This window comes from Legionella sp. ST3F1 (assembly GCF_048553315.1).
Classification (GTDB): Bacteria; Pseudomonadota; Gammaproteobacteria; order Legionellales; family Legionellaceae; genus Tatlockia; species Tatlockia donaldsonii.
Genome location: NZ_JBLZIO010000003.1, coordinates 57,672 through 112,446, shown reverse-complemented (window position 1 = coordinate 112,446; position 54,775 = coordinate 57,672). Strand labels below are relative to the sequence as shown.

The window sequence follows — 54,775 nt, the reverse complement described above, 5'->3', positions numbered from 1 at the left end:
TGGCGTCCCCAAGGGGATTCGAACCCCTGTTACCGCCGTGAAAGGGCAGTGTCCTAGGCCTCTAGACGATGGGGACCTTAGAACTTTTCTCATCATCAACCAACGTTGATGATGGTGGAGCTAGGCGGGATCGAACCGCCGACCTCTTGCATGCCATGCAAGCGCTCTCCCAGCTGAGCTATAGCCCCAAAATAAGAATCGCAGTTTAATGAGGCACCTTAAAGCTGTCAAGCAATTTTTGATAAATTGCTGTAAATCGTACTATCTGAAGCAGAAGCGACATTTTGAGTGAATTACATTGATGCTTACTGCTGGAAACCCCCTACTGTTTCCACAAACTTCCATTACTTCCACGAATGACTTACCGATACAGACGAGAAGTGCAACTGAATAAAGGCGTCATAAAACTGACACCTTCACTAAAGACAAATTAAGCCTGGGTGGCTTCAGCACGCTTTTTAACTGACTTTCGGTGCTGTTTCCAGTCACGATCTTTCGCAAAAACAAAACTAGCCGCTTCTTCAATAAAAAAACTGATATCGTCAATATTGGCCCAAGCACAATATGCGTTGATCATCTCAAAAGTTTCACTGCTGATTTCAGCTTTTATTTTTTCTTTCTTTTGCACGCGAGTGCCATTGATAATTGGCATTTAATCACCCCAAATGTTATTAAACGGAGTAGATATTAACAAATAAAATTATGCTTGCAAAGACAGGTTAATCCTGCTTCTGATCGCGGTTTATTTCATGAAAGCAAATAAATTTACACAGCGCGTATTATTAACTCAATTCTGATAATAAATTATAAATAGGATCTCAATGAGTGGCTTCGATACTTGATGCTGTTTTACAGCATCAAGCAACACGGGACTTAACCAGAGGTAATATTAATTAATTTCGTACTAAAAATTAGTGATCATAAAGGGTTTGGATATTTCAGGATAAAAAGTAGACCACATTTTATCGCAGAAAAAGAGGATATTTTTATGTTTATGTAAATGTGTTTTTAAATTACAGTCATAAGGAAACCAAGCAATATTCGCTAAAAAACCAAAGGCTGTTGCATCAATACTCGTGAGCTCTGTACCATGAAAATATTTCTTTTCACCGAGAACAGATGCTATTGCATCCAATGTTTTATATCCCATCTGTAATACTTCATCATAACTGTGTCGACCAGTACCTTGAAAATACAAGGCTCTCTGCATATTTTTTCGTATCATTCCTGGTAAAAAAAATTTTTTAAAAAACGATAAGTCCCCAAAAAAAGTATCTCGCAAAAGAGGCCATACAGCATCAACTTGCCAACGCATATAAAGCATGATCCAATATAATCGTTCAGAAAATACATCATCCAGAAGAGCTGATAATGCCTTTTGCTCAGTATTTAAATTTTTATCCAATACATCGCCAAATTTTCCCTTAAGATAATCAATAATTATCTCACTATCCGGAATTAATTTTTGGTCAATTTTAACAAAAGGCAACTTCCCCTTCGGACTTTTTCGTGGATCCCTAACAAACCTAATTTCGTAAGGAATTTCTGCCATACGCAAATAAGTTTCAATTTTCAAACAAAAAGGGCTTGCATTAGGCAAACCCCACATTCCAGGAAATTGGTATAAGGTAATCATGTTTGTTTATTCCTTTAGTAAAACCACAACGAGCATAATCTACTTAATAGACTTCTTTCGAAACTCGCTGCAGTGAGAGAGGAGCGAGGAGAAACCGTACGCAGAACCGCAGTGTACACACCAGTACATGAGGATTCGAGCACCGGATAGACCAAACGATACTCCAAGGCAGTCGAGTTTCTAAAGAAGTCATAGATAATAACTTGGTGACGGCGATTATACTCACGATATAATTCACTGTGAACAGACCTCTTACCAACTGGACTTTACGAAAAACGTCCCGGTCGAGGCAAAATTTGATTTTAACGCGGGAACTTAGCCTCACTGGCTGACCGAATTAAAATCAAAATTTAACGAAACGATCGGATTTTTGCATGAGTACTAATCAATAATCACTGGAGTTAACGAGATGAATCAATGTCCCTGCGGTTTACCAACTGATTACCTGGCTTGTTGCGGTTCCTACCTGGAGAAACAGGAAATAGCTAAAACACCGGAAGCATTAATGCGATCTCGTTATACTGCGTATAGCCAGGCCAGGGTTGATTACCTAAGAAAAACGATGCTGGGTAAACCCTTAGTGGGTTTTAATGACCAGGAGACAGCCCTGTGGGCAAAACGAGTAAAATGGTTGGGGCTGCAAGTTATTACCAGCTATCTAGATCCGAAGGACGAAAACACCGGTTTTGTAGAGTTTATTGCGAGATATATGGAAAAAAATTCCGTTAAAACTATTCATGAATTGAGTCAATTTCAACGTCATAATAGCTCTTGGTTTTATACCGACAGCCTGCCACCTAAAACAGGAAAATCCACTTTAAAGCAAAAAATATCCCGCAATGAACCTTGCCCGTGTGGAAGTCAAAAAAAATATAAAAATTGTCATGCAATTGCAAAGGATTAATTACCCATATTTCGATATACTAAAACAAAAAATATTTTAAAATATCAACAAGAAAATACCATGATTTTTATTGGTAATTTTTAAAATGAAAAGTCATTGTTTTTTTAGTTAAAACAAAGATATTATACAATGTTTAATTTCAATTTTTACCTGGTGATTTAGCGCCACCCTCTTCGCTTGAATCACCTTTATCCATCTTTTGATTATGCCCATTCTCAGTCTCTTTTATACCCTCACTTTCATCCTCATTTTCATGAAAAAAAGCCTCCCTTCGTTGCTTAGGTGTAAGCGCCAGTTTTTTGACTTCTCGTCTATTCGCTTCCTGCTCTTTTTCAAATACAACAGTAAAACTGTTCCGCAACGACTCGGAAGGTTTCAACATCCCCAAGTCCACCTCCGCGAGTAATCGATCATCACTCTCGGTTTGTTTGTCGACCTCTTCCCGACGCTTTTGTAATTCTTGCCGCTCCCGCATAATTTTTACGCCTATAAGTAAAGCAGCGACTGCAGTAATAACAGCAGCCAAGACTGTTACAATTAGAACAGCAGCTATTGGAACCCCTACTCCGGGAATCAGAAAAGCTAAGCCAGCAAAAGCAAGCGCAAAACCTGCAAAAGAAGCCGCGTAACCAGCCCCTTTCATCCATTTTTTTTCTGTTGACCATTGCTCGGCCAATAAGTCCTGATTTGCAATAAACGGCTCCACCTCAAATCCATCAATCTGGTTCTCCAGATGCCTTAATTCAACTAGCGTTTCAGCTGATATCTCACGATCACCTAGTGGTCTATTGTAAACTTCAGAGTAAAGATTGGCGCTCTCCTTGGAAAAATCTATCACTCCGTAACCTAGAACAGCCGCACCTACTACAAAACCAGGTACTACTAACAAGGGGAAGGCAAGACCTAAAACAGTTGCCGCCGCAACCAATAAAACCCCTAAACCCATCCATCCCAGATCGGTAAAAAGTTTTTTTCGATTGTTTGCGCCCTCCAAATAAGACAAGCGCAGCTCAGCGAGCAAACGACTATTCTTTTCAATTAATGCCAAAGAAGCGATGTTTGCTAAATCTTGATAAGACTCTTTAATGAATAATTCTTCAATCAATCCCTTTTTATAGGACTCAAAAGCAGCTGCTTTCTCCTGCGCTGTTAACTGGACTAATTTCTCCTGCCAATGGTTGTAATAGGGGTGGCTCTTGAACCAACGTGGCAAATCACCTAGAAAGTCTTTGCCAGTTTTTAACGAGACATTACGCAGGGCTCGATGGATATAATGAAAGAAACGGTAATCTTCCAAAGCCTGGTCAAAATCTCCCTCCAAAGCCAATTTCTCTTTTATAGTTGTCAGCAAACGGCTTAACCTGTTCTGATGCATAGTAAATGCATCGGTGGAATCAGCGTGCAACATGCCTTTAAGACTTTGCCCAGCAATATCGAGGATTCTCTTTTGCAGTTCTTGCGTTTGATCAGAATGATAATTCGCAGCTATATCCTGAGTCATTGCAACCAGTTGATCATGAATAATGAGTGCGGCAGTTAACTCTTGCTTCAATGCCTGTTGATTAAATTGGTCAATTTCTTCAGTTGAATTTTGTGTCATAACAGGACTCAAAAGGAAGTTCTGCGATGAGTATAGCTAGAATTATTTAAGCAGAACATTATACAAGAACCGCGTTTAATGAAATTAATTACACTCAATGACACAAAAATTCATTCTGCCTTGAAAAATAGACAGATACCACGAGAGAATGATCGCTGGTCAACTACTCTAAGGAGATACGATGCCAAATCCAACATCTTCACCCCACGATTCCCCTGCCTCTAGCCGTACCCTCAAAACGACTCCCAAGTTTCAAGTCCCTAGCTTAAAAACGTTAGCCGGGCAAGCCGTTAACCAACGCCATCTGTTCTTTGACTTACGTAATAAAGAGCTGCCTCCTGAAATCGTAACGCAGCATATCCAGCCAATCATTGATCAATTGGTCTCAGAACGTGAAAAAAATTATTTTCTCCAACTGGAGGAGCGGCAAGAAAAAATAGAGGAACTCAGTTCTGAACTTCAGCAACAAGGATGGTTCAGCAAATTATTAAGTTGGGCACTCGGACTTGGCTTAACGGGATTACATGTCGGGATTTATTTTATTCTAAGAGCCAATGATGATATTCCTGATCAAACTAAATTGGCATTTATAAGCTCTGTCCCAGCTTCATTCTTCGTTGGACTTTGTGCAGGAGCTTGTTGTCTAACGCGACCTTTAGCGTGGACTATTGCCTATTTTCAAACGCCTCGAATACCGACAAAGCAAGTAATTGATCTGAATGAGGAAGCAATGAAAGACTTCCCCACTCCTTAAATTACAATGTCGCTATTCGGCACTGGAAGCACGTACGCGAATACGCTGCAATGCTTGTTCCAAGCGTGTTAAAGTGCGTTGTCTACCCAACAGACTAAGGGTCATATCAATTGCCGGTGACATACTGCTGCCAGTTACTGCAACACGCAAAGGCTGAGCTATTTTCCCTAAATTCATATCAAATTCGGCACTCACGTCATTGATGCAGGTTTGTAAGGCATCCTTCTCCCAATTTTTTAACTCCTGCAAACGCAAATAGAGCGCTTCAAGCGGAGCCAAAACGACTGGACGCAGATGCTTCTTTACAGCTTCCTCATCATAGTCGATAGTATCCTGGTAAAAATAACGGCTCTTCTCACACATCTCTACCAGGGTTTTGCAACGTTCGGCCTGAGTAGGGACTAAATCAACCAAATTTGGCCCCTGGCTTAAATCGATACCTTGCTGAATAAAATGCCAACGTAAAGCCTCAGCAACCGTTTCTGCTGAATCACTCTTTTGGTAATGTTGGTTTAACCAATAAAGCTTATCGTAATTAAAACTGGATACACCGCGGCTGACGTTTTTTAAATCAAAGCTGGCAATCATTTCTGCAACACTAAAAATTTCCTGATCACCATTGGACCACCCCAGCCGAACCAGATAATTTAATAAAGCGTGCGGTAAAATACCCAACTCTTTAAATTGCAAAACACTCACTGCGCCATGCCGTTTTGATAAGCGTTTGCCATCGTCACCAAGAATCATTGGTAGATGCGCAAACACAGGTACTGGTGCATTTAAAGCCTTAAACAAATTAATTTGCCGCGGCGTATTGTTGATGTGATCATCACCACGAATAACATGAGTAATTTGCATATCCCAATCATCAATTACTACAGCAAAATTGTAGGTTGGATTGCCGTCGGAACGTACCAAAATCAAATCATCCAGCTCATTATTATCGACATGAATATCGCCATAAACTTGATCAGTAAATGAGACAATTCCCGTTTGAGGATTCTTAAAGCGTAATACATGGCTTCCGGTAGCAGGCAAATTTTTATCGCGGCAATGGCCATCATAACGTGGCTTTTCCTTGTTAGCGAGCTGCGTTTCGCGCAACGCTTCCAAGCGCTCTTTACTACAAACACAACAGTAAGCCTTCGCTTCATTCAATAATTGCTGGGCAATCTCTTGGTAACGCGCATAACGTTTCGTTTGGTAAAAGGGACCCTCGTTATAATCTAATCCTAACCACGCCATACCATCCAGAATTGCTTGCACAGACTCCTGCGTTGAACGCTCTTGATCTGTATCTTCAATACGCAATATAAATTCGCCATGATGACGTTTGGCATATAACCAGGAAAACAAGGCGGTACGTACACCACCCACATGTAAAAAACCGGTAGGACTTGGGGCAAAGCGGGTTCTCACTACCATCCAGATGCTCCGTTGTAAGCAATTAAACAATCGCGCTATAATAGCCCACTTTACCAGCAACGCAAAATAAACAAATGCGCTCTACGTCTTTGCCTTATACAGGAAAATCACTGTGCCCAACGTCTATCATTTGATTCACAACAGGTACTCTGCATGAAAAGACTCGGTATAAAATACCAATTACGAATTACTACGCTAATACCCGTCCTTTTGGTCGCCCTCCTGTTTGCAGTCTTTTACAATGGCCAATTTAACAAAGATTTGGAATTACATATGTCGCGTCTGGGCGAGGCTTATATCCGCCAACTTTTACCAGCCGCCCAATTTGCCATGATGCGCAATGATAATAGAACCTTACAAGGCTTAATTAATGCTTCCACAGTGAATCCCGAAATTAAAGCATTGGCTTTTTACGGTGCCCACGGTCAATTGTTAGCCTACCGGGGCGGCAAACATTCTATTCACAAACCGTTTAGACCACCTGAATTTACTGGCGACTATATCGAAAGAAAACAAATAAAACCCTACCTTATTAACTTTTTAGCGCCTGTTACTATTCCTAAATTTAATCTCTACTCAACTATCCCTTTTAAAATATCCAGCAACCCTATCGCCCCTCAAGCAGACGATATTTTAGGATGGCTGTCTATCGACATTGATACTCAATCCGTACTGATTAAACGTTATCAGATGTACATCATTACTATCTTTATCACGTTGCTGGGTTTGTTAATCAGCTTGACGATCCATTATTTTCTCTCAAAACGAATTTACCTTCCGATTTCTCGTTTACGCCGCAGTATGAAACAAATACTCAGCAATGAATTTGAAACACAGATAAAAGTATCAAGTCCCGGTGAACTAGGGATTATTGAGCAAGGTTGTGCCCATCTGCAAAAACAATACTTAAATAACGTCCACGAACTGAATCACCATATTGAAACGGCCACGGCAGATTTACAACAAAGCCTGGAATTGCTGGAAGAAAAGAATATTCAATTATCGCTAGAAAAAAAGAAATTTGAAGAGAAAAGCCGGCAAAAATCTGAATTTATTGCCAATATGAGTCACGAAATCCGCACACCGATGAATGGTGTCATTGGTTTTACCAATGTACTATTGGAAAGCAAGCTAGACAGCTTGCAATTAGATTATGTCAAAACAATTAAATCCTCTGCGCAAGATTTATTAGCGATTATTAATGACATATTGGATTATTCAAAAATGGATGCAGGCAAATTGCATTTAGATTGCATACCTCTCGATATCCGCGCTTGCATTGATGAGGTATTGGCACTAACGACCCCTAATGCGCATAAAAAAGGAATCGATCTCATTCCTGCCACTGAAATTAATGTTCCCAAAACAGTGCTCGGCGATCCTTTGCGGCTGAAGCAAATTATTACCAATCTAGTCAGTAACGCAGTCAAATTCACTGATCATGGCTATGTTCTTATTCGTACTTGTATTGAGCAGGAAAGCGATAAAGATTACACCTTATGCCTATCAGTCACTGATACCGGCATTGGCATTTCAACTGAAGATCAAGGCAAGTTGTTTCATGCCTTTAACCAGGCAGATACGACTATTACACGTCGTTTTGGTGGTTCAGGTTTGGGCTTGGTTATCTGCAAGAAACTCACTGAGGCCATGCAAGGGCGCATTTCACTGACCAGCGAACCCAATAAAGGTTCAACTTTTTCTGTACGAGTCAAACTGGAAAAACTGGCTGCTTATGAAGTTGAAAAACATCAAAGCCACCGGTTTGGCCACCTCAAAGTCCTTTGTTATGATGATAATCCTTTATATCTGGAAGCGATGTGCAATGGCCTGGGTTATTGGGGAATTGAGTGTGTGCGCATCAATACCTTTAATCAGCTTGAAAAGGCGTTTACTGAACACACTGATTGTTCTTTAGCGTTTATCAATGTGAATGAAGGTTGTGAAAAACAAGTCGCCCAAGTAATTCGTAAACAATCTATCGATTGTATTCTCGTCTCTAAATGGCTCATCCATGAACCTGAAGCCCTTGGCGCCAGGGCCTTTTTATTCAAACCCATTAGTATTCAAAAATTGCATGACATCCTTGAATCCCTTATTAACCAAGTTACTCAAGTCTCAACAGCCAATCAAGAGCTCGATCAATTGCGCTCCCAACTCCGCGTCGCACGCCCGGATATTTTAATCGCCGAAGATAATCCCGTTAATCGCATGTTGCTCAATTCGCTCTTAGGGGAGCATAGTAGTATTGAAACGGTCGATAATGGCGAAGAAGCAGTAACTGCCTGTCAAAGTAAACGATACAATGTGATCTTACTCGATCTGCAAATGCCCAAACTGAATGGACTCGATGCGGCACATCTTATCCGTCACAAATCAATGTTAAATAAGCAGACGCCAATTATTGTGATAAGTGCGAACAGTACTGAACTCAGTAACGAAAAGTTAAAAAAGGCAGGGGTTGATCTTTGTCTGCAAAAACCAATAGACGAAACACAATTACTTAACCATCTATTACGAATTATAAAAAAGGCAAAACCTTCCGCGATAGACTGGCAACTATGTGTACAAAAGGTCTCTGGTAATAAAGCCCTGGCCGAGGAATTTCTTGTCCGTTTTGTCGAGGAATTAAGAAAAAATCGCCAGGAATTTATTAAACTCATGCATGATAAAGATGTAAAAGGCCTGGAAAATGCCGCTCATAAATTGCATGGCGCTTGCTGCTTTTGTGGCGTTCCCCACCTGCAAATACAAGTCACTCGTTTGGAAAAACAAGCCAAGCAAGTGAAAAAAATAGACGAGTTAAAATCAGCCTTTGCAGAACTTATTCAAAGCATTGATGAAGTTATTGATGAATTTGACAATTTGTATCAAGCCAGTCCTTCTAAATGACTGTTTATCACGGAGAAATTATGTCGATTAAAAATGCAATTTATGCCCAATCAGGCGGGGTGACAGCGGTTATTAACGCTTCAGCTTGTGGTGTTATTCAAACAGCACGCCTTCATTCTGATAAAATAGCGAAAGTCTACGCGGCTCAAAATGGCATTATTGGAGCCCTCAATGAACAATTGATTGATACGTCTTTGGAAAGCGCTGAAGACATTGCAAAACTGATGCATACACCGTCAGGGGCTTTTGGCTCATGCCGTTATAAATTGAAAGATGATGGCGCTGAATATGCACGTTTGATTGATGTCTTTAAGGCACATAATATTGGTTATTTCTTTTACAATGGTGGCGGTGACTCGCAAGATACAGCTCATAAGATATCCAAATTAGGAAGCAGCATGGGCTATCCTATTACCTGTATCGGCATTCCCAAAACGGTGGATAACGATTTACCCTTCACCGATACTTGCCCCGGTTTTGGTTCAGTTGCAAAATATGTGGCAATTTCCACCATGGAAGCCGGTTTTGATGTCGCTTCCATGGCAGCCTCTTCAACTAAAGTGTTCATTCTTGAAGTGATGGGTCGTCATGCAGGATGGATCGCTGCTGCCAGTGGTTTGGCAGGCCAAAATGCTCAAGAGCCACCTCATATTATTCTATTTCCTGAAGTCCCTTTTGTTCAGCAAGCTTTCCTGAAGAAAGTGGACGATTGTGTAAAAAAATATGGATATTGTGTTGTTGTTGTTTCTGAAGGTATTCGGAATGAAGAAGGACAATTTTTAAGTGATGCCGGTTTACGGGATGCCTTTGGCCATGCGCAGTTAGGTGGCGTTGCTCCAGTGATTGCGCAGCTGGTAAAAACTGAACTCGGTTATAAATACCATTGGGCAGTTGCTGACTACCTGCAACGTGCGGCACGTCATATTGCCTCCCAAGTCGACCTTGAGCAAGCTTATGCCCTGGGTAAAGCAGCCGTTGAATTGGCTTTAAGCGGCCATAATGCCATTATGCCGATTATTAAACGCGAACAAGATTCACCCTATCGCTGGTCCATTGATCATGTCTCTCTGGCAGAGGTAGCCAATCAGGAAAAATCCATGCCGGCAGAATTTATTGGAGCAGATGGGATGAGTATTACTGAGGCTTGCCGCCGTTATTTAGCACCTCTCATTCAGGGTGAAGCTTATCCTCCTTATAAAAATGGCTTACCTGAGTATGTGCGTTTGAAAAATCAGTTAGTAGCGCAAAAACTTTAGGGATAAAAACCTGCCATCTTACCTGGATGATCACTGCATCCAGGTAAAAAATCCTATAATCATTTTTTATCAATGGGCTCTCTATACTTTGAGCTTTTATCGATAAATTTGCTTTCTCCCTTTTTGCTAATTATTATTTTAGATTCAGTATATAGCAAGGGAGTCTGCTTTATGCCGTTTAATCAACTGCCCAACCTTCCCACCGATGACGAACCACCTGCTTATGATTCCATCATAGAAACCTCTCAAGATATCGCTACCAAACAACAGGACGTTGTTAGAGCTGAAAATGAATTTCTAACTCAAGAAATTATTCTACTGCAACAAGAAATTAGACGATTAAATAGAGAACGAGACCAGCAAAAAAAACATATTGAATTAATAGAAGAACAACTTCGATTAGTTAATATAAGAGGGGAATATCAACAGACAAAAGTCACTGCCCTTGAAGAAAATAATAAACTGTTACAACGTAAAAATTCAGGGCTGGTAGAGTTATTGGAGGTATCCGTCAAGGAGCAAGAAGAGACGCTACAGTATGCAGAAGCCTTGGAATTATGTGGCGCCTCAATGAGTACCAGCTCAGAAGTGAATGATCTGCATCTTAAACTGCAAGAGTTGGAACAGAGTTTAGAAAGGCAGCGAGGGGAGGTTTCTGCAGAAATAGAAAAACAGATCAATGAAAAAACCCAACGCCTCCAAAAAGATATTCTGGATTTGTTTAATCAACTGCTAAATGGCGAAGTTTTTACCAACTTAGTCAGTGAGCTGGAAATAAAATTCATGGCTATCCTGCGTCATGAACAAGAGCGACTCCAGGCTGAATTAGCTGCACACATCCCAGTACAGGATGAGTTGATACAAGAGTATTTGGATGGCAAAACACAAAAGCTGGTTGACCTTAAAAAAATTCATAGCGATGAAAAAACAAGCTTATTTTATAACACCAGCTATATCGTATTATGGGCAAAAATTATTGGTGTCATTTCTATTTTTAGCCAATTAGTCGAGAAAAAAGCTGGGTTGGGAGAAAAAGCTGTCGAGCTATCTTCCTCCGTAGTTGGTAGTTTGCTCGGGAGTGTTCCTGTAGTCGGTTCTTTACTTGACACCATTGCATCTTTTACGCTGAAGGAAATAGGTAGCACTGTTTTGGGGCATTTTGAAGATAAAAGAACGCAAAATATTTTGGAGATATTACGCAATCCCGATCATGCAAAAAAAATGGCTGAATTATTTGCACGCTCCTTGACCCTATGTTATCAAGCAGAGATCCAAGCATGGGAACCAGATACAATTAAAAAGACAGCCACCATGTATAGTGATCAGGTGTTTGAGTTATCTATTGGCGGTAAAATAAAAGAATGTAAAGATGAATCCACAGAAAGCCAGGTCGCAACCTTTCTTGGAGCACTCCAGGAGGCTACACCCCGATCCAAATCTGCTGCCCATCCCCCAAAATCAGTCCATACGCAGGTCCGAGAAAGCACTCAAACCTTGCGCGGAAAATTCCAGAAAGCAGAATATCATACGGTACATGCCATTACTGCACTCAAATCGGAAGTCACAGCCTTAAGAAAAGAACAGGCACAACAAAATGACGCCCTGGAATCCTTAAAAATATTCACCTATGGTTTACAAGAACTAATCGCAGGGTTGTTAACCCCTTCCCCCGCAACAACCGTTAGTGAAGTATCTGACACGAAGCCTGCTGGCAGATCGGGTTTTTTTTCCATACTAGGCAACAACAAGGGGCCAGTCAAAGTCAATACGCCTAAAATTCCTAATCAACTAACAGGATAACGAGAACCCAGTTAGTTGAGAGTAAAGACTTTGCTGGTTTCTCAAAACGGGTTAACTGCGGCAACTCGCTGGACGGTACTTAGACGCCAAAGTTCCTGTATTACAAGTCCAGGTTAACTCACCAGTAGACTGGAGAGTCGGAACAAGTAATATAGTGCCGTCGCCTGCCTTTGGAGTGTAAGTGATAGTAATCACACCCTTAGCCCCTATAGTAATTGACTTAACATTCGGAGTGGGGGCAGGACTCGTATAACCCGTTGCTTCCTGAGTAGCAGGCAAAGCATGATCAGACGAGGTTGTTTCAGCGACAGCACTCTTTGCTGTAGAAGCTAAATTTAAACCCTCTACGACCCGAGCTTTCATTAGGTGATCCTGATAAGCAGGAACTGCAAGAGAGATGAGAATCCCTAAAATAGCTATGACGATCATCAACTCAATAAGAGTGAAACCCTTTTGTTTCATACCCTGCTCCTTAACCCATCGTTGCTAATAAAATAAAGTGTCACCTTAGGGGAAATCATAGAATATTTCAATGAGCAGACTGAGAAAATTCATCTTTTTGCACTAAGAAACCCTTAAGAAAATGTGTTATAACCTTTTCAGCCTCTGAAAGTTAAATTTTTAAGTTGCAAAATGCTCACTGTCAATATTTGGTATTCTACCGCAGTTTGGAAAAATAAACGCCTTGCCAAAGAGCCTGGCGGGCAACCAAAATATGACAATAGGTCATGTAATGCGTATACTTTAGCAATCCTGAGTCATTTAATGGCAAAAATTTATGTCACGCGAACAACGAATCACTGACTTACTCTCTACAGAATTAAACCCTTTCTTTCTGACTGTTGAAGATGAGTCCCATAAACATCATGTCCCTGTAGGTGCTGAAACCCATTTTAAGCTCGTCATTGTCTCTGAAAAATTTGCTAAATTAACTCTCATCGCGCGCCATCGTTTAGTTAACGGGTTATTGTCGCAAGAATTTAATAACGGTTTACACGCTTTAAGTCTGCATTTATATACTAAGGAAGAATGGGAAACTCGCCATAGAACCACCACTAACTCACCTGCATGCCGTGATGGTTATCGCCATGGATAAAAATACCACCAAGACACCACAATACTGGCAGAGCGAATGTTGTCTAACGCCAAAATCACGCGGGTTCCACCTTATTAGCACGGAAATAAAACAAGCTTTGCTTGCAATGCCCCCCATACATACTGGTTTGGTGCATTTCTTTCTGCAACACACATCCGCCTCACTCGCTATCAGTGAGAATACCTGCGCGGATGTGCCACTGGATTTGGAATCTTTTTTCAATAAAACAATACCCGATAAAAACAGCCTTTATCGTCATACACTGGAAGGTGAGGATGATATGCCAGCACATATAAAAAATGTAATCCTGGGGGTGAGTCTGACCATCCCTTTACAGAAAGGCCAACTGGCATTAGGGCAGTGGCAGGGAATCTACCTTTGCGAACACCGTAATCATGCCTCTGCACGCCGTATCCTGATTACGGCGCACGGTCATCTTTAATTACAGAGTAGCTTGTGGTACTTGAGCGGGTTTGCGTTCGGCAGTTGCAACCGGTATAACAATGTTTCCCAAATGGGCTGCCGTTTTAAATAGATTGGTGAGATTAGACAACACACCGCATCCAGATGCAACGTCATTAAAAACAGCGCCTAAACACATAAAATTTAGAGCAATTGAACCCGCATTGCCAAGTGGAGAAGGCTTTTCTACCAAAGCTAGAATACTCACAAAGTAAGTCAAGGCATCCAAGCCCCACGCCCATGCATGCTCAGGATCACTGGCCATCTCATTCAGAGCAACAAAAAGCGCCGCAGTGTTCAACGCTTGCATAAGTGCACGTAACTTATTTTCCCGATTAAAAAAACCAAACATCCTTGCTCCTTTAGTAATCAAAACAAATAACTATAACAAAAATACCCTGACTGGTGCGTTATGTTTTTTATATACCACCTCATGATTTTTTAAAATTTCCACTGAACTACTGACTTTACAGAAAAAATGCTTTTCATCACTTCCTGCATTCACTTATAATGCTTATCTTTTTGCCAATACTGTCTTGGGACTGTCAACTACTATGAAAGCCTGGTCTTCCGAAAAAATTTCTGTACTGGCACTCGTTTTATTAATTACAGGTGCCATTGACAGTATCCGTAATTTGCCAGCAACTGCGCTTTTTGGTTCGTCACTGATTTTCTTTTTTGCCTTTTCAGCCCTGGTATTTCTCATTCCGGTTGCTTTGGTTTCCGCTGAACTATCATCTACCTGGTCTGAAGAAGAAGGTGGGATCTATAGTTGGGTTAAACATGCCTTTGGTGAAACTGCTGCTTTTTTTACCATTTGGCTGCAGTGGATCAATACCATGGTCTGGTACCCAACGATACTCTCGTTTATTGCCGGAACCCTGGCTTATTTAATTAATCCAGAGCTTGCACAGAACAAATACTATTTAATTGGCGTCATTTTAGTCGTTTTCTGGTCACTCACTATTCTGGGACTGGCTGGTTTACGTGCTTCAGCAGCCTTCGCCAGTTTTTGTGCTGTAGTAGGTATGATTCTACCTATGGGGTTTATTATACTCCTTGCTCTTATATGGCTCCTCAAAGGTAATCCTATCGCTATTGATTTGAGCTGGCATAACCTGATTCCGCATTGGAAGGATAGTCAGTCATGGGTGTCCTTAACAGCAATTATGACCTCTTTTCTCGGTATGGAATTAGCAGCCGTACACGTACGTAATGTGCGGGATCCTCAGCGTAATTTCCCCCGTGCCATGCTCTTCTCGGTAACCCTGATCCTGACAACTATGATTCTTGGCTCATTGGCTATTGCCTTTGTGCTTCCACAAGAAAAAATAAGCTTGGTGGATGGCGTGATGCAAGCGTTCTCTAACTTTTTTAAATCCTACCATTTAACAGCTCTAATGCCTGTCATTGTTATCTTATTATTACTTGGCAGCCTGGGTAGTATGGTGAACTGGATTATCTCACCTGCCAAAGGTTTGTTACTTGCCGCCGATAATGGTTTTTTACCTCATTGGCTTTATCGTAGAAATAAACATGGTATCGCCTCGCGGATCTTAATTCTTCAAGCTGTACTGGTTACCTTCCTCTGCAGCGGTTTTCTATTGTTTCCTTCGATCAATGCTATTTATTGGTTGTTTACCGCCCTAAGTACTGAACTCTATATCATGATGTATGTTTTAATGTTCATTGGTGCTTGGCGTTTAAAGAAAAAATTTGCCCACATGCCTCGTCCTTTTGTCATTCCTGGCGGGCGAGTCGGTTATTATTTAACCTGTGTTCTGGGTCTTATCGGTTGTGCAATGACACTGGTCGTCGGGTTTATACCTCCTGAAAGCAGTATGGATATGGGGGGGGCTGGTCATTTCCGTTTAGTATTTGCGAGTGGTATCCTAATCATGATCTTTCCCGCATTTTTACTCTATCTGCGTAAAAAAAGGTTGGATATAAAATAAGGGGTTTGCCCGGCAAGGCTGCTATTTTATACTGCAGCTTTGTAAGTTGACTCCAGGGTATTCATTGAACTTCTTTCAAAACTCGCTGCCATGAGAGACGTTTATTAAGGGGGTCTACAGCCATGACAGACAAACTTGCACAAATACGCATAGAAATTGATAAAATTGATCAGCAGATCCTTGAGTTAATACGCGATCGTGCGGCCTTGGCTGTGGAAGTAGCCAAGATTAAGCAACAGCAACAGAATCCTGTTTATTATCGCCCTGAGCGCGAAGCACAAATCTTGCGCTCCATCGTAGCCAATAATAATAGTTTATTGCCAGATCATGAGGTCGCCCGTATCTTTCGCGATATTATGACAGCCTGTCTTGCCTTACAACAACCATTGTCCATTGCTTACCTTGGTCCTGAAGGAACTTTTTCGCAGCAAGCGGTTGAGAAACATTTTGGCGAAAGCGTTAACATGGTACCTCAAGCATCGATCGCTGAAGTCTTTAAGCAAGTGGCAAATGGTAATGCTAACTATGGTGTTGTCCCTATTGAGAACAGTACCGAGGGCATGGTTAATATCACTCTGGATAATCTGATTACCAGTGATCTCCAGATCTGCGGCGAAATATCGCTGCGTATTCATCATCATTTTGCCCGTCTCGACTCTGAAAAGCCGTTGAAAATTATTTATGCCCATCAACAAACGCTAGCTCAATGCCAGCGCTGGCTGGCCACTCGTTATCCCCAGGTAACCCTAAAAGAAGTCGCTAGTAATGGTCTTGCCGCTCAACTTGCGGCCCAGGAACCTGAATCGGCAGCTATTTGCAGCGATAAAGCCGCAGAAATTTATCAATTGCAAAAATTACATCAACATATTGAAGACTACGCAAACAACACCACTCGCTTTATCATACTCGGTAAACAATTACCTACTCCGAGTGGTCATGATAAGACTTCACTTATTATTTCCACACCGCATGAGCCGGGAAGTCTGCTTCATCTGCTTGCTCCTTTCGCTAAATACAATATTAACATGACCTTGATTGAATCACGTCCTTACCGACATCGTAATTGGAGCTATCTCTTTTTTATTGATTTTGAGGGACACCAGACAGAACCCCATATCAAGGCAGCCCTGGATGATCTTGGCAGTATGTCGGTCATGATGACTCTACTTGGCTCTTATCCCCAAACCATGGGATAAAAAAGAACGGTCCTATTGGGCAGATCTTGCGAGAAATTTTTCTAAAACCTACTCACATAGATAGCTATGCTGCGCATTTTTAAAAAAATTTTCTCGCGACCTGTGCTCAAATCTGACCGTTCTTGCATTTTTCTTTCTGTAGTGTGTTCCGAGAAATCTAATAATATTACTGTGGTGTAAGCCTAACTTAGTTCTTTCACCCACTTGTGAGCCATCACCAGATCTTCTTGGGTATTTATATCTTGTAACGGTTGTAAACAGGCGTCATCGACTCTAATTTTATGCCCAGACCATAAAACACGGAGTTGCTCTAACGCTTCATGGCTTTCCAGCTCGCATACAGGCCAAGTAACAAAATCAAGTAAAAAAGCCGCCCGATAAGCATACAACCCAATATGGCGAAAAACGTGTTTAATACTGCCAGGTTCATCACGATGGGCTGGAATCGCACTTCGAGAGAAATAAAGTGCGTTATTATGGCAATCACGTACTACTTTCACCACATTAGAATTCGCTAATTGTTCATAATGATCAATTGGCCAACATAATGTTGCCACAGGGCATGGGGAATGATGTAAATTATGTGCAACCTGTGAAATAAGCTCTGGCGCTATTAAAGGTTCATCGCCCTGAACATTAACAATAATGTCCTCGGGCAGAAATTGACCCTGTGCCACTACCTCAGCAATTCTATCAGTACCTGTCTCATGAGCCGGATCAGTCATACATACTTGCGCACCAAAATGACTGGCGTGCTCCGCAATCAACTCATTATCTGTCGCTATAATGACTGATTTAGGATTTGCTTTCAGCGCTTGCCTATAGACCCGCTCTATTACTGTATAACCCGCCAATTCCATCAATAACTTGCCAGGCAACCGCGTAGATTGGTAACGTGCAGGAATAATCACATGAAAATCAATACTCATAAACGTTCCTTTTCCTCTAAAGGAATCAAACGTGCTTCTTGCTCCAACATCACCGGGATCCCATCACGAATAGGATACGCTAAACGGTCAAAACGGCAGATCAACTCATTTTCTTTTAACAGCAATTTTCCTTTACATAGCGGGCAAACCAAGATTTCTAACAAACGTTTATCCACGTGTTTCTCCTTGCGTTATTTGATTGCGCACATAAACAGGCAATGCCTCTGCTGCACTAACCGCTTTTACCTCACCACTTAAGGCAAGGCGAATCATTGCTTGTGCATGGGGGTAGATTGTAAAATGATTCACAAGCCGTGTATGTAAAGACACCGGTAATTGCCGCAAGTAAGCATCAAAACCAACACCAGCTAAAACGAATTTTTTTTCACCAGGTACATGAATATCAGCAGCATCACAAACCTGCTCTTTGCTCTCGTTCGCATCACCAGCAAAACAACCCCAATAAAGCTGATTCATCCGAGCATCAAGAACGGCCAGTATAGCAGCATCCTTTGCTAACCTATTCTGAACTCGTACTTCATTGGCTATAGCAGCCAGGCTACTGACCGGCAATAAAGGCAAATCGTGAGAATAAGCCAATCCCTTGGCCACACTGCAGGCAATACGCAAACCAGTAAAACTACCAGGGCCCCGTCCGTATACAATTGCATCGAGTTGGCTTAAACAGAGTTCACTGTCGGCCAGTAACCGGTCAATCATCGGTAAGAGCATCTGCGCGTGCTGACGCTGTACCGCCTGTTCTTCACAACGAATCTCACCATTTAATGCCAAGGCCACAGACGCTTTTTCTGTTGAAGTGTCAATTGACAATAGATTCATTTTGTAAGGCCAATTCATGAATAAAAGTTAATACTGTTTGCTCATCGCGTGTTTTACGCAGTGAAGGTAAACTTGCAAAAACGTAACGACCATAGTCTCTACCCGTTAACCGTGGATCAGCAATCATTAATACACCTCGATCACTGCTATCCCGAATCAGACGCCCTATCCCTTGTTTCAAGGCTAAAACAGCATTGGGTAAGGATAATTCATCGAAACCAGATAAACCACGTGACTTTAGATAGGCCATTTTACCACGTATCACCGGGTCAACCGGGCTGGCAAAAGGCAGTTTGTCAATGATAACACAAGAGAGAGCCTCCCCTTTGACATCCACACCTTCCCAAAAGGTCGCTGTACCCAAAAGTACTGCATTACCGAGCTGGCGAAACCGTGCCAACAAGATTGGCTTGGCTTCTTCCCCTTGTACCAACAGGGGATATTTTAAAGTATTGGCCAGTCGTTGAGCAACTAATTTTAACGCTCTATGACTGGTAAACAGGAAAAAACACCGCCCACCACAAGCATCAATAACGGGTAAAGCCTTCTCTAACAGACTATCGTAATAACGATTGTCTTTAGGATCAGGCAATTCACGAGGTAAATATAGCAGGGCTTGTTGTTGATAATCGAAAGGACTTGGCAGTAACAATGTTTCGGCCTGGGTTAAACCTAAAGGTTTGGTAAAACAATCAAAAGAAGAGGCCATTGTTAAGGTGGCAGAAGTAAAGACATAAGCGCAATGTTGTCGGGTTAACAGATTATGGAACGCTTCGGCGACATCAAAAGGCGTGGCATGAAAAACCAAGGTGTGCTTAAAACGCTCCAGCCAACGGATTTGTGCTTTGTCGGTCTGGCTAAAACGCCCCAGTATCCGCTTGAAATCTTCCAATCGTTTTAAACATCGTGCCAGACCGGGAGTCTCTTCAATCGTTGCCTTAGATACACAATCCAATAACTCATCAACCAAAGCAAGCAGAGCCTCCCAACTTTGTCTAAATGCTTTATTGCGCTCCAATTCTTCCCAAGCGATACGTTCCTCACGTACTGTCAAAGCGCACAGCAATTGTTCAATAGCCTGCTCCATTTGGAAGCTCAATTTCTTCAATGGCTGATTCGCCAAATCAAGCACCGGCCATTCACGTAAGAAATCGTCTACCAAATCACGAAGCTGGCGCGTACCTAAGCGCTCACCATTAAAATTCATGGCAATTTCTGCTAACTGATGGGCCTCGTCAAATACAACCACATCAACACCAGGTAACAGTTCACCAAACCCCTCTTCTTTTAAGCGAGAATCAGCAAAAAACAAATGGTGATTAATGACAACAACATCCGATTCAAGTGCTCGCTTACGCGCCTTTACCAAAAAACAGGTTGCGTGATGCTCGCATTCACTGCCAAGGCAATTTTCCGTTGTTGAAGTAACATAGGGCCAAACGGGTGAATCCTCACTGATCTCGGGTAATTCGGAACGTTCTCCGGCAGTCAATTGGGGCAGTTTTTCACGTACATGTAAAATCTCATGGGCACATTGCGGATTAATAAAACGCCCCTCTTCAGCATGTAAATTGACCCGATAACGACAAAGATAATTGGCTCTTCCCTTAAGATTTTGTACTCGTACGGCCACACCCAATGCACGTACCAACATGGGTAGATCTTTATGAAAAAGTTGATCTTGAAGCGTTTTAGTAGCAGTAGAAATGAGTGCTTTTTTGCCACTTAGCAAACAAGGAATTAAATAAGCAAAGGTTTTTCCAGTCCCTGTTCCTGCCTCCGCAACCAAGGTTGATTTCTCCATAATAGCCTTGGCTATCGCAGTAGACAAAATCACTTGAGGAGCACGGGCTACAAAGCCGGGAATGGCTGTAGCAAGCCGGCCGTTATTGCTCAATACACGCTGACAATGCTTACTGACATCGTCAGCCGAGTTTATTACTTCGTCCACTCTTTTTCTAAATATTGCAGCTTGCCTTCTACACCTTCCCAAGATTTAGCGTCATCTGGGGCATCCTTTTTGGAAGTGATATTCGGCCAGGTTTTAGCAAGTTCAGCATTGAGTTGTAAAAATTGTTTTTGATCGTCAGTTAAATCATCCTCAGAAACAATGGCATCAACGGGGCATTCAGGCTCACACAAGGCACAATCGATACATTCTTCAGGGTGAATGACCAAAAAATTGGGACCTTCATAAAAACAATCCACTGGACATACTTCAACACAATCAGTGTATTTACACTTAATACAACTTTCTGTAACAACAAAGGTCATGGCAGAACCCTTAAACTTCATTAACAATAAGGCTTATTAAAGCATAAATTGCCTTAGTCCCGCTAGCTCACTTGGTAGACTTCTCTCAAAAGGCTACTGCATGGGCACCTTCCTTCGTCGATACAGTACTCGAATCCTCATCTACTGACGTGTACACGCGGTTCTGTGCGCCATGTCTCCTGGAACTACTCTCACTACAGCGAGTTCAAAAGAGATCCAGTGAATCCAGGATGATCAACGTAAAATTCTATTCAAAATCAAGTTTTGGCCCAACCGGAACAATCTGGGAAGGGTTAATTGTTTTATGACTGAAATAATAGTGTTGTTTAATATGCAAAAAATTAACTGTTTCTCGTACACCAGGGTAATGATACAGCTTGTGTAAATAGGCTTGGAGCGCTGGGTAATCACTGATTCGCCGTTGATTGGTTTTAAAATGACTAAAATAAACTGCATCAAAACGAATCAACGTAGTAAAGAAACGCCAATCTGCTTCAGTTAATTGACCGCCTACCAAATAATCATGACGGCTCAAATGAATATCCAATTCATCCAACACCTTGAATAACTCATAAAAAGCGAGCTCATAGGCTTCTTGGCGAGTTGCAAAACCGCATTTATAGACACCATTATTGACAGCGTTGTATATCTTGTCATTGATCGCATCAATCTCCGCTCGTAAGGCAGCGGGATAAAAATCTTGTTTATCACCCGTTAAATGATTAAAAACCTGGTTAAATTGACGAATAATCTCTGCTGATTCATTACTAACGATAGTCTCTTCTTTTTTGTCCCATAAGACCGGTACAGTCACTCGACCGCTATAATGAGGATCTGCTTTGCAATACAGCTCATATAAATAGCGCAAGCCATATAAGTGGTCTCCTGTAGCCCCCATTTCTGCTTTAAACTCCCAACCCTGTTCAAGCATGTGAGGATGAACAATAGACAGACCAATATAATTTTCCAGTTTTTTAAATTGTCTAAAAAGAAGAGTACGATGAGCCCAAGGGCAGGCAAGCGATACATAAAGATGATAACGTCCCTTTTCTGCCGGGAAACGGGCATCGGACTCCAGACTAATTGCATTTCTGAATTGCGCTGACTCTCTTTTGAAGGCACCCTCTGTTTTAGCAGTATCGTACCAATTATCTTGCCATTGACCGTTGATTAACAAACCCATCCTATCCTCCTGCTGAATTAGAGCTGGGGCATTTCTACCATCCCTTAAACGGACGAAATGTGAAATAACCCAAGCTATGTCTATTCACACTTTAAACAAGAAGAAAACGAAAATTTTTCTGAATTTCAGTCAAACTAAATTTATTTAGGAATAGAGAAAAACTCATCCATGCACTCAGTGCAGCAAGATCACGAAACGGTGGTGGTAAATACACCGGCGGAATTAAAAGTCCGCGTTCTTTTAACTCACCTAAGAGAGGTAGATCATCCAATACCAGCTTACCAGTAAATAAAAGCGGGATAGAATCAATTCGACGCTGACTGATGGCAAAACGCATGTAATTATAAATTAATAAAAACCCTTTTGCATAAGACAAGTCTTTGGTAAATGGCCCTCCCTCAGGGGTACTGCCCCTAAATACGCGTACAGCATGATTATAGCTATCGTCTGCTGTTAAGCCGCATTCAATAAAATAACGATAGATGTCAATAAAATTAGCCCCTTGTCTTACTTTATCAAGAGCAATAACACGATTTGTTATTTTACGTACCCGACCAGGATAGGAGGAAAAAGTAACAACCTCAGTAATAACCGCTAATCCTTCCTGAATCACACTACTTGAAGGTGAGCCTTTGGAGAGGAAAAAACAATAAGGCTGCATGGCACCATTTAGAGTCGTGCCAACATGTACCCAACCCTCATGCACTTCAAGATATTTCAAATCACGATCACTGAATTTGGCATGTTGACTTAATTTGATACTATCAGCTCCCGCAGAGGCATCGGCAACCATATCATCACTGACCATGACTGTCACTTTGCCGGGATGCTGATCAAAAAAGCAGCTTAAGCGCTTTTGCAATAAATCTTGCGCCTGTTTAGGCGTATATTGTTTAACATCCGCCTCCGACTGTAATTGCACATCCAACGCCGTTAATACATCAAAAAGCAGAGTACCCAATTCGGAAAGGCGTGGTCCGCCTGAATAGAAAGCATCGTTAGGACTGCCATACAATTCCATGGCTAACTCGCAAAAGGCAGGAGTACCCCGCATTGCTAGCATTTGAGCGGCTCTGGAATATTCTTCACATTGCCGTTTAATTAAACGAACAACGGGTGAATATTGACCTAACTGATTTTGTGCATCACGCAAAATACAACGAAACTCTTCCTGCTTCTCTGACGCATCAAAGGGTATCGGTTTATTATCGTAGTAAGCTTTATCAATTGCAGGCAACTTCTCTGCTTTGTTACGAAAAAAATCCTGCTTAATTGAATCATCCCATTTAATACTATCCAAAATGCGTATGTTACGCTGTGCTTCTACTAATCGCTTTGACAATTCCTGGATAATAACTAATTCGTCTGATTCTGACATAAGTGCCAACCTTAAATTAGGTAATTTACGAGCTAAGTGCCGGATCCGTCGGAGGAGCAATACTTACCTGCGCATTTTGGTTTTGCGGAGGTAAATCATAGAAATGGCTTATATTACTATCCGTTAAAGGGGGCGGCACTACTACTGTAGTACCATTTTTACTGCGTAAATACAATTGCTCACCATTACTTGCATATTGCGAACAAGCCGTTAACAGCATAATTGATAAAACAAGGAATCCAATTTTTTTCACAACAACCACCCTCAATTTAAACAAGTTGCAAAGTACGAAGTACTTGCTCTAAAGCGTGATGATGCTCTTCTGACAAGGAAGTCAGAGGTAACCGTAATTCATCATTCACTAATCCCATTCTGCTTAAAGCCCACTTCACAGGAATAGGATTTGACTCCACAAATAACAACTGATGTAACGGCATCAGTTGCTCATTGATACGTAAACAAGCAGCATGCTCATTGTCTAAGCCAGCATCGCATAATTTTGCCATATGCCTGGCAGCCACATTTGCTGTCACTGAAATGACACCTTTTGCACCCGCTAAGAGCCATTGGGCAGCAGTCAAATCATCGCCACTATAAACATCAATACTCGCCTCACAACTACGCAGTATTTGTTGTAATCGCGTCATCTGCCCTGTTGCCTCTTTTATCCCTACAATATTTGATATTTTGGCGAGTCGCACCACCGTTTCAGGTAGCAGATCACAGGCAGTCCGGCTCGGCACGTTATATAATATAATAGGTATTGCCACAGAATTGGCAATATGGCTGTAATGCTGATACAGCCCTTCTTGGGTCGGTTTGATATAAGCTGGTGTCATAATAAGTGCCGCATGAACACCGTACTCCATAGCCATCTCAGTCAACTCTATACAATCCCGGGTAGCATTCATTGCTGTACCGGCAATAACTGGAATACGCTCTCTGACCTGGTCAACAACTGTCTTTATCACTAACAATTTTTCTTGATGAGACAGAGTCCCCGATTCACCCGTGGTCCCCGCCGCAACAATTGCATGTGTACCTGCTGAAATATGAAATTCAACCAATTCACGTAACCGCTCTACATCCACTTTGTCTTCTGACATTGGAGTAACTAATGCAACTATGCTGCCTCGAAACATAACGCCCTCTTTTCCTGAAAACGATTTGCCAATACTACTGGGGGATAGATAATTTCTCAAGCCAAAAAGCGGTTACCAGAAAAGTTGGTTATTCTTGAGCTAATAAACCTCTTCATTCCGCATTCCTGATTAGTCACTGGTTTTCTACCCAGAAGTAAAATCCAAATCATGTTAACAACCGCATTATGAACAATATTTACGCAAATGATTTCTTTTTGTACTAATATGACTATGAAGGGATCAACTTAGAAGAGGATAGTCATCATGAGAAATATCATAGGTACGTTGTTTTTCTTGAGCTTATCAACAGCAGGACTGGTTTCTTGTACAAGCACACAAGTAGGAACTGCCACAGGAGCCGCAGCAGGTGCTGGTATCGGTTATGCTGTCGGTGGTGGTTGGGGATCTGCGATCGGTGCAGGTGCAGGAGCCTTAATCGGTAATCAAATCGGCCAAGAGCAAGACCGAAGATACTACTATCGACACGGCCATTATTATTACTACTAATTGGCTTCCATTTTGTCTTGAATCATAGGCTTGTGCAATCTATGCGTGGTGTTAAGGCAAAATGGAAAACCCGTTGCTATACTGGTAAAGAATAATAAAAAACAGGGAATGTAAGCATGCGATTAAAAAATAAAGTAGCTATTGTAACCGGTGCTGCCAGTGGAATTGGTAAAGAAATTGCACTTGTCTATGCGCGTGAAGGAGCAAAGGTAGCCATTGCTGATCTGAACCTCAATCAAGCACAACAAGTTGTTGAAGAAATTCAATCCATGAAACACCAAGCCATGGCAGTAGAAATGAATGTTACGGATGAAGACCAAGTAACAAAAGGTGTTGATGCAGTTGCCAAGCATTTTGGTGGTGTGGATGTTTTGGTAAGTAATGCAGGTATCCAGATTATTGATCCAGTCGATAAACTTTCTTTCGCCAATTGGAAAAAAATGCTTGCTATTCATTTAGATGGTGCCTTTCTTACTACTCGAGCCTGTTTAAAGCATATGTACGCTTCTGGCAATGGTGGGAGTATTATCTACATGGGCTCAGTCCATTCTAAGGAAGCATCCAAATTAAAAGCACCTTATGTGACAGCAAAACATGGCCTACTCGGCTTATGTAAGGTTGTTGCCAAAGAAGGGGCGGCTTATGGTGTGCGAGCTAACGTAATCTGCCCGGGCTTCGTACGTACTCCTTTAGTCGATAAGCAAATTCCAGAGCAGGCTAAAGAATTAAAGATTAGTGAAGACGACGTTATCAAAAAAGTTATGCTGAAAGATACTGTCGATGGTGAATTTACTACCATTGATGACGTCGCACAAACTGCTTTATTTTTTGCCTCTTTCGGTACCAATGCATTGACTGGACAATCTTTAGTAGTAAGTCATGGTTGGTATATGGAATAACCGCACAATAAAAGATGATCACCTGCTTTTTCAAAGCAGGTGATCATGAACGGCGGGCCACTAATAAAGACAGGAGCCTAAGAATGAATGAGTCAGAAGTGAAAAAAAATGCGTTTGCCATGCCCTTTAGTAGCCCCTCTTATCCACCAGGTCCATATCGCTTTATTAACCGTGAATTTTTAATTGTTACTTATGAAACGGATATTGATTTGCTTCGTGAAATTGTACCTGCGCCATTAGAAGTGGTCGAGCCGCTGGTAAAATTTGAAGTTATCCGCATGCCGGATTCAACGGGTTTCGGTGATTACACCGAATCAGGTCAGGTCATTCCCGTACGCTACAAGGGTAAACCTGGCAGTTATACCCACGCCATGTATTTGGATGATCTTCCTCCTATCGTTGGCGGACGTGAAATCTGGGGCTTTCCTAAAAAACTTGCTCAACCCCGATTAACCGTTGAAAAAGAAACCCTCCTTGGCTCGCTTGATTATGGTTGCAATCGAATTGCCACAGCCACTATGGGTTATAAGTATCAAACGCTGGATTGCAAAAAAGTTGCTGAATCCCTGGTAGCACCCTGTTATTTATTAAAAATAATTCCCCATGTTGATGGCACCATACGCATTTGTGAGTTAGTTGAATACGAATTAACTGATGTCATTATTAAAGGAGCATGGACCGGGCCTGCCCAGTTAGAATTGTTTCATCATGCCATGGCACCCATTGCTAAACTGCCAGTGAAAAAAGTTGTGAATGCCGTTCATATTCTCTCTGATCTAACTCTACCCTATGGCCGGGTAGTGCATGATTATCTGAAATGAACGCATAAAAAAGAATTCATCAACTTTCGGATAAAACGTGTTGAATTCTTAAAATTAATACTTCAAAATCAATTAGATAGCTTTTTAGGGAAAATAAATGCTAATTTTGCTGGGGTATCTGGTAATACTATTGTCTGTTTTTGGCGGCTTTGCATTGGCTGGCGGGCATTTAGCAGCAATCATGCAACCTGTTGAATTATTAATTATTGCCGGAGCTGCCATCGGGTCTTTAATCGTTGGTAATAAAGCCAGTGTTTTAAAATCAATCGCCAAAGCATTACCCAATGCCTTTCGTAGCGAAAAATCAGCCAAGGTTATGTATAGAGATATCTTGGGTCTGCTGTATGCCCTTCTTAATAAGGCTCGACAAGAAGGTCTTATGTCATTGGAATCCGACGTTGACGAACCTGCAAACAGTCCAATTTTTACCAATTTCCCACGTCTAATGGCCAAACCCCATTTGATTGAATTCATGTGCGATTATTTTCGCCTGATTATCACTGCCAATATGCAGCCTTTTCAACTGGAATCGCTAATGGAAAGTGAAATTGAAACCAATCATGAAGAAGAATTGATTCCGGTACATGCTATTACCAAGCTGGGAGACGGTATGCCTGCTTTTGGTATCGTGGCTGCAGTATTAGGTGTCGTGCATACCATGGAGTCAATCAATCTACCACCAGCACAACTTGGGGTGCTGGTAGCACAGGCTTTGGTTGGAACCTTCCTCGGTATTTTATTGGGTTACGGTTTTATAGGGCCTTTAGCAACCGCAATCGAGCAACGAGCTAATGAAACCCAATTGATGCTCAATTGCATTAAGGTAACGTTATTGGCCAGTGTACACAATAATCCACCCATTATAGCGACCGAATTTGGCCGCAAGGTCCTGTTTTCTAATGCAAGGCCTTCCTTTAATGAACTCAATGAAGAAATTAAAGCAGTCAAAACTAGTAGCTAGGTAGGAGTCTATGGCTGGTAATAATAATGAAAAAAACCTTATCGTTATAAAAAAAATAAAAAAGCGCGATTCCGGCCATCATGGTGGTTCCTGGAAAATTGCCTATGCCGATTTTGTAACTGCCATGATGGCATTTTTCTTATTGATGTGGTTGCTGGCTTCCTTAAATAAAGCACAAAAAGATGGCTTATCAGAGTATTTCAAACAACCCCTCAGAATAGCCTCCATTGGTGGAGATAGCATGGGGGCTAGAAAAGAAACCATCAACGGTGGAGGTGACAATTTCAAGAAAAAGGATGGCCAAGTAGCAGGAAGCAATCAAGAAAGCGCTGAGATGAAACAACTTGAGCAATTAAAAACAGACATCATGTTGAGCATGGATAACGATCCCTCTCTATCTGAATTGAAAAAACGCCTTCTAATGGATGTTGTTTCGGAAGGATTACGCATTCAACTCATTGATAATCAAAATAAGCCGATGTTTGGAATGGGGAGTGATGAAATTGATCCTGAAATGCTGGTCGTACTTGATAAAATAGCAAAACTCTTGCAACACATGCCTAATAAGATAACGATCCAGGGTCATACAGACGCCCATCCTTACCATAACCCCGAGGATTTGGAACAAAGTAATTGGGAATTATCAACACAACGTGCTAATACGGCACGTCGTGCGCTGGTCAAATCAGGTATGCAAGAAGAGAAAGTCATGCGGGTAACAGGTTATGCCTCCACGGTTTTACTAGACAAGAAAAACCCTTTAAACCCCAATAACCGCCGCATTACGATCATTGTGATGAAAAAAGAAGCTGAAGCCAAGGTTATTAAAAATGATTGATATCAACAGGTTAAACCAATGTGCAGATTCCTGAAGCACCAGCCTTTTATTTATCTTGCTGCGCAATACTGACCTTAGCGGCTCTTTTAACCAGCCCTCATAGCAATATCTCAACTCAGAACCAATGATTACAGTAACCTAGCCGCCCATGCTATGCTTATTAAGGGTTAACTTTAATAGCGAAGCAAGGAACTCACCATGAAAACAAGGCCAGTGTATATCGCAGGAGGAATGCGAACCCCTTTTGTAAAATCAATGACCCACTATAGCAAGGTTTCAACCCAAGACTTAATGACTGCTTCGCTGCAAGAATTAGTCAAGAAAATGTATTTGGAAAATAGAATTCTTGGTGATGTTGGGCTAGGCGCTATAATGAACAGCTCCTTCAATTGGAACCTGGCACGAGAATGTGTTCTGGGGACCTCACTTGATCCCCATACTCCCGCTTATACATTACAACGTGCCTGCGGTACCAGTCTTGAAACAACCCTACAAGTTGCACTTAAAATTGCTAACTTTCAAATCGATGATGGGATAGCAGCAGGAATCGATTCAAACAGTGATTTGCCCATTATGTTTAAACCCTCTTTTGCCCAAAAATTACTTGCCTTGCATAATGCCAGGGATTTCACTACCAAATTAAAAATCATCGCTTCATTTCGTCCTGCTGATTTTAAACCTCAATTTCCTGCTGTTGTTGAGCCACGCACTGGTTTATCAATGGGACAGCATACCGAGAAAATGGTCAAAGAATGGGGAATTACCCGCCAAGCCCAGGATGAGCTAACCCTCACTAGCCATCAAAATGCGGTCAAAGCCTATGAAGAGGGTTTCTACGATGATCTCGTTTTTCCTTTTATGGGCTTACAGCGAGATACTTTTTTGCGTGCTGATACAAGCATGGAAAAACTGGCTAAATTAAAACCGGCTTTTGACAAAAGCGATGCTGGTACTTTAACAGCAGGCAACAGCACCCCTCTAACCGATGGTTCAGCCGCCGTGTATTTATTATGCGAGGATATTGCCAAAAAATTTAATCATCCAATGCTTGCTCGTTTTGTGGATGCTCAGGTTGCTGCAGTTGATTTTGTTGGCGGAGAAGGGTTACTTATGGCTCCAACCAAGGCCGTTAGTGAATTATTAAAGCGTAATAAATTGACCTTACAGGACTTCGATTTTTATGAAATTCATGAAGCGTTTGCCGGCCAGGTTCTCTGCACCCTCAAAGCCTGGGAATCGGATGAATATTGTAAGAAAGTGCTCAATCAAAACCAGGCACTGGGGTCCATTGATAAAACAAAAATGAATATTAAAGGAGGGAGTGTTGCCTTGGGACACCCTTTTGCCGCTACAGGAGCACGTATTGTCGCTAATCTTGCCAAATTACTGCATCAACGAGGTAGTGGTCGAGGTTTAATCTCTGTCTGTACAGCAGGTGGCATGGGAGTAGCGGCGCTTATGGAAGCGGTGTAACGAACGAAAAATAATTGCAAGCTTGCGTGCCCTTGAGTACACAATTCATTCTCTTTTGATTTATCACTATGTTATTGCTTTTTCACTTTCCTGACTCTATAAAACAAGGAATACCATCCGTTAGCAAACACGACCTCATACGCCCTTAATTGTTATTTATCCCTACAAACAGCTATATTATTTAGGCTCTAATCAATCATTTTTTATGGAGTGCTCGAAATTAATTATATATGGTACGGTATTAAACGCTTTTTTCGCTATTTTTTTGTCACAACTCTAGCAGGATGTGTTACTTACCTACCTATTTTTATTTATTTTATTCTCCCTACGGTAATTATTATGAGCTTTGTTTTAGCACTAAATGACGTGATTCTAGCCAAACAATCCAGAATATTTTTACCTTCTTTTAGTCCAATGTACGCTTATTTGCTCAGTTGGGTATTTACCATTGCCATTGCCTTATTCCTAATTACCTTATTAATCCTAGGAATAAAAGGAGAGTTATGAAGCTTGATAATACTGCTATTTCCCTTGTTTTAAAGCGCTTTACACATTATTGGTGCGTCGGTGCAATTTGCAGTACATTTACTCTAATTTCTGGTTTTTTTATTTGGAGTTTGTTAATAGTTAGTCTTTCTAGCTTGTTGTTATCTATTGAGGATCTGACAACTTATAAACGTATGGCTTATTATCCCCCTACTTTTACCAGGCTCTATCTGAGTATTTGCCTTATCGCAGCTGTTTTAACTGCGATCGTTAATTTTCTAATGTATAGTTATTTAAATTCGTAGGTGCACCTACAATGTATTCTTTAGACTGACTGCGAGTTTTAAATTTTTGGCAGAAGATTTTCAGCCCACGTTCCACAGCAAGTTTTTAAACCTATCTAATTAATCTGCTTGAATTGGGTTCCCATACCAAAAAATCGATCAAACTAAAATAAGACATAGAGCAAATTATCAATAAACGAAGGAGTTATGCTCGCGCTCATCCTCATTTTTGGTTCTTTAAGAGACATGCCATTAAATAGTGATACCGTAACGTAAGTAGCGAGCAATTGGGACATCTTGGTTGGTAGCTGCGACGATCAGGGATCTTGGAATAATCGATTATCAATGACACCCATTTTTTTCAAGATAAACCACCAAATAGTCCTCTTTCATGGTTTATTAATGATGCAGATTGCGTTAAAGTATAGGCGCGTGTTTTACTGGACAGCAAGCTATGAAGCCCTTGACTCGTGACATTTTACTAACCCTCTCAGTCAAACTTTTGTTACTCATTGCGCTATGGTGGGTTTGTTTCAAAGATGTAGAAAAGTCTTCAAAAAATACACAGCAATGGTTATTGGGCACTAGTTTGCCATCCGATACGGCACTTATCGCTAAAAAGAAATCGTGAATTAACGCTACATTTCCTTTTAGCCTTATAAACCTCCAACTTTTGAGGTGATGCTGATGATTCCTGGTAGTGAAATAGTTGATCTCTCTCGTCTACAATTCGCCCTTACTGCACTTTACCATTTTCTCTTTGTTCCATTAACTTTGGGCCTGTCTTTATTATTAGCCATTATGGAAACAGTTTATGTGATGACTGGCCGAGAGATTTGGCGTCAAATGGTACGTTATTGGGGTATCTTATTTGGCATTAATTTCGTCTTGGGGGTAGCAACCGGTTTAACCATGGAATTCCAATTTGGAACAAATTGGGCTTACTACTCACATTATGTTGGTGATATCTTTGGTGCGCCATTAGCTATTGAAGGACTGATGGCTTTCTTTTTAGAAGCGACTTTTGTAGGTCTATTCTTCTTTGGCTGGGATAGATTAAGTAAATTCCAACATATGTGTTGTACCTGGTTACTTGCGCTAGGTACCAATTTATCGGCATTATGGATCTTGATTGCTAACGGCTGGATGCAAAATCCTGTTGGTGCAAAATTTGATTATCAAACGATGCGTATGGAAGTCACTGACTTTGCTGAAGTTATGTTCAATCCCGTTGCGCAAGCAAAATTTGTTCATACCATAAGTGCTGGTTATGTGACTGGAGCTATCTTTGTCCTGGCAGTTAGCGCCTATTTTCTCTTGCGCGGCCGCAACAAAGAATTAGCCAAACGTTCTATGACGGTTGCTGTTTCTTTTGGTTTAGCCTCCGCTTTATCAGTAGTCGTGTTAGGTGATGAAAGTGGTTATCTCTCAAACTCAAACCAAAAAATGAAATTAGCCGCCATAGAAGCAATGTGGCACACTGAAAAAGCACCTGCCGGTTTAACCTTTATTGGTATTCCAAACGAAAAAGAGATGAAAACCGATTACGCCATTGAGATTCCCTATGTATTGGGAATCATTGCTACCCGTTCATTTAATGAGCCAATGGAAGGTATTTACGATCTCATTGAACAAGGAAAACAACAAATTCGTGAAGGCATCCTGGCCTATGACGCCCTAACCCGTTTGCAGAAAAACCGCAATGATGAAGCAGCAAAAATTGCGTTTGAGCAACATGGTAACTACCTGGGATACGGCTTGTTACTTAAGAAATATACGGAAACCGTTACTGACGCCAGTGAAGAACAAATTGCACAGGCAGCCCAGGATTTGAAACCACACGTTATCCCTCTATTTTTCTCCTTCCGTATCATGGTTGCTTGCGGAATTTTCTTTATCCTCTTATTTGCTGTTGGTTTCTATCTCATTGTTAGACGCAGACTACACACGACACGCTGGTATTTACACATCGCGTTCTGGTCATTGCCTTTACCATGGATTGCTGCGGAACTTGGTTGGGTAGTAGCAGAATATGGACGCCAACCTTGGGTGGTACAAGGTATTTTACCAACATTTATGGGTACTTCTTCTCTTCATTCATCGCAGTTGTTAACTTCACTCGCGGGTTTTATCCTGTTCTACACCGCCCTCGCCATAGTTGAAGTCTATTTAATGGTGAAATACATCCGTCTCGGCCCCGATGGCATGCAACATCAAACTGGAGAAGCATAATGCCCTTAGATTACGAAACATTACGTGTTATATGGTGGGTTCTGTTAGGTGTTCTGCTGATTGGTTTCGCCATAATGGACGGCTTTGACCTCGGTGTTGCCATGTGGTTACCCTGCCTTTCTAGAAATGATTGGGAAAGACGAATTCTTATTAACAGCATTGCGCCAACCTGGGAAGGGAACCAGGTTTGGTTTATCTTGGGTGGTGGTGCAATCTTTGCAGCATGGCCCATGCTCTACGCCATTTCTTTCTCAGGCTTTTATCTGGCAATGTTACTTATCTTGCTTGCTCTGATTTTGCGCCCAGTAGGCTTTAAGTATCGCTCCAAAATGTCCCATCCTGGATGGCGTTCTTGTTGGGATTGGGCCTTGTTTACAGGTGGCTTTGTTCCTTCATTAATCTTTGGAGTCGCTGTTGGTAATGTCTTACAAGGCGTACCTTTTCATTTTGATGACAGTTTACGTCCTTTCTATACAGGGACATTCGTTGCTTTACTGAATCCTTTTGCTTTATTGTGCGGTTTACTTTCTGTATCCATGCTTGCAATGCATGGCGCTTTTTTCATTCATGTCAAAACAGAAGGAGATCTCCAGCAACGCGCAAAAACTGCAGGAAAGATTTGCGCTGCATTAACCATCGTTCTATTTATCTGTGGGGGCTTGTGGGTTTACTATGGCATTGATGGTTATATTTTAACTAACTCACCCTTGCATGATGGCCCATCTAACCCGCTCTATAAAAACGCTGCTCGCCATGCAGGAGCCTGGTTCTCTAATTTTCAGGACATGCCTGTTACCTTGCTTGTACCGATACTCGGTATTGCCGGTGCTCTTTTAGCCATATTAGTTGCAGCAAAAGCCCGCCTGGCTTTTATTTTTAGTGCTATTTCTATTATTGGTATCATTGCAACTGTCGGGGTTAGTATGTTCCCATTCATTCTGCCCTCTTCCTCTAATCCGGAACAAAGTTTAATTGTCTGGGACAGTTCCTCTAGCCAGTTAACCCTTTTTATTATGTTGATAGCAACAGCAATTTTCTTGCCTATTATCTTAATCTACACCGCCTGGGTTTACCGTGTGTTGCGTGGTAAAGTAACCGTTGAAACGATTAAGGCCAATCACGAAACAGCCTATTAGGAGTTATTAATCATGTGGTATTTTTCTTGGATTTTGGGTACAGGCTTGGCTTGTACCTTCGCGGTATTAAACGCAATGTGGCTTGAATTACACGAAAACGATAAAGCAGCTGACTTATCAAAATCCTCAGAGGGCGTGCCCATTAATACCTAGGGATTTGTGGGAAGTCCATTCAGATGCACTCATTTAATTCTGAATTTTAGTTTTGAGATTCTGTGTATGCAATAACCTGTCTGCCACGTAACGGCCGACTAACTGTCCCATAAGGACAGCAAGATAGGCTTGACCTGTAAATGACTCAAACCAGGATAAGGTTTGGGCAATTGGACTTTTAGGAACGATGTCGCCAAATCCCAACGTAGTGAGGGTTACAAAAGAATAATAAATCATCGTATTCTCAGTCCTATCAACTAAACCCAAAAACGCGCCAGGATCCAGTATACAAACAAACAGATCAAGATAGGCATAGGCCAGTCCAATAAAAAGATAAGCGGATAGAGAGCCAAATAACGTGGTTACACTAATTGTTTTATCCGCCAAGGTATAATGTAAACAACCAGCCGTCATCAAAGAAAAATAGCAAGTAGCAAAAAATGCCTTGATTGCTCCTACCCACGATTGAGCCAACCATAGACTAATAACAATAAGCAATAGCTCGATAAAAGCGATACCAAGAATCAATAACAATAGCTTATTCCCCCGTTCTCCGATTAATACCAAACTAAAAATAATCAGAATCAGAAAAAATAAATCAGTCACTCTTGATAGCTCGAACTGTGACTCCAATGCTTTAGAAAAACAAAAAAGCAATAATACAAAAAAAAGAAATAAAAACCGCAGGCGTTTAATGAGTTTGATTAAATGAAATAGGCGTCTCATTGTTGATCTCGGGCGTGAAATCATCCTTGGTGTTTCCCAAGTATCTCTGCACAGTCAATAAAGATCAATTGTCTTCAATTAGGGGGCTGAAGCAGGATCAAAAGGACGTCATTATGGTCTAAAATTAACTTAAAAGAAAATTAAATATGCTTTTAACAGCATGGTTGTAATAAGCAACCGCTTTATTCAGGAGTACAATCATGAGTCATGAAGATGAAGCACTTACCATTTCAAATCCGCGTTTACTCTCGGCTGTTTATTTCGCTTTGTTAGCCGTTATCGCGACTGTAATCATTGATTTATTCTTTTATTCGATAGGATTAGAACGACTGTTACCAACTTTTCAGGCGATTCTTCTAGCCGTTATTGTAGCAGCCTGTTTTGGAGCCCTTTTTGGAGAACGTATTGTTCATTGTCCTCAACCTTATCGCCGTAAAACTTTTTTATGGGGGTTTTTAATGGTTATTGTGGCCCTGCCTTTTTATGATTTGGGATTCATTTATCTTCTCAGGGGCTCCTATAGCCATTCTTTTGAGGGATCAACCTTCAGTAATTTGGCTGTTATGTATTTATTTGTCTTACTATACAGCTTTATACTGGCAGGACTCTGGTTGGCTATTGCGGCGGGATTTGCAGCGATGTATTTACGTGGACATTTAGTTTACGACATACTACATTCAAAAAATCAGCGGCAAACAACGCCTGTTTCTTTACAACAAAAAGCAGAAGCAGTGAAGCAGACTAAGAATGATAAAATAATAACTCACTAAATGGCGGGTGCTATGACCTTGAAAGCTGACGACCAAAATCCATTAAGCCCCAAATTTGCTGGGGCTATTTTCTTTGCTATTTTTGCTGTGCTATTTATGCTGTTTACTAAATACACCTTATTATCACTAAAAGACAGTTTGTCACTGCCTCTATTACCCTCGCTATTGATTGCCGCAATTACCGGTGCTTTTGCTGGAGGGATATTTGGGGAAGTTTTAGCAAAAAAATGCCACTGGTTACGTCCTTTTTTCATTGGTATTTTATTAGCCTGCCTATCACTTATTTTAGGTAGTTTAGGCGTATTGACTCATTCTTACTTAAGCAACCCCAGTTTTTTTGCTCGTTTCCACCACTGGCAAGACTATTTTGTTGTGTATGGTGTAGTGTTATTATCCTTAACATTAACGATTGGTCTATGGCTCATTCCTCTTACAGGCTTGGTAGCCATTTATTTTAATAAGCACTTTTTCCCAGGCCTCCTCGCTGTGGATGAAAAGCGGCAACTAGAAAATAAACAAAGCAAAACTGATTCCACTAAATCTGATGAATAATAAAACACAGTTATTAACCCTTATGCGAGAAGGGGCTATTGTTATTACCCCTAATAATCGCTTAAGCACCGAACTGTTAAATGATTTTTTTGCTGCCGTCCCTCTTTCCATTCAAGATAAACCCCGATGTTTTCCATACCGGGCATTTTTATTAGATACTTTCAAAAAAATAAGGCATAAAAACCCGCACACTAATTACCCTATCGTATTAACCACACAGCAACTTCGTCATTTATGGCGCCAAATACTTAGTAATCACGCATCACTACCTGTTAACGAGGGATTATTAAAAGCCGTTGAAGAAGCATGGACCCGTTGTCATTTATGGCAACTCGATTTTCATCACCCAGCCTTTTCTTACACGGCACAAACTCGCCAGTTTCAGCAATGGGCGCGGCAACTTCAACAAGAACTCGACAAACTGGATGCAATAACAGAAGACGAATTAGCGACTTATCTAAGTACGCAACAGAACATATTAGATGCACAACCCTTAATCTGGGCTTGTTTTGATGATTACACCCCCCAACAAAAAGCCTTGCAAAAACTATTTAATGCTCAAGGTTGTCAAATCTATCATTACGATTTGGCCCCCCAGCCAGCTATCGGTTACCAATGTATCGCACAAAATGACGACGATGAACAGCAACAACTTATCCATTGGATAAAAGGACGCCTAGCCCAAGGAGAAACGCATATTGCAGTCGTTGTCCCTGATTTACAAATTCAATCTCAGGGCTTACAACGTCTTTTACAACAGCAGTTTCCCGTAGAACAATTCAACCTGTCTTTAGGTCAAGCCTTGGCTGATTACCCTTTAGTCGCCCACGCTTTATGCTGGCTGCATCTCGATGGAAAAACAATAACAGCCCAGCAAGCACGCTTGCTCTTACACTCGCCTTACCTTGCCTACTCACAAACAGAAATGTTAGCAAGGGCACAATGTATGGAAGACAGTTCTTCATTACGAGAACTCAATATTGCCTCTAGCACATTGATTAAAGACTGGCATTATACCGCGCCTAAACTTGCTAAAGTCCTGGAAAATATAACGGCCTATCCTGAACATGCGTCCCCACAAACTTGGGCAAACGCATTTAAGACACGGCTTGCAGCCATGGGATTTCCAGGTGAATATCCTCTCGACTCAGCAACGTATCAATGTTATCAGCGCTTTTTAATCGTATTTGACGAATTTAAACAATTGGCACTAATTACACCAAGTATGAACAAAGAGCAGGCTCTCCTGACTTTAAACGAACTATTGAAATCAACCATCTTTCAACCCAAAAAAGCAAAAGCGGTTATTCAGGTTCTTGGTTTATTAGAGGCATCAGGTTGTCTGTTTGAAAGCCTTTGGGTCACAGGTCTTACTGATCAATGTTTACCACAAAAAGCAAGACTATCAGCCTTTATACCTATTTCCTTGCAGCGTGCTTATTCCATGCCACACGCAGACCCGCTACGTGAACTACAATTGGCACAAAAAACTTTAGCAAGATTAAAAAACAGTAGCGCACATACCGTATTTAGCTATTCTCGCTTAAGCAAGGATCAGCCCAATATGCCAAGTCCCTTGCTTGTCGATTTAGAAACCTACTATGCGCCACTTATTGAAACAGTCGCTCAACAATCGCATCTAACAAGTTTCAATGAAACCTACTACCTGCCACTGATCGACAATGAAAACATTCGTGGCGGAACTGCTATCTTGGCAAATCAGGCCAAATGCCCGTTTAGAGCCTTTGCCGCCCATCGTCTCCATGTAAGAGCAGCCGCGGAAATGTCAACGGGTCCAGACGCGATGGAGCGTGGTCAGTTAATTCATAAGATCATGGAGCTATTATGGCAAACGTTGCAAACTCAAGAAAATCTTTTATCTCTTGATGAAGGGCAATTAAACGAACTTATCGTGAACGCCATTACCTCCGCCATAGAACCTTTGGTAAAACAAAGACCATCCTCTTTCTCTACTCTGATACAGGACGTTGAACTAGTAAGGCTTAAACGATTAGTCCATGCCTGCCTGACATGGGAACGGCAACGACCACCATTTAGCGTAGATGCTTTAGAACAAACGTTTACCATTAATCTGGCTGGAATTGATTTTTATGTACGGGTTGACCGTTTAGATAACGTTGCAGAAAATAAAAAATGGGTGATCGATTATAAAAGTAGTTTGCCGCAAAGCCTGCCATGGAAAGAAGATCGCCCACAGGAACCTCAACTCTTACTCTATGCTTTATTAGATGAAACAATTAATGCACTGTTGTTTGCCCAGTTAAAAGCTGGTCAGTTAACCTGTAAAGGATTAAGTGCAGAAACGTATCCTGTTCCCGGCATAATAGCTTTAAAAAAAGACGAAAACTGGGTTGATTATCGCCAACACTGGCAAAGTCAATTGAATGATTTAGCCGGTGAATTCAGCCAAGGCCATTGTCCTCCCAGGCCCAATAACGGTTCGGTTTGCCAGAATTGCGACTATCAAAGTTTGTGCCGCTTTAGGAATAATTTATAGGAGTATTCATGCACCACTTGATTATCGGCTACGGTTATTGTGGCTATCATTTGGCACAATATTTATTAAACCGGCAACAAACGGTGACGGCTATATCACGTCATCTTGACGAATCAATGAATTTGCCAGGTTTACAACACATTACTCACGACATTAATAAACCTTTTCTATGGCAAGAAAAAAACACTGTCCTTTATTATTTAATTCCACCCGCCAGTGAAGGTGAACAGGATAACATTCTGCAGACCTTTCTTAGCCTAAGTTCCATACAACCTGCCAAGATTATCTATTTTGGTTCCAGTGGTGTTTATGGTAATCACCAGGGAAACTGGGTTAACGAACAGTCAAGCTGCAATTTGGATCATCCCAGACAACATCGTCGCTTAAATGCCGAACAGCAATGGCTCGCCTTTTGTAAACGACAGCAAATTCCTTGCGTTCTGTTTCGCGTGGCGGGTATTTATGGACCCAATCGCTTGCCACTGCAAGCCGCTATGGCTCAAAAACCGCTTCTTGCGCCTCGTGAAGCCCCTTACACCAATCATATCTACGTGCATGATCTCAGTGAGATTGCTTATCAGTTTGCCGAAAAAATTGAGTTAAGCGGCATTTATAATATCGCTGATGGTAAACCAGACCTGTTGGGGACTTTACAACAACAAGTTGCACAAGCACTTGGATTAGAAGCAGCACCTTATGAACCGTGGGAACAAATCTGGGCATTAGCAAGCCCAATGAAAAGAGAGTTTATGCTCGCCTCCAAACGCTTGAGCATTGATGCTTTACGCGCTACCTTAAAGGAAACATTAAAGCTCACTTCATTATCAGAGGCAGTCATTAATAGTCTTAAAGAGGAAGGTAATTTTTCATGAAGATCTTAATTGCTGGCGCGTCTGGCTTTATTGGCCAGGAATTAGTAAAAGCATTAGCCGGGCATAATCTTACTGTGTTAGGGCGAAACAGAGCAACCTTACAACAGTGCTTTTCCAACGCGGTCACCAGTTGCACTTGGGATACTCTACATGAACTGGATGCCCAGACTTATGATGTACTCATCAATCTTTGTGGTTACAACATCGGCGCATCCCGCTGGACTACAGAAGTCAAAAAACAACTTATTGAATCGCGTGTCAACACAAGTACTGCTTTGATCGATTGGGCCATCAAGCAACAGGCAAGACCTCGATTTTACTGCGCAAATGCAGTCGGTATTTATGGCCTGCAGGAGAATGGGGCTCCGGACGCTTTTGACGAAAACAGCATCCTTGATTTTAACCACCCGCGGGATTTCCTTAACGAGATAGGGCTACGCTGGCAGCAAGCCTTGCAACCAGCAATTGAGCATGGCATGCAAACAACGATTACCCGTTTTGGTGTTGTGCTTAAAAAAGGTCAGGGTATGTTAAAAAAACTAGCCCCCAGTTTTTATTTTGGCTTAGGCTCGATAGTAGGTGATGGCAGACAAGTCATTTCCTGGGTACATAGCCAGGATCTTGTCGACGCTTTTTTATTCTTATTGGATAACCCTGAATTAACCGGTGCCTTTAATCTCACATCACCCTATCCGGTAAGCCAGGCAGAATTTGCTCGTACACTGGCCAAAGCCATGCATCGTCCGTTATTATTTAAAATCCCGGCATTTATTATACGTGTGCTGTTTGGTGAAATGGGAGACTGTTTATTGCTCCAGGGACAACGAGTCATGCCCAAACGTTTACTGGAAAATGGCTATCAATTTCACTATCCACATCTGATTGACGCTTTAACGAAGGAATTTGGGTAGGGACTGTTTATCTATCTACTATCTTGGACGGGAGAGTACCATGACTAATTTTATTAAACAGACTATTGCTCTGGCAAAAGAAAATGTAAAACATGGCGGCCGACCCTTTGCCTGCCTCATAGTCCAACAGGGCCATGTCATTGCTCAAGCAACAAACCAAGTTGCACAAACCAAGGATCCGACTGCCCATGCAGAAATTGTTGCTATCCGTGAGGCTTGTACAAAGTTAGGTACGGAACATCTGACTGATTGTGAGTTTTATATTCTTGCTCACCCCTGCCCCATGTGTCTTGCAGCAATGTATTATTGTAGCCCACTTAAAGTGACCTTTATTACTACACGCGATGATTATTCCCATTATTATGTTGATCATCGGAAATATTTTACTTTGGATAATTTTTATGCTGAATTTGGCAAACCCTGGCAAGCGCGCAATTTACCAATGACTTACCACCCGGATCCGGATGGAATTGAAGTTTATAAACTTTGGCGCCAACTAAATCCCGCCCCATAATAGTGCGAACAAGGGTTACCGCAGGGATTTTTCTAAATAGATACGTGCATGGCCTTGAATATAATCCGGTACTTCGGCAATGACTTGATAGCCTAATTTTTCATAAAAGGGCTGCGCCTGGAAACCAAGTGTATCGGTAATACATCGCGTACAATTTAGGACAAGACCCTTTGATTCAGCCGCATGCAGAACGAGTGAACCAAGCCCCTGTTTCCTATGTTTTTTATCGACATAGAGCGTATCCAAATACATGGTATCGCCATGAGTCCAGATAAAAGCGCCAGCAATAATATTAGCTTTGGAATCCCTGTTAATCACCGTAAAATGGTGATTATTACCTGGCAATGCTTCTGCATTATATTCGTTTAAAGCATTTTTAAGCCATTTAATATCATCGTGAGAGCAATCAGTATCCACTAAAATTTCCAAGTGGTCCGAATCAGTATTGTTAGGCATTAAAGTCTCCGATGAAAAGAGTTATTCTAATAATTTTCTTTATTATTGAGGGTGCCGCAGTCTGATAATCAATCAGTTATACGCCCGAAAATTTCCACAGTCTAGCTCATCTTCCATATTTTGAATCGAGATATGCAGCCGCTCTATAAGCGCCGGCAGGTCGATTTCAGTCCTCGTTTTATCTAAGGCCTGCAAGGCCGCTAAATTTGGCGAGCCGTCGAAGACAGCGCGGGCCGTGCACCCGCCGCCGCCCCCACAGAAGAAGAGCGGCAAGCCCGCGTAAATTCCAAAATCCGAACCAAGACCAGCCAGACTTTCCGACCACAATTGTGATTTTTCCAATATCCAATTATAGACTTCGAGCGAACGCTTTAATTTAGGTTTTTTAAAGTTCGGGTTATTCCAAAACGCTTCTTCAGGGTCGCAATAATGATGACGTATATGCGCAGGTATCAGAGTCTGAGCCAAGCCAACTACAGTGCACCAATGCTCTTTTCTCTGTTCCTCTGTCCAATGATTATAATTCTCTACATAGGTGTGAAGCGCTATAATCAAGGGTTGTAAATTAAAGTGACGTTCCTTATGCTCTACGCCTTTTAATTGATACACTACCCCCTTAGCCATGTGCTCTTTAACTTGTTGTTCCAACGCAACTCTTATCTTTTCACCTTGCTCATTTTTGGGCAGGCAGTCGAGGAACATATTGGCCATATAACGCACGTCTTTAGTCCAAATCGCGTGTTGTAATAAAGTGATACTCGAAAACTCTGCTCCTGAAATATCTCTTAAGTGGTGTGATACTAATAAATCTTCAGGATGTTCTATTAATATTGCCTTCATCTCATCTTGTGCACCTAAACCCGCCAGGGTGAACAGAACTTCTATCCTTAAGTCTGGACGTATACGGAGTAATTTCGCTATTTGGGCAATCTTACCCTCTGCAGCAAACTGGGCTAATTTTTCCAGGATGGCATCTCTTTTAAATAGGCGGTAGATGTTCCGTTCAATCATGGACATCACATCCGTGCCTTTATAGGTTTCTATTCCTTTAACGATATCAGCTATCTCTTTGTATTATATAAGTTTTTTAAAAAATCCACTCTCTTTTTTCTCTTGTGCCATGAAATCACCACGATAATATTAATTGGCATATTGTTATTAATTAAACTTTTAAATCCATAATTGATTACGCGTTTGCTTATTGACCAAAAGATTTCGCGACAACGATGTCTTATCCACAAATTCTGTGGATAAGACTGTGTAAAGACTGTCAAACTCTGCTTAAACTAAGCGCCTCCTTGAATGTTCAGCAACTTGTCAAACCAGATTCATAAGCTAAGTAAGAAAAAATTTACTATTTTAATGAATTAATTCCATTCAATAGGCGAAGTCACGCAAGACTCTAAAGAAAAAACTAAGGAGCAGGATAGGCGAGTAATCCAAAATTTTCCTGCAATCCTTCTCATGAAAACTAAACTAAGCCCGGCTAAAATCAAAAGCCAAGATGTTTGCAATCGCTGATTGGTTACATGCCAAAGCTAGAAGTCTATCAATGCCCAGGGCAACGCCACTGCAGGGTGGCAAACCATGCTCTAAAGCTTGCAACAAATATTCATCAGGCTGAGGTTGAGATAAGCCCTGCCGTTCACGGATAGCCAAATCTTGCTTAAAACGCATTGCCTGAGCCCTGGCATCAGTGAGTTCATGGAAACCATTCGCCAGTTCAACCCCTTTAAAGTAAATTTCAAAGCGCTCAGCAACCCCTTGATTGATCTTCGCCAAAGCGGCTTGTGAAGGTGGGAAATTATAAACAGCCACCGGCAAAGGTTCTTTGCCCAGTGCAGGCTCAACCACGTGACTCATTAATAAAAACAAATATTGATCCGGATCTTGTTCATTGGGTGTGAGCACGTTATCCAGTTCAAATCGGTGGACAATCTTTTGTAGCTGGGGAATTGTTGCTGTATGAGGATCAAAATCACAATGCTCAAGAAAGACCTGTTGATAGGTTTTTCTCAACATCGGTTGGCAATTCAAGATCAATTGTAACAAGGCATCCATTTCATCCATCAAAGCATGATGATCAATATCCAATTGATACCATTCAAGCATGGTAAATTCTGGGTTATGCCAACGACCCAATTCATCGTCACGAAAAACTCGTGCTAATTGAAAAATAGGTCCACTGCCCGCAGCCAATAAACGCTTCATGTGGTATTCCGGTGACGTTTGCAGGCAATAACTTTGTTCGCGAAAAGTTGCTTTGATATTTGCCAAATAAACATCAGTGATACCGAAACGCGCCATAATTGGCGTCTCGACTTCCAAATAACCGCGTTGATTGAAAAACTCACGAATTTGGCTAAGGATTCTTGCTCGCTGCTGCAAAAATTCTATAGACGCAGAAGGCTTCCAGAGTACTTCCTTATCCATTAATAAAAAATCCCTAATTCAAGACGAGCTGCTTCGGTCATTCGTTCTTGCGTCCACGGCGGGTCCCAAACCAATTCAACGGTGCAATCGCTGACTCCTTCAACTTGATTAACCGCTTGTTCAACAGTACCAGGAAACGTTTGTGCTACCGGACACCCAGGTGTAGTTAAAGTCATCTGGATGTGAACATGCTGTTCTTCATTAATAGCAACATCATAAATCAAACCCAAATCATAAATATTAACTGGTATTTCCGGATCAAAGACGTTTCTAAGCGCTGTGATGATCTGTTCTTTTAAAAGGTCATGATCCTGCTTTTTTTTAAATCCAAACATGGCAATTACTCCGTAGAAACAGTTTCTGAACTCTTCGAGAGTGCAGCTTCCAGAGTATGCCAGGCCAGGGTGGCACATTTAACCCGTGCAGGATAAGCCCTTACACCAGCCAGCACAGCAAGCTTGTCTAAAGAGAGTAATTGGTTATCATCATCTTTGGTTACCATCGTATGAAAACGCTCAAACAATTGATGCGCTTCTTCAACTGTTTTACCAACCAGGGCTTCTGTCATTAGCGAGGCAGAGGCCTGTGAAATTGCACAACCGCAACCAACAAAACTTACATCAACGATAATCCCAGCCTCAAGTTTCAGATAAACAGTCAATTTATCACCACAAAGAGGGTTAAACCCATTCGCTTGGGTCGTTGCATCAGGCATAGGATGGTGATTACGCGGATTGCGATTATGATCAATAATAATTTCCTGATAAAGCTCCCGCAATTCCATACTCATGCAAATACCTCTTTCACCTTATGCAAGGCTCGAATACAACGATCAATTTCTTCCTTCGTATTATAGAAAGATAAGGAAATTCGGCTTGTTGCAGCCACATCAAAAAAACTCATTAATGGCATCGCGCAGTGATGGCCACTACGAATAGCAATGCCAGCACTATCTAATATTGTGCCAATATCATGCGCATGAATTTTTCCATGGACAAAAGAAATAACCGGCACTTTTTGTTTCGCTGTACCAATAATATTAAACCCCTTCACCGACTGCACAGCCAAGGTAGCATAATCAAGCAAGTGGGCTTCGTAAGCGGCAACGGCCTCCATATCCAAAGACCATAGATAATCCATAGCAGCACCTAAGCCAATTACCCCCGCTATATTGGGAGTACCTGCTTCAAACTTGTGAGGGAGGGCAGCGTATTCGGTTGCTTCAAGAGTAACGTAGTTAATCATCTCACCGCCACCTTGATAAGGCACCATATCATCCAGGAGATGTTCTTTCCCCCATAACACACCAATGCCCGTAGGCCCATACATTTTATGACCAGAAAAAGCATAAAAATCGCAATCCAGGGCCTGCACATCAATAGGCAAATGTGCTGTGGCTTGTGCACCATCCAGCAAGACCAATGCACCATGGGCATGAGCCATCTCAATCATTTTTGCAACGGGATTAATTGTACCTAAAGCATTTGAGGCATAGCTGATAGAAACAAATTTCGTGTTTTCATTCAGCATTTTTTCAAATTCGTCCAACAGGATTTCACCCTCAATGGAAATAGGGGCGACTCGTAAGCGGGCACCGGTTTTTTTACAAACCATTTGCCAGGGAACAATATTGGAATGATGTTCCATATGAGTGATCAAAATTTCTTCGCCAGGAAGGATGCGTGGAGCAACAAAACTTTGTGCTACCAGATTAATCCCTTCCGTCGTACCACGCACAAAAATACATTCACGGGCGGAGCGGGCATTAATAAAATGCTGCACTTTGTTACGCACCGCTTCATATTGTTGTGTAGCGCGTACACTTAAAGCATGCACCCCGCGATGTACATTCGCATTATCATAAGAATAATAATGGGCAATCGCGTCGATCACTGATTTGGGTTTTTGCGTCGTTGCTGCATTATCCAAATAAGTTAAGGGATAGTCATTTATTGTTTGATTCAGTACCGGAAAATCAGCACGAATAGCCTCGATATCCCGATCTTCGATTAAAGCTGTTGCTGCACTCATACTCTCACCTCAACTGCTGATTTAGCAAAGTCCCCATCCATTCCGCAAGCGTACGATGCGGAAGAAGACGTAAATTATCAGCGGCAAACGCATGGATTAAGTAACTACTTGCTTCACGTCTATCTATCCCACGAGTTGCCAAATAGAACAAAGCATCCTCATCCAATTGCCCTACCGTCGCTCCATGTGTACAAACCACGTCATCAGCAAAAATTTCTAATTGCGGTTTACTATCAATTTCGGCCTGCGCAGATAACAGCAGATTCTTATTTTGCTGTTTGGCTTGGGTATGCTGTGCTCCCCTGGCTACGATTACTTTGCCATTAAACACAGCACGGGAACGCCCGCTCAAAATCCCTTTATAATCCTGTTCGCTCTGGCAATTGGGTACTCTATGATGGATGGTCGTGTGATGATCAATATGCTGGCCTTCGGCAGGGGCATAAATACCATTAAGTAAACAACGCGCATTCTCTTCCTGCAAATCCAGGCTCATATCACTACGGACCAGTTTGCCACCCAAACTCAAAGAATGACTATCAAATTGACTATTTTTTGCCAACTTCGCTGCAAGATAGCCAATGTGATAAGCCGACTTACTCTCACGCTGAATTTTATAATGAAGCACTTTGGCATGCGCGGCAGCAAATACCTCAGTAATCGTGCTGGTAAAATAACTACACGCTTCTTCACCTCGATATTCTTCAATGATCGTAGCCTCACTCCCTTCTTCAGCGATAATGAGATGGCGACCATAAACAGCCTGATTGGGTTGATCTTGCCAATGCGATAAAACAATCGGTTCTTCAACACAAACACCTGCTGGCAAATAAATAACAACACCGGTGGCCAACATCGCTGTATTTAACGCATGAAACCCATTTTCATGACGTAACAATTGACCCAAATAGGGTTTAATCTTATCAGTCTGTTGCTCAAGAGCCTGGGCAAGCGATTGTACTAGAACTCCTGCAGGCAATTGTTTGGCAAGTAGATCAGTACCAAATACTTGACCATTCTGGATAATTAATTGCATGCTTGCTGGTAAATCAGAACGAGGAGGCGTCGATTCAGACGTCAAAATACCCGGCTGTTTTGCAAAGCGTTGCTGCAAAAATGAGTCTACCAGCGTGTATTTCCAATCCTCATCCTGTCGTGTTGGAAAACCGTAGCGAGTCAATTCACGCAAGCCTTTTGCCTGTAATTCGGCTAGCCAGGGTATGGTTGATATCCCTGCCTTGGCTTGCTGCTTATAAAAATCAAGGAGTTCACTCATGCCTGCTCAGTCTCCTCAAGCCAACTGTATCCTTTTTTCTCCAACTCTAATGCTAATGACTTGTCACCAGACTTAATGATACGACCATTGGCTAACACATGAATAAAATCAGGTTCAATATAATCTAACAATCGCTGATAGTGGGTTACCAGAATGATGGCACGTTCCGGCGAACGCATGGCATTGACTCCCTGCGAAATAATCCGCAATGCATCAATATCCAGGCCTGAATCTGTTTCATCAAGAATGGCAAGTTTCGGTTCAAGAGCCAGCATCTGTAAAATTTCATTGCGCTTTTTCTCACCACCAGAAAAGCCTTCATTGATGCTTCGGTATAAAAAACTCTCATCCATATCTAGTAACTGACATTTTTCGCGAATAAAACTTAAAAACTCAATGGCATCCAGCGTGTTTTTACCCTGCCCTTTACGTACCGCATTCACCGCGGCTTTAAGGAAATTAATATTGGTTACACCAGGAATTTCAACCGGGTATTGGAAAGACATAAAAATTCCCGCTTGAGCACGTTCTTCAGGTGCCAAGGGCAATAAATCCTTTCCTAAATAAGTGATGGAACCATCGGTTATCTCATAGGCTGGGTGTCCGGCCAAAACTTTTGATAAAGTACTTTTACCAGAACCATTGGGTCCCATAATGGCATGAACTTCACCTGGTTTTACGGTGAGATCAATGCCTTTTAGAATAGGTTGCGCATTAATTGCGACATTTAATTGATTGATTGCTAACATATTAACCGACTGCCCCTTCCAAACTAATGCCTAATAACTTAGTAGCCTCTACAGCAAACTCCATAGGTAACTCTTTCAAGACTTGTTTGCAGAACCCATTGACGATCATGGAGACGGCGTCTTCTGTATCGATGCCGCGCTGTTGACAATAAAACAACTGTTCTTCACTGATTTTAGACGTGGTTGCTTCATGCTCTAATTGTGCCGTAGGGTTTTTAACCTCAATATAAGGAAAAGTATGGGCTGAACATTCAGAGCCCATTAACATCGAATCACATTGCGTATAATTACGCGCATTGGTAGCCGTAGGAGCAATCCGCACCAGGCCACGATAAGCATTGTGTGATCGACCAGCGCTGATTCCTTTGGAGATAATGGTAGAACGTGTGTTTTTACCCAAATGGATCATCTTCGTTCCAGTATCAGCCTGCTGAAAATTATTAGTAAGTGCTACAGAATAAAACTCACCGACTGAATCATCACCTTGCAAAATAACACTAGGGTATTTCCAGGTAATTGCCGAACCGGTTTCAATTTGTGTCCACGAAATTTTCGAGCGTTGACCGCGACAAGCACCGCGCTTGGTAACAAAATTATAAATACCACCTTTCCCTTCTTTATCACCCGGGTACCAATTTTGTACGGTTGAATATTTAATCTGCGCGCCTTCCAGTGCTACTAATTCAACCACTGCCGCATGCAATTGATTCTCATCACGCATCGGTGCGGTACAACCTTCCAGGTAAGATACATAGCTATCACTATCCGCAATAATTAGAGTACGTTCAAACTGACCCGTTGAAGCGGCATTAATACGAAAATAAGTAGATAATTCCATAGGACAACGTACGCCCTTGGGAATATAAATAAAGGAGCCATCACTAAATACAGCTGAATTAAGTGCTGCATAAAAATTATCACGATAAGGCACAACAGAGCCCAGGTACTGGCGTAGCAAATCAGGGTATTTATGCACAGCCTCTGAAAAAGGACAGAAAATAACACCAACCTCAGCCAACTTCGCCTTAAAGGTTGTCGCCACAGAGACACTATCAAAAACTGCATCAACGGCTACACCGGCAAGCATTTCCTGTTCTTTTAAAGGAATACCTAATTTCTCATAAGTCCGCAATAACTCTGGATCAACTTCATCAAGACTTTTAGGCGCATCTTTTTTACTTTTGGGGGCCGAATAATAAGAAATAGCCTGATAATCGATTGGCGAGTAATGCACACTGGACCATTCAGGATGCGGCATAGTTTGCCAATGCCTGAATGCAGCCAAACGCCATTGCAATAAGAACTCTGGCTCACCTTTAATTGCCGACAGACGACGAATCACCTCTTCGTCCAAACCTGGCTCGAAGGTTTCAACCTCAATGTCTGTAACGAAACCATGTTGATATTCCCGCTCAAGGAGGGAATTAATTTGTTCACTGCTTTTCGCCATTACTCACTCCACTTGCCAACTGCCTGATGCGGTTAATATCAACCGCCTGGAGAGATGGTTTTGCCAATGCCTCCAAACTCACACTATCCAGTGCTGTTTCGATAGCTTGGCTTATTAACCGCCAATTGCCTTGAATGTGACAGACTCCCTGCAAGGAACATTCATTCGGTTGCAAACTGCACTCAGTCAACCCGCGCTGCTCTTCCAAAGCATAAATAATCGCGGCGACTGATATCTCACTTGCAGCCCGCTGCAAACGGTATCCTCCACTCACACCACGTACTGAAGTCAGTAATCCTGCCGCAGTTAGGCGTTTTAATAATTTGCTGACTGTTGGTACAGTCAAATGAGTGTGTAACGCGATATCACGTGCATTACAAAGCGTTTGTGCCCGCTTCGCGAGATACACCATCACAACTGTTCCATAATCGGCCAATTTGCTGATGCGCAGCATACCACCCCCACACCAAATAATCTAGTACCAAATAAGTCTTAATTTTACAGGAATTATATTCTTTAATATAGTACTAATTCAGTTCTATTTAAAGCAAAAGACGAATGATACTCCATTTTAGAAGTCAGAGGCAATCAAAATAGAATTGACTCCGCGAGTTAGTAATTTCTTCAAGATCAATTAGATAGAGTTGTTCTTTATTTTATCACACCGACCAAGTGAAATACAAATAGTCAAGCTGAACAATTGACATCCATCCTTTAGGCGTTATAATGCCGGCACTTACTCTCAGTGGAATGACCGATGAAAGGATCTTTTAAAGTTATCATGAAAACTCTGGCAGTAATAAGTTGTACTGCTTTGTTTTTCTCTCCTGCTTTTGCTGAACCAGCAAATCTTAGCTTAGTTAAAAAAGAGATTCAGGTTTATCATGATTCTGGTCTTTATGAAAAAGAATTGGCGCAAGTTATCGCTCAAGCACGCGGTTATATTGTCAAAGAAGCTCTAGCAAACAGCCAGAGTAGAAATCCCAAAAAATTGGCTGTCGTACTTGATATCGATGAGACGAGTTTAAGTAACTACGATAAAATGGTTAAACGGGATTTTGTTGCCAATCGTGCCCAATTACATAAAGAAATTTTAGCTGCCGATGCACCAGCAATAGCACCCATGTTAGCTCTTTACCAGGATGCCCTGAAACATGGTGTGAAAGTCTTTTTTGTCACTGGACGCCCTCTTTCTGAATTAAAAGCGACCAGGGCCAATTTATTACGTGCAGGTTTTAACCATTGGGCGGGTCTTTATTTACGACCTGATACCTATCGTCAACCTTCGATTACCCCTTTCAAAACCCAGGCGCGAAAATCAATTGTCAATCAAGGATATACAGTAATTGCATCGATTGGCGATCAAGACAGTGATCTGAAAGGCGGCTTTATGCAAAAAGGATTTAAGCTACCTAACCCATTTTATCACTTACCGTAAGATTCTGCGTAAACCGCAGTTGTAGCCCGGGATTTTAAAGCGCTTGGTATCTGGTTTTGAATCCCGGGCTTTGGCTATAACCTTCACCCGGGCTACCGCTTATTCTAATGGTAATCTACAGCGATGATTTCGTATTCAACCAAGCCACCAGGTGTTTCTACTGCTACCGTATCATCCACTTGTTTACCAATTAAGGCACGCCCAATTGGCGAACTGTAAGAAATTTTATTTACTTTAATATCCGCTTCATCTTCCCCAACAATTTGATAAGCGAGTTCTGCATCAGTTTGTAAATGACATACGGTAACCACTGCGCCAAATACCACCTTGCCATTATTCGTTACTTTACTGAGATCAACGATTTGAGCATTCGAAAGTTTGGCCTCCAACTCCTGAATCCGTCCCTCGTTAAAACTTTGCTGTTCACGCGCAGCATGGTATTCAGCATTTTCTTTCAAATCACCATGTTCGCGGGCAGTTGCTATCGCTTCAATAATACGCGGTCTCTCAATTGATTTAAGACGCTGTAATTCATTTTTAAGCGCTTCTGCTCCTTGCACTGTCATAGGATGTTTTGACATAGACCACCACCTTTAATGTAAATCTTGTAATCGGGTGACCGTTTCCCGGTCCTCGTATTTCATTGCCAAACATGCTGCTTCGGCACCTGACAACGTTGTAGTATAGCTGACCTTATGCTGCAACGCATTGCGTCTAATGGCAAAGGAATCTGCTGTTGCTTGCTTACCTTCTGTGGTATTTACAATAAAATCAATTTCATTATTTTTTATAAAATCGACAACATGCGGTCTGCCTTCTGCCACTTTAAAAACTCGTCGGCAATCAATCCCGGCCGCTTGTAAAACCAAGGCTGTACCACGGGTTGCGATTATTTCAAAGCCCAATTGGATAAGCCGCTTAACTATTTCGCCAACTCGTGCTTTATCCGCATCACGCACAGAAACAAAAGCACGCCGCCGTTTAACAATATTACAACCGGCTCCCAACTGTGCTTTAGCATAAGCTTGACCAAAGCGTCTGGCAATACCCATCACTTCGCCCGTCGATTTCATTTCTGGCCCTAAAATTGAATCGACACCAGAGAATTTAATAAAAGGAAACACCGGCAGTTTGATTGAGTAAAAAGCGGGCATTGGATAGTGCTGGCTTAAACCTTGCTGCTTCAAACTCTGACCCACTTTACAACGAGCTGCAATTTTTGCCAGAGATAATCCGGTCGCCTTCGAAACAAAAGGCACCGTTCGTGATGCTCGCGGGTTCACTTCCAGCACATAAATATCATCAGCCTGAATAGCAAATTGCGCATTGATTAAGCCAACGACCCCTAACTTCAGCGCCATTTGGCGAATTTGCTCAATTAAATCCTGCTGCACCACTACACTTAAACTAAAAGGAGGTAACGTACAGGCAGAGTCACCCGAATGCACCCCGGCTTGTTCTATGTGTTCCATGATGGCACCTATCATTACTTCTTCACCATCGCAGACTGCATCAATATCGACTTCTATAGCATCGTTTAAGAATTTATCCAGCAATACTGGCGAATCATTTGAAACAGCCACTGCATGCTCCAAATAATAACGCAAATCGTCTTCCTGATAGACTACTTCCATAGCTCGACCACCCAATACATAGGAAGGCCTCACCACCAATGGGTAACCAATACGTTTGGCAAGCTCTATCGCCTCCTCTTCACTACGTACCGTACCGTTGGCTGGCTGATGCAGATTCAACTCAGTCACTAATTTCTGAAAGCGTTCTCGATCTTCTGCTTGATCAATTGCATCTGGAGACGTACCGATAATAGGCACTCCGTTTGCCTCCAGTTCACGTGCTAATTTCAACGGTGTTTGTCCACCATAGTGCACAATAACCCCTGCTGGTTTCTCAACAGCAACAATTGACAAAACATCTTCCAGAGTAACAGGCTCGAAATAAAGGCGATCAGACGTATCAAAATCAGTCGATACTGTTTCAGGGTTGCAATTCACCATGATGGTTTGATAGCCAGCTTCTCTTAAAGCCATAGCCGCATGTACGCAACAATAATCAAATTCTATTCCCTGGCCTATGCGATTAGGTCCTCCACCAAGAATCATGATTTTCTTTTTGCCAGTCTCAGGCCTTGCCTCACAAACCGTTTCATAACAGGAATACAAATAAGCGGTATCACTGGGAAACTCCCCCGCACATGAATCAATGCGTTTATAAACCGGCACTACTCCCAGCTTTAATCGATGAGATCTAACCTGTTCTTCACTGCAATATAAAAGGCGAGCAAGGTAAGCATCAGAAAAGCCATGCCGTTTGAGATGGCGCAGCGTGGTTTTATCCAGGTCTTGAATTGATTTTTCATGAAGAAGTCGTTCCAGTAGCACCAACTCTTGAATCTGTGCTAAAAACCAGGGATCGACTTTGCTTTCCTGGTATATTTCTTCTAACGATAAATCCTGGCGAAAGGCATCCGCGATATACCATAATCGATCAGGCGTAGGCTCACGTAAATGGCCTCGTAAACGTGCCATATCACCTTTCGTAAATAAAGGTTCCAAACCACAGCGACCTATTTCTAAACCACGAATTGCTTTCTGTAACGATTCCTGGAAATTAGAACCAATTGCCATTACCTCGCCTACTGACTTCATTTGGGTAGTTAAGGTCGCAGGGGTTTGAGGAAATTTATCAAAATTAAATCGCGGAATTTTAGTAACCACATAGTCAATACTGGGCTCAAAGGACGCCGGTGTTTTGCCCCCCGTAATTTCATTGGCCAACTCATCCAACGTGTAGCCAACGGCAAGCTTGGCTGCTATTTTAGCAATAGGAAAACCTGTTGCTTTGGAGGCCAGGGCAGAACTGCGTGACACCCGTGGATTCATTTCTACCACTAGCATACGCCCATCTTCAGGATTAACCGCAAACTGCACATTAGAACCACCAGTATCGACACCCACAGCACGCAATACTTTAATAGCTGCATCACGCATGCGCTGGAATTCTTTGTCAGTCAAGGTCTGTGCCGGTGCAACAGTAATTGAATCACCGGTATGGACCCCCATGGGATCTAAATTTTCAATCGTACAAACAATAATACAATTGTCCTTCTTATCGCGCACCACCTCCATCTCGTACTCTTTCCAACCGAGTACGGACTCATCAAGTAATAACTCATGGGTAGGGGATAATTCGAGGCCGCGAGAACAAATTTCTTCAAATTCTTCACGATTATAGGCGATACCCCCACCACTTCCGCCCATGGTGAAAGAAGGCCTGATGATGGTCGGAAAACCCAGTTGCGCCTGTACCTGAAAGGCCTCTTCCAAACTGTGTGCAATTGCTGAGCGCGGCATCTCCAAACCAATTTTCTTCATCAATTGGCGAAACTTATCCCTGTCTTCGGCTCTGTCAATTGCATCACGAGTAGCCCCAATCATTTCAACGGAATACTTCTCTAATACACCTTCTCTTACCAAATCCAAAGCACAATTAAGAGCCGTTTGCCCGCCCATGGTTGGCAATAAAGCATCTGGACGTTCCTTGTCAATA

Annotated in this window: 56 protein-coding genes and 2 tRNA genes (1 of these 58 running past the window's edge); 28 read left to right on the top strand and 30 right to left on the bottom strand. The window is 41.9% G+C overall.

Features of this window, described 5'->3' with window-relative positions; translation table 11 throughout:
* The 4 genes from ACN4Z1_RS03795 to ACN4Z1_RS03780 all read right to left on the bottom strand — a co-directional run bounded on the left by ACN4Z1_RS03795 (position 1) and on the right by ACN4Z1_RS03780 (position 1,609).
* A tRNA-Glu gene (locus ACN4Z1_RS03795) sits at positions 1 to 76 on the bottom strand.
* A gap of 36 nt (positions 77 to 112) precedes the next feature.
* Positions 113 to 188, bottom strand: a tRNA-Ala gene (locus tag ACN4Z1_RS03790).
* Positions 189 to 430: 242 nt separating this feature from the next.
* Positions 431 to 652, bottom strand: coding sequence for a hypothetical protein (locus ACN4Z1_RS03785; RefSeq protein WP_115220692.1), 222 nt, complete (start codon positions 650 to 652; stop codon positions 431 to 433).
* A gap of 252 nt (positions 653 to 904) precedes the next feature.
* Positions 905 to 1,609 carry a glutathione S-transferase family protein gene (locus ACN4Z1_RS03780; protein ID WP_228364063.1) on the bottom strand — a complete coding sequence of 235 codons (705 nt, stop codon included), beginning with the start codon at positions 1,607 to 1,609 and terminating at the stop codon, positions 905 to 907.
* Positions 1,610 to 2,045: 436 nt separating this feature from the next.
* On the opposite strand from ACN4Z1_RS03780, the gene ACN4Z1_RS03775 reads away from it, so the two are divergent.
* Positions 2,046 to 2,540 carry a YchJ family protein gene (locus tag ACN4Z1_RS03775; protein WP_228363185.1) on the top strand — a complete coding sequence of 165 codons (495 nt, stop codon included), beginning with the start codon at positions 2,046 to 2,048 and terminating at the stop codon, positions 2,538 to 2,540.
* Between the two features lie 139 nt (positions 2,541 to 2,679).
* Here ACN4Z1_RS03775 and ACN4Z1_RS03770 read toward each other — a convergent pair whose 3' ends face one another.
* Complete coding sequence (locus ACN4Z1_RS03770) at positions 2,680 to 4,140, bottom strand: phage holin family protein (RefSeq protein WP_228363186.1); 1,461 nt, start codon at positions 4,138 to 4,140, stop codon at positions 2,680 to 2,682.
* Between the two features lie 181 nt (positions 4,141 to 4,321).
* Here ACN4Z1_RS03770 and ACN4Z1_RS03765 point away from each other — a divergent pair, with 181 nt between their 5' ends.
* Complete coding sequence (locus ACN4Z1_RS03765; RefSeq protein ID WP_228363187.1) at positions 4,322 to 4,894, top strand: hypothetical protein; 573 nt, start codon at positions 4,322 to 4,324, stop codon at positions 4,892 to 4,894.
* A gap of 12 nt (positions 4,895 to 4,906) precedes the next feature.
* Here ACN4Z1_RS03765 and gltX read toward each other — a convergent pair whose 3' ends face one another.
* Positions 4,907 to 6,319, bottom strand: coding sequence for a glutamate--tRNA ligase (gene gltX / locus ACN4Z1_RS03760; protein ID WP_228363188.1), 1,413 nt, complete (start codon positions 6,317 to 6,319; stop codon positions 4,907 to 4,909).
* A gap of 153 nt (positions 6,320 to 6,472) precedes the next feature.
* On the opposite strand from gltX, the gene letS reads away from it, so the two are divergent.
* From letS to ACN4Z1_RS03745, 3 genes are all read left to right on the top strand, one after another.
* Complete coding sequence (gene letS / locus ACN4Z1_RS03755) at positions 6,473 to 9,211, top strand: two-component system sensor histidine kinase LetS (protein ID WP_115220685.1); 2,739 nt, start codon at positions 6,473 to 6,475, stop codon at positions 9,209 to 9,211.
* 20 nt (positions 9,212 to 9,231) lie between these two features.
* Positions 9,232 to 10,467 (top strand): 6-phosphofructokinase, encoded by a 1,236-nt coding sequence (locus tag ACN4Z1_RS03750; RefSeq protein WP_115220684.1) that lies wholly within the window; start codon positions 9,232 to 9,234, stop codon positions 10,465 to 10,467.
* A 171-nt stretch (positions 10,468 to 10,638) separates the two neighbouring features.
* Positions 10,639 to 12,267, top strand: coding sequence for a hypothetical protein (locus ACN4Z1_RS03745; RefSeq protein WP_228363189.1), 1,629 nt, complete (start codon positions 10,639 to 10,641; stop codon positions 12,265 to 12,267).
* Positions 12,268 to 12,318: 51 nt separating this feature from the next.
* Here the strand turns inward: ACN4Z1_RS03745 and ACN4Z1_RS03740 are convergent, their stop codons facing one another.
* On the bottom strand, positions 12,319 to 12,729 hold the full coding sequence (locus ACN4Z1_RS03740) for a pilin (RefSeq protein WP_115220682.1): 411 nt from the start codon (positions 12,727 to 12,729) through the stop codon (positions 12,319 to 12,321).
* A 316-nt stretch (positions 12,730 to 13,045) separates the two neighbouring features.
* Here ACN4Z1_RS03740 and ACN4Z1_RS03735 point away from each other — a divergent pair, with 316 nt between their 5' ends.
* Together ACN4Z1_RS03735 and ACN4Z1_RS03730 are read left to right on the top strand one after the other, a co-directional pair.
* A complete protein-coding gene (locus tag ACN4Z1_RS03735) occupies positions 13,046 to 13,363 on the top strand; it encodes a BolA family protein (protein ID WP_115220681.1) in 318 nt (105 codons plus the stop codon).
* Entirely contained in the window at positions 13,356 to 13,805 is a 450-nt protein-coding gene (locus ACN4Z1_RS03730) for a secondary thiamine-phosphate synthase enzyme YjbQ (RefSeq protein WP_228363190.1), read from the top strand. The genes ACN4Z1_RS03735 and ACN4Z1_RS03730 overlap by 8 nt, the downstream gene beginning before the upstream one ends.
* Here ACN4Z1_RS03730 and ACN4Z1_RS03725 read toward each other — a convergent pair whose 3' ends face one another.
* Positions 13,806 to 14,177, bottom strand: coding sequence for a hypothetical protein (locus tag ACN4Z1_RS03725; RefSeq protein WP_228363191.1), 372 nt, complete (start codon positions 14,175 to 14,177; stop codon positions 13,806 to 13,808). It lies immediately after the preceding gene.
* Between the two features lie 202 nt (positions 14,178 to 14,379).
* Between ACN4Z1_RS03725 and ACN4Z1_RS03720 the strand changes: the two genes are divergently transcribed.
* Both ACN4Z1_RS03720 and pheA read left to right on the top strand, forming a co-directional pair.
* Positions 14,380 to 15,780, top strand: a complete 1,401-nt coding sequence (locus ACN4Z1_RS03720; protein ID WP_115220678.1) for an amino acid permease — start codon at positions 14,380 to 14,382, stop codon at positions 15,778 to 15,780.
* 122 nt (positions 15,781 to 15,902) lie between these two features.
* A complete protein-coding gene (gene pheA / locus ACN4Z1_RS03715) occupies positions 15,903 to 16,976 on the top strand; it encodes a prephenate dehydratase (protein WP_419388085.1) in 1,074 nt (357 codons plus the stop codon).
* Between the two features lie 182 nt (positions 16,977 to 17,158).
* On the opposite strand, the gene kdsB is transcribed toward pheA, so the two are convergent.
* From kdsB to dapA, 9 genes are all read right to left on the bottom strand, one after another.
* Positions 17,159 to 17,905 (bottom strand): 3-deoxy-manno-octulosonate cytidylyltransferase, encoded by a 747-nt coding sequence (kdsB, locus tag ACN4Z1_RS03710; RefSeq protein WP_228363193.1) that lies wholly within the window; start codon positions 17,903 to 17,905, stop codon positions 17,159 to 17,161.
* Positions 17,902 to 18,081 carry a Trm112 family protein gene (locus ACN4Z1_RS03705; RefSeq protein WP_115220675.1) on the bottom strand — a complete coding sequence of 60 codons (180 nt, stop codon included), beginning with the start codon at positions 18,079 to 18,081 and terminating at the stop codon, positions 17,902 to 17,904. Before ACN4Z1_RS03705 ends, kdsB begins: the two co-directional genes overlap by 4 nt.
* Positions 18,074 to 18,745 carry a tRNA (adenosine(37)-N6)-threonylcarbamoyltransferase complex dimerization subunit type 1 TsaB gene (tsaB, locus tag ACN4Z1_RS03700; protein ID WP_228363194.1) on the bottom strand — a complete coding sequence of 224 codons (672 nt, stop codon included), beginning with the start codon at positions 18,743 to 18,745 and terminating at the stop codon, positions 18,074 to 18,076. The genes ACN4Z1_RS03705 and tsaB overlap by 8 nt, the downstream gene beginning before the upstream one ends.
* Positions 18,726 to 20,696 (bottom strand): ATP-dependent DNA helicase, encoded by a 1,971-nt coding sequence (locus ACN4Z1_RS03695; protein WP_342767870.1) that lies wholly within the window; start codon positions 20,694 to 20,696, stop codon positions 18,726 to 18,728. The genes tsaB and ACN4Z1_RS03695 overlap by 20 nt, the downstream gene beginning before the upstream one ends.
* On the bottom strand, positions 20,684 to 21,019 hold the full coding sequence (fdxA, locus tag ACN4Z1_RS03690; protein WP_115222655.1) for a ferredoxin FdxA: 336 nt from the start codon (positions 21,017 to 21,019) through the stop codon (positions 20,684 to 20,686). The genes ACN4Z1_RS03695 and fdxA overlap by 13 nt, the downstream gene beginning before the upstream one ends.
* A 247-nt stretch (positions 21,020 to 21,266) precedes the next feature.
* Positions 21,267 to 22,202 (bottom strand): glutathione S-transferase family protein, encoded by a 936-nt coding sequence (locus ACN4Z1_RS03685; RefSeq protein ID WP_228363195.1) that lies wholly within the window; start codon positions 22,200 to 22,202, stop codon positions 21,267 to 21,269.
* 91 nt (positions 22,203 to 22,293) lie between these two features.
* Positions 22,294 to 23,580 (bottom strand): flavohemoglobin expression-modulating QEGLA motif protein, encoded by a 1,287-nt coding sequence (locus tag ACN4Z1_RS03680; protein WP_115220672.1) that lies wholly within the window; start codon positions 23,578 to 23,580, stop codon positions 22,294 to 22,296.
* Positions 23,581 to 23,605: 25 nt separating this feature from the next.
* Positions 23,606 to 23,833, bottom strand: coding sequence for a hypothetical protein (locus ACN4Z1_RS03675; RefSeq protein ID WP_228363196.1), 228 nt, complete (start codon positions 23,831 to 23,833; stop codon positions 23,606 to 23,608).
* A gap of 16 nt (positions 23,834 to 23,849) precedes the next feature.
* Entirely contained in the window at positions 23,850 to 24,722 is an 873-nt protein-coding gene (gene dapA, locus ACN4Z1_RS03670; RefSeq protein WP_228363197.1) for a 4-hydroxy-tetrahydrodipicolinate synthase, read from the bottom strand.
* A gap of 264 nt (positions 24,723 to 24,986) precedes the next feature.
* Between dapA and ACN4Z1_RS03665 the strand changes: the two genes are divergently transcribed.
* The 12 genes from ACN4Z1_RS03665 to cydX all read left to right on the top strand — a co-directional run bounded on the left by ACN4Z1_RS03665 (position 24,987) and on the right by cydX (position 34,512).
* Entirely contained in the window at positions 24,987 to 25,229 is a 243-nt protein-coding gene (locus ACN4Z1_RS03665) for a glycine zipper domain-containing protein (protein WP_058446496.1), read from the top strand.
* A 116-nt stretch (positions 25,230 to 25,345) separates the two neighbouring features.
* Positions 25,346 to 26,128: a 3-hydroxybutyrate dehydrogenase gene (locus tag ACN4Z1_RS03660; protein ID WP_115220670.1), complete on the top strand. Its 783-nt coding sequence runs from the start codon at positions 25,346 to 25,348 to the stop codon at positions 26,126 to 26,128.
* 83 nt (positions 26,129 to 26,211) lie between these two features.
* A complete protein-coding gene (locus ACN4Z1_RS03655; protein ID WP_228363198.1) occupies positions 26,212 to 26,949 on the top strand; it encodes an acetoacetate decarboxylase in 738 nt (245 codons plus the stop codon).
* A 97-nt stretch (positions 26,950 to 27,046) separates the two neighbouring features.
* Positions 27,047 to 27,910: a flagellar motor stator protein MotA gene (gene motA / locus ACN4Z1_RS03650; protein ID WP_115220668.1), complete on the top strand. Its 864-nt coding sequence runs from the start codon at positions 27,047 to 27,049 to the stop codon at positions 27,908 to 27,910.
* A gap of 10 nt (positions 27,911 to 27,920) precedes the next feature.
* On the top strand, positions 27,921 to 28,748 hold the full coding sequence (gene motB / locus ACN4Z1_RS03645; protein WP_058446504.1) for a flagellar motor protein MotB: 828 nt from the start codon (positions 27,921 to 27,923) through the stop codon (positions 28,746 to 28,748).
* Positions 28,749 to 28,946: 198 nt separating this feature from the next.
* Positions 28,947 to 30,221 carry an acetyl-CoA C-acetyltransferase gene (locus ACN4Z1_RS03640; RefSeq protein ID WP_228363199.1) on the top strand — a complete coding sequence of 425 codons (1,275 nt, stop codon included), beginning with the start codon at positions 28,947 to 28,949 and terminating at the stop codon, positions 30,219 to 30,221.
* 339 nt (positions 30,222 to 30,560) lie between these two features.
* Positions 30,561 to 30,728, top strand: coding sequence for a hypothetical protein (locus ACN4Z1_RS03635; protein ID WP_228363200.1), 168 nt, complete (start codon positions 30,561 to 30,563; stop codon positions 30,726 to 30,728).
* The gene (locus ACN4Z1_RS03630; RefSeq protein WP_228363201.1) at positions 30,725 to 31,012 is read left to right on the top strand and encodes a hypothetical protein; all 288 of its coding nucleotides are present in this window, start codon (positions 30,725 to 30,727) and stop codon (positions 31,010 to 31,012) included. The genes ACN4Z1_RS03635 and ACN4Z1_RS03630 overlap by 4 nt, the downstream gene beginning before the upstream one ends.
* Positions 31,013 to 31,445: 433 nt before the next feature.
* Positions 31,446 to 31,622 carry a cytochrome oxidase putative small subunit CydP gene (gene cydP / locus ACN4Z1_RS03625; RefSeq protein ID WP_228363202.1) on the top strand — a complete coding sequence of 59 codons (177 nt, stop codon included), beginning with the start codon at positions 31,446 to 31,448 and terminating at the stop codon, positions 31,620 to 31,622.
* A 56-nt stretch (positions 31,623 to 31,678) separates the two neighbouring features.
* Entirely contained in the window at positions 31,679 to 33,223 is a 1,545-nt protein-coding gene (locus tag ACN4Z1_RS03620; protein ID WP_115220664.1) for a cytochrome ubiquinol oxidase subunit I, read from the top strand.
* A complete protein-coding gene (gene cydB, locus ACN4Z1_RS03615; protein ID WP_228363203.1) occupies positions 33,223 to 34,359 on the top strand; it encodes a cytochrome d ubiquinol oxidase subunit II in 1,137 nt (378 codons plus the stop codon). The genes ACN4Z1_RS03620 and cydB overlap by 1 nt, the downstream gene beginning before the upstream one ends.
* Before the next feature lie 9 nt (positions 34,360 to 34,368).
* Positions 34,369 to 34,512 (top strand): cytochrome bd-I oxidase subunit CydX, encoded by a 144-nt coding sequence (cydX, locus tag ACN4Z1_RS03610; RefSeq protein ID WP_228364065.1) that lies wholly within the window; start codon positions 34,369 to 34,371, stop codon positions 34,510 to 34,512.
* A 33-nt stretch (positions 34,513 to 34,545) separates the two neighbouring features.
* Here cydX and ACN4Z1_RS03605 read toward each other — a convergent pair whose 3' ends face one another.
* Positions 34,546 to 35,238, bottom strand: coding sequence for a potassium channel family protein (locus ACN4Z1_RS03605; protein ID WP_228363204.1), 693 nt, complete (start codon positions 35,236 to 35,238; stop codon positions 34,546 to 34,548).
* Between the two features lie 200 nt (positions 35,239 to 35,438).
* On the opposite strand from ACN4Z1_RS03605, the gene ACN4Z1_RS03600 reads away from it, so the two are divergent.
* The 6 genes from ACN4Z1_RS03600 to ACN4Z1_RS03575 are packed head-to-tail and all read left to right on the top strand — an operon-like array spanning position 35,439 to position 41,375.
* A complete protein-coding gene (locus tag ACN4Z1_RS03600; RefSeq protein ID WP_115220660.1) occupies positions 35,439 to 36,008 on the top strand; it encodes a hypothetical protein in 570 nt (189 codons plus the stop codon).
* Between the two features lie 12 nt (positions 36,009 to 36,020).
* Complete coding sequence (locus ACN4Z1_RS03595) at positions 36,021 to 36,560, top strand: hypothetical protein (protein WP_228363205.1); 540 nt, start codon at positions 36,021 to 36,023, stop codon at positions 36,558 to 36,560.
* Entirely contained in the window at positions 36,553 to 39,078 is a 2,526-nt protein-coding gene (locus ACN4Z1_RS03590; protein ID WP_419388084.1) for a PD-(D/E)XK nuclease family protein, read from the top strand. The genes ACN4Z1_RS03595 and ACN4Z1_RS03590 overlap by 8 nt, the downstream gene beginning before the upstream one ends.
* A gap of 8 nt (positions 39,079 to 39,086) precedes the next feature.
* Entirely contained in the window at positions 39,087 to 39,950 is an 864-nt protein-coding gene (locus tag ACN4Z1_RS03585; protein WP_419388083.1) for an SDR family oxidoreductase, read from the top strand.
* Positions 39,947 to 40,861, top strand: a complete 915-nt coding sequence (locus ACN4Z1_RS03580) for a TIGR01777 family oxidoreductase (RefSeq protein WP_228363208.1) — start codon at positions 39,947 to 39,949, stop codon at positions 40,859 to 40,861. The genes ACN4Z1_RS03585 and ACN4Z1_RS03580 overlap by 4 nt, the downstream gene beginning before the upstream one ends.
* 40 nt (positions 40,862 to 40,901) lie before the next feature.
* Positions 40,902 to 41,375: a nucleoside deaminase gene (locus ACN4Z1_RS03575; protein ID WP_228363209.1), complete on the top strand. Its 474-nt coding sequence runs from the start codon at positions 40,902 to 40,904 to the stop codon at positions 41,373 to 41,375.
* 15 nt (positions 41,376 to 41,390) lie between these two features.
* Here ACN4Z1_RS03575 and ACN4Z1_RS03570 read toward each other — a convergent pair whose 3' ends face one another.
* The 10 genes from ACN4Z1_RS03570 to ACN4Z1_RS03525 all read right to left on the bottom strand — a co-directional run bounded on the left by ACN4Z1_RS03570 (position 41,391) and on the right by ACN4Z1_RS03525 (position 50,224).
* Positions 41,391 to 41,831, bottom strand: a complete 441-nt coding sequence (locus ACN4Z1_RS03570; RefSeq protein ID WP_228363210.1) for a GNAT family N-acetyltransferase — start codon at positions 41,829 to 41,831, stop codon at positions 41,391 to 41,393.
* Between the two features lie 72 nt (positions 41,832 to 41,903).
* Positions 41,904 to 42,842 carry a hypothetical protein gene (locus tag ACN4Z1_RS03565; protein ID WP_419388082.1) on the bottom strand — a complete coding sequence of 313 codons (939 nt, stop codon included), beginning with the start codon at positions 42,840 to 42,842 and terminating at the stop codon, positions 41,904 to 41,906.
* 465 nt (positions 42,843 to 43,307) lie between these two features.
* Positions 43,308 to 44,264: an elongation factor P--(R)-beta-lysine ligase gene (epmA, locus tag ACN4Z1_RS03560; RefSeq protein ID WP_228363212.1), complete on the bottom strand. Its 957-nt coding sequence runs from the start codon at positions 44,262 to 44,264 to the stop codon at positions 43,308 to 43,310.
* Positions 44,264 to 44,599, bottom strand: coding sequence for an SUF system Fe-S cluster assembly protein (locus ACN4Z1_RS03555; RefSeq protein ID WP_115220652.1), 336 nt, complete (start codon positions 44,597 to 44,599; stop codon positions 44,264 to 44,266). The genes epmA and ACN4Z1_RS03555 overlap by 1 nt, the downstream gene beginning before the upstream one ends.
* Before the next feature lie 5 nt (positions 44,600 to 44,604).
* A complete protein-coding gene (gene sufU, locus ACN4Z1_RS03550) occupies positions 44,605 to 45,054 on the bottom strand; it encodes a Fe-S cluster assembly sulfur transfer protein SufU (RefSeq protein ID WP_058446533.1) in 450 nt (149 codons plus the stop codon).
* Complete coding sequence (locus ACN4Z1_RS03545; protein WP_228363213.1) at positions 45,051 to 46,295, bottom strand: cysteine desulfurase; 1,245 nt, start codon at positions 46,293 to 46,295, stop codon at positions 45,051 to 45,053. The genes sufU and ACN4Z1_RS03545 overlap by 4 nt, the downstream gene beginning before the upstream one ends.
* A gap of 4 nt (positions 46,296 to 46,299) precedes the next feature.
* Positions 46,300 to 47,571, bottom strand: coding sequence for a Fe-S cluster assembly protein SufD (gene sufD / locus ACN4Z1_RS03540; RefSeq protein WP_228363214.1), 1,272 nt, complete (start codon positions 47,569 to 47,571; stop codon positions 46,300 to 46,302).
* On the bottom strand, positions 47,568 to 48,320 hold the full coding sequence (gene sufC, locus ACN4Z1_RS03535) for a Fe-S cluster assembly ATPase SufC (protein ID WP_228363215.1): 753 nt from the start codon (positions 48,318 to 48,320) through the stop codon (positions 47,568 to 47,570). The genes sufD and sufC overlap by 4 nt, the downstream gene beginning before the upstream one ends.
* Position 48,321: 1 nt before the next feature.
* Complete coding sequence (gene sufB, locus ACN4Z1_RS03530) at positions 48,322 to 49,770, bottom strand: Fe-S cluster assembly protein SufB (protein ID WP_419388081.1); 1,449 nt, start codon at positions 49,768 to 49,770, stop codon at positions 48,322 to 48,324.
* Positions 49,754 to 50,224 carry an SUF system Fe-S cluster assembly regulator gene (locus ACN4Z1_RS03525; RefSeq protein ID WP_019218120.1) on the bottom strand — a complete coding sequence of 157 codons (471 nt, stop codon included), beginning with the start codon at positions 50,222 to 50,224 and terminating at the stop codon, positions 49,754 to 49,756. The genes sufB and ACN4Z1_RS03525 overlap by 17 nt, the downstream gene beginning before the upstream one ends.
* Positions 50,225 to 50,527: 303 nt before the next feature.
* Between ACN4Z1_RS03525 and ACN4Z1_RS03520 the strand changes: the two genes are divergently transcribed.
* A complete protein-coding gene (locus ACN4Z1_RS03520; protein WP_370634537.1) occupies positions 50,528 to 51,208 on the top strand; it encodes an HAD family acid phosphatase in 681 nt (226 codons plus the stop codon).
* A 104-nt stretch (positions 51,209 to 51,312) separates the two neighbouring features.
* Here ACN4Z1_RS03520 and greA read toward each other — a convergent pair whose 3' ends face one another.
* Entirely contained in the window at positions 51,313 to 51,789 is a 477-nt protein-coding gene (gene greA / locus ACN4Z1_RS03515) for a transcription elongation factor GreA (protein ID WP_228363218.1), read from the bottom strand.
* A 12-nt stretch (positions 51,790 to 51,801) separates the two neighbouring features.
* Positions 51,802 to 54,775 carry the 3' portion of a carbamoyl-phosphate synthase large subunit gene (gene carB, locus ACN4Z1_RS03510; protein WP_228363219.1) on the bottom strand. Its footprint extends 230 nt past the window's final position, so only the last 2,974 of its 3,204 coding nucleotides appear in the window; its start codon lies beyond the right edge, outside the window — the gene reads right to left on this strand; the stop codon is at positions 51,802 to 51,804.

What these genes read in the sequence shown, in the direction of transcription:
- ACN4Z1_RS03785 (WP_115220692.1), bottom strand. Translation starts at nt 652, where the DNA reads ATGCCAATTATCAATGGCACTCGCGTGCAAAAGAAAGAAAAAATAAAA.
- ACN4Z1_RS03780 (WP_228364063.1), bottom strand. Translation starts at nt 1,609, where the DNA reads ATGTGGGGTTTGCCTAATGCAAGCCCTTTTTGTTTGAAAATTGAAACT.
- ACN4Z1_RS03775 (WP_228363185.1), top strand. Translation starts at nt 2,046, where the DNA reads ATGAATCAATGTCCCTGCGGTTTACCAACTGATTACCTGGCTTGTTGC.
- ACN4Z1_RS03770 (WP_228363186.1), bottom strand. Translation starts at nt 4,140, where the DNA reads ATGACACAAAATTCAACTGAAGAAATTGACCAATTTAATCAACAGGCA.
- ACN4Z1_RS03765 (WP_228363187.1), top strand. Translation starts at nt 4,322, where the DNA reads ATGCCAAATCCAACATCTTCACCCCACGATTCCCCTGCCTCTAGCCGT.
- gltX (WP_228363188.1), bottom strand. Translation starts at nt 6,319, where the DNA reads ATGGTAGTGAGAACCCGCTTTGCCCCAAGTCCTACCGGTTTTTTACAT.
- letS (WP_115220685.1), top strand. Translation starts at nt 6,473, where the DNA reads ATGAAAAGACTCGGTATAAAATACCAATTACGAATTACTACGCTAATA.
- ACN4Z1_RS03750 (WP_115220684.1), top strand. Translation starts at nt 9,232, where the DNA reads ATGTCGATTAAAAATGCAATTTATGCCCAATCAGGCGGGGTGACAGCG.
- ACN4Z1_RS03745 (WP_228363189.1), top strand. Translation starts at nt 10,639, where the DNA reads ATGCCGTTTAATCAACTGCCCAACCTTCCCACCGATGACGAACCACCT.
- ACN4Z1_RS03740 (WP_115220682.1), bottom strand. Translation starts at nt 12,729, where the DNA reads ATGAAACAAAAGGGTTTCACTCTTATTGAGTTGATGATCGTCATAGCT.
- ACN4Z1_RS03735 (WP_115220681.1), top strand. Translation starts at nt 13,046, where the DNA reads ATGTCACGCGAACAACGAATCACTGACTTACTCTCTACAGAATTAAAC.
- ACN4Z1_RS03730 (WP_228363190.1), top strand. Translation starts at nt 13,356, where the DNA reads ATGGATAAAAATACCACCAAGACACCACAATACTGGCAGAGCGAATGT.
- ACN4Z1_RS03725 (WP_228363191.1), bottom strand. Translation starts at nt 14,177, where the DNA reads ATGTTTGGTTTTTTTAATCGGGAAAATAAGTTACGTGCACTTATGCAA.
- ACN4Z1_RS03720 (WP_115220678.1), top strand. Translation starts at nt 14,380, where the DNA reads ATGAAAGCCTGGTCTTCCGAAAAAATTTCTGTACTGGCACTCGTTTTA.
- pheA (WP_419388085.1), top strand. Translation starts at nt 15,903, where the DNA reads ATGACAGACAAACTTGCACAAATACGCATAGAAATTGATAAAATTGAT.
- kdsB (WP_228363193.1), bottom strand. Translation starts at nt 17,905, where the DNA reads ATGAGTATTGATTTTCATGTGATTATTCCTGCACGTTACCAATCTACG.
- tsaB (WP_228363194.1), bottom strand. Translation starts at nt 18,745, where the DNA reads ATGAATCTATTGTCAATTGACACTTCAACAGAAAAAGCGTCTGTGGCC.
- fdxA (WP_115222655.1), bottom strand. Translation starts at nt 21,019, where the DNA reads ATGACCTTTGTTGTTACAGAAAGTTGTATTAAGTGTAAATACACTGAT.
- ACN4Z1_RS03685 (WP_228363195.1), bottom strand. Translation starts at nt 22,202, where the DNA reads ATGGGTTTGTTAATCAACGGTCAATGGCAAGATAATTGGTACGATACT.
- ACN4Z1_RS03680 (WP_115220672.1), bottom strand. Translation starts at nt 23,580, where the DNA reads ATGTCAGAATCAGACGAATTAGTTATTATCCAGGAATTGTCAAAGCGA.
- dapA (WP_228363197.1), bottom strand. Translation starts at nt 24,722, where the DNA reads ATGTTTCGAGGCAGCATAGTTGCATTAGTTACTCCAATGTCAGAAGAC.
- ACN4Z1_RS03665 (WP_058446496.1), top strand. Translation starts at nt 24,987, where the DNA reads ATGAGAAATATCATAGGTACGTTGTTTTTCTTGAGCTTATCAACAGCA.
- ACN4Z1_RS03660 (WP_115220670.1), top strand. Translation starts at nt 25,346, where the DNA reads ATGCGATTAAAAAATAAAGTAGCTATTGTAACCGGTGCTGCCAGTGGA.
- ACN4Z1_RS03655 (WP_228363198.1), top strand. Translation starts at nt 26,212, where the DNA reads ATGAATGAGTCAGAAGTGAAAAAAAATGCGTTTGCCATGCCCTTTAGT.
- motA (WP_115220668.1), top strand. Translation starts at nt 27,047, where the DNA reads ATGCTAATTTTGCTGGGGTATCTGGTAATACTATTGTCTGTTTTTGGC.
- motB (WP_058446504.1), top strand. Translation starts at nt 27,921, where the DNA reads ATGGCTGGTAATAATAATGAAAAAAACCTTATCGTTATAAAAAAAATA.
- ACN4Z1_RS03640 (WP_228363199.1), top strand. Translation starts at nt 28,947, where the DNA reads ATGAAAACAAGGCCAGTGTATATCGCAGGAGGAATGCGAACCCCTTTT.
- ACN4Z1_RS03635 (WP_228363200.1), top strand. Translation starts at nt 30,561, where the DNA reads ATGAGCTTTGTTTTAGCACTAAATGACGTGATTCTAGCCAAACAATCC.
- ACN4Z1_RS03630 (WP_228363201.1), top strand. Translation starts at nt 30,725, where the DNA reads ATGAAGCTTGATAATACTGCTATTTCCCTTGTTTTAAAGCGCTTTACA.
- cydP (WP_228363202.1), top strand. Translation starts at nt 31,446, where the DNA reads ATGAAGCCCTTGACTCGTGACATTTTACTAACCCTCTCAGTCAAACTT.
- ACN4Z1_RS03620 (WP_115220664.1), top strand. Translation starts at nt 31,679, where the DNA reads ATGATTCCTGGTAGTGAAATAGTTGATCTCTCTCGTCTACAATTCGCC.
- cydB (WP_228363203.1), top strand. Translation starts at nt 33,223, where the DNA reads ATGCCCTTAGATTACGAAACATTACGTGTTATATGGTGGGTTCTGTTA.
- ACN4Z1_RS03605 (WP_228363204.1), bottom strand. Translation starts at nt 35,238, where the DNA reads ATGAGACGCCTATTTCATTTAATCAAACTCATTAAACGCCTGCGGTTT.
- ACN4Z1_RS03600 (WP_115220660.1), top strand. Translation starts at nt 35,439, where the DNA reads ATGAGTCATGAAGATGAAGCACTTACCATTTCAAATCCGCGTTTACTC.
- ACN4Z1_RS03595 (WP_228363205.1), top strand. Translation starts at nt 36,021, where the DNA reads ATGACCTTGAAAGCTGACGACCAAAATCCATTAAGCCCCAAATTTGCT.
- ACN4Z1_RS03590 (WP_419388084.1), top strand. Translation starts at nt 36,553, where the DNA reads ATGAATAATAAAACACAGTTATTAACCCTTATGCGAGAAGGGGCTATT.
- ACN4Z1_RS03585 (WP_419388083.1), top strand. Translation starts at nt 39,087, where the DNA reads ATGCACCACTTGATTATCGGCTACGGTTATTGTGGCTATCATTTGGCA.
- ACN4Z1_RS03580 (WP_228363208.1), top strand. Translation starts at nt 39,947, where the DNA reads ATGAAGATCTTAATTGCTGGCGCGTCTGGCTTTATTGGCCAGGAATTA.
- ACN4Z1_RS03575 (WP_228363209.1), top strand. Translation starts at nt 40,902, where the DNA reads ATGACTAATTTTATTAAACAGACTATTGCTCTGGCAAAAGAAAATGTA.
- ACN4Z1_RS03570 (WP_228363210.1), bottom strand. Translation starts at nt 41,831, where the DNA reads ATGCCTAACAATACTGATTCGGACCACTTGGAAATTTTAGTGGATACT.
- ACN4Z1_RS03565 (WP_419388082.1), bottom strand. Translation starts at nt 42,842, where the DNA reads ATGATTGAACGGAACATCTACCGCCTATTTAAAAGAGATGCCATCCTG.
- epmA (WP_228363212.1), bottom strand. Translation starts at nt 44,264, where the DNA reads ATGGATAAGGAAGTACTCTGGAAGCCTTCTGCGTCTATAGAATTTTTG.
- ACN4Z1_RS03555 (WP_115220652.1), bottom strand. Translation starts at nt 44,599, where the DNA reads ATGTTTGGATTTAAAAAAAAGCAGGATCATGACCTTTTAAAAGAACAG.
- sufU (WP_058446533.1), bottom strand. Translation starts at nt 45,054, where the DNA reads ATGAGTATGGAATTGCGGGAGCTTTATCAGGAAATTATTATTGATCAT.
- ACN4Z1_RS03545 (WP_228363213.1), bottom strand. Translation starts at nt 46,295, where the DNA reads ATGAGTGCAGCAACAGCTTTAATCGAAGATCGGGATATCGAGGCTATT.
- sufD (WP_228363214.1), bottom strand. Translation starts at nt 47,571, where the DNA reads ATGAGTGAACTCCTTGATTTTTATAAGCAGCAAGCCAAGGCAGGGATA.
- sufC (WP_228363215.1), bottom strand. Translation starts at nt 48,320, where the DNA reads ATGTTAGCAATCAATCAATTAAATGTCGCAATTAATGCGCAACCTATT.
- sufB (WP_419388081.1), bottom strand. Translation starts at nt 49,770, where the DNA reads ATGGCGAAAAGCAGTGAACAAATTAATTCCCTCCTTGAGCGGGAATAT.
- ACN4Z1_RS03525 (WP_019218120.1), bottom strand. Translation starts at nt 50,224, where the DNA reads ATGCTGCGCATCAGCAAATTGGCCGATTATGGAACAGTTGTGATGGTG.
- ACN4Z1_RS03520 (WP_370634537.1), top strand. Translation starts at nt 50,528, where the DNA reads ATGAAAGGATCTTTTAAAGTTATCATGAAAACTCTGGCAGTAATAAGT.
- greA (WP_228363218.1), bottom strand. Translation starts at nt 51,789, where the DNA reads ATGTCAAAACATCCTATGACAGTGCAAGGAGCAGAAGCGCTTAAAAAT.